Annotated in this window: 54 protein-coding genes, 4 tRNA genes and 2 pseudogenes (1 of these 60 running past the window's edge); 29 read left to right on the plus strand and 31 right to left on the minus strand. The window is 71.1% G+C overall.

Annotation, left to right across the window (positions count from 1 at the left end):
- From FHS38_RS32685 to FHS38_RS36470, 5 genes are all read right to left on the minus strand, one after another.
- Positions 1 to 350: DEAD/DEAH box helicase (locus FHS38_RS32685; RefSeq protein ID WP_184739853.1), on the minus strand; the 350-nt coding region annotated here is incomplete at its 3' end.
- A 352-nt stretch (positions 351 to 702) separates the two neighbouring features.
- On the minus strand, positions 703 to 906 hold the full coding sequence (locus tag FHS38_RS32690) for a cold-shock protein (RefSeq protein WP_184739855.1): 204 nt from the start codon (positions 904 to 906) through the stop codon (positions 703 to 705).
- Positions 907 to 1234: 328 nt separating this feature from the next.
- Entirely contained in the window at positions 1235 to 1561 is a 327-nt protein-coding gene (locus FHS38_RS32695) for a MerR family transcriptional regulator (protein WP_184739857.1), read from the minus strand.
- A gap of 274 nt (positions 1562 to 1835) precedes the next feature.
- Positions 1836 to 2084, minus strand: a complete 249-nt coding sequence (locus FHS38_RS32700; protein ID WP_184739859.1) for a DUF397 domain-containing protein — start codon at positions 2082 to 2084, stop codon at positions 1836 to 1838.
- Entirely contained in the window at positions 2060 to 2284 is a 225-nt protein-coding gene (locus FHS38_RS36470) for a Scr1 family TA system antitoxin-like transcriptional regulator (protein ID WP_184739861.1), read from the minus strand. The genes FHS38_RS32700 and FHS38_RS36470 overlap by 25 nt, the downstream gene beginning before the upstream one ends.
- 24 nt (positions 2285 to 2308) lie before the next feature.
- Between FHS38_RS36470 and FHS38_RS36475 the strand changes: the two genes are divergently transcribed.
- Positions 2309 to 2464 (plus strand): DUF6255 family natural product biosynthesis protein, encoded by a 156-nt coding sequence (locus FHS38_RS36475; protein WP_376700092.1) that lies wholly within the window; start codon positions 2309 to 2311, stop codon positions 2462 to 2464.
- On the opposite strand, the gene FHS38_RS32710 is transcribed toward FHS38_RS36475, so the two are convergent.
- On the minus strand, positions 2418 to 3269 hold the full coding sequence (locus tag FHS38_RS32710; RefSeq protein WP_184739863.1) for a hypothetical protein: 852 nt from the start codon (positions 3267 to 3269) through the stop codon (positions 2418 to 2420). The genes FHS38_RS36475 and FHS38_RS32710 overlap by 47 nt on opposite strands.
- Before the next feature lie 336 nt (positions 3270 to 3605).
- Here FHS38_RS32710 and FHS38_RS32715 point away from each other — a divergent pair, with 336 nt between their 5' ends.
- The 6 genes from FHS38_RS32715 (at position 3606) to FHS38_RS32740 (ending at position 6420) form a co-directional block, all read left to right on the plus strand.
- Positions 3606 to 3809, plus strand: coding sequence for a hypothetical protein (locus FHS38_RS32715; protein ID WP_184739865.1), 204 nt, complete (start codon positions 3606 to 3608; stop codon positions 3807 to 3809).
- A 1-nt stretch (position 3810) separates the two neighbouring features.
- On the plus strand, positions 3811 to 4347 hold the full coding sequence (locus tag FHS38_RS32720) for a DUF6879 family protein (protein WP_184739867.1): 537 nt from the start codon (positions 3811 to 3813) through the stop codon (positions 4345 to 4347).
- The gene (locus tag FHS38_RS32725) at positions 4344 to 5186 is read left to right on the plus strand and encodes a helix-turn-helix domain-containing protein (protein WP_184739869.1); all 843 of its coding nucleotides are present in this window, start codon (positions 4344 to 4346) and stop codon (positions 5184 to 5186) included. The genes FHS38_RS32720 and FHS38_RS32725 overlap by 4 nt, the downstream gene beginning before the upstream one ends.
- A gap of 86 nt (positions 5187 to 5272) precedes the next feature.
- Entirely contained in the window at positions 5273 to 5764 is a 492-nt protein-coding gene (locus FHS38_RS32730; RefSeq protein ID WP_184739871.1) for a hypothetical protein, read from the plus strand.
- Entirely contained in the window at positions 5761 to 6243 is a 483-nt protein-coding gene (locus tag FHS38_RS32735) for a glycine-rich domain-containing protein (RefSeq protein ID WP_184739873.1), read from the plus strand. The genes FHS38_RS32730 and FHS38_RS32735 overlap by 4 nt, the downstream gene beginning before the upstream one ends.
- A 39-nt stretch (positions 6244 to 6282) precedes the next feature.
- Positions 6283 to 6420, plus strand: coding sequence for a hypothetical protein (locus FHS38_RS32740; RefSeq protein ID WP_184739875.1), 138 nt, complete (start codon positions 6283 to 6285; stop codon positions 6418 to 6420).
- A gap of 504 nt (positions 6421 to 6924) precedes the next feature.
- On the opposite strand, the gene FHS38_RS32745 is transcribed toward FHS38_RS32740, so the two are convergent.
- A complete protein-coding gene (locus FHS38_RS32745) occupies positions 6925 to 7527 on the minus strand; it encodes a DUF2867 domain-containing protein (RefSeq protein WP_184739877.1) in 603 nt (200 codons plus the stop codon).
- A 97-nt stretch (positions 7528 to 7624) separates the two neighbouring features.
- Here FHS38_RS32745 and FHS38_RS32750 point away from each other — a divergent pair, with 97 nt between their 5' ends.
- From FHS38_RS32750 to FHS38_RS32765, 4 genes are all read left to right on the plus strand, one after another.
- Positions 7625 to 8185 (plus strand): TetR/AcrR family transcriptional regulator, encoded by a 561-nt coding sequence (locus FHS38_RS32750; RefSeq protein ID WP_184739879.1) that lies wholly within the window; start codon positions 7625 to 7627, stop codon positions 8183 to 8185.
- Between the two features lie 420 nt (positions 8186 to 8605).
- On the plus strand, positions 8606 to 11431 hold the full coding sequence (locus FHS38_RS32755; RefSeq protein WP_184739881.1) for a hypothetical protein: 2826 nt from the start codon (positions 8606 to 8608) through the stop codon (positions 11429 to 11431).
- 15 nt (positions 11432 to 11446) lie between these two features.
- Positions 11447 to 12307, plus strand: coding sequence for an immunity 49 family protein (locus FHS38_RS32760; protein WP_184739883.1), 861 nt, complete (start codon positions 11447 to 11449; stop codon positions 12305 to 12307).
- 512 nt (positions 12308 to 12819) lie between these two features.
- Positions 12820 to 13275 (plus strand): hypothetical protein, encoded by a 456-nt coding sequence (locus tag FHS38_RS32765; protein WP_184739885.1) that lies wholly within the window; start codon positions 12820 to 12822, stop codon positions 13273 to 13275.
- A 269-nt stretch (positions 13276 to 13544) separates the two neighbouring features.
- Here the strand turns inward: FHS38_RS32765 and FHS38_RS32770 are convergent, their stop codons facing one another.
- From FHS38_RS32770 to FHS38_RS32785, 4 genes are all read right to left on the minus strand, one after another.
- Positions 13545 to 14270 (minus strand): ATP-grasp domain-containing protein, encoded by a 726-nt coding sequence (locus FHS38_RS32770; RefSeq protein WP_229822905.1) that lies wholly within the window; start codon positions 14268 to 14270, stop codon positions 13545 to 13547.
- 172 nt (positions 14271 to 14442) lie between these two features.
- Entirely contained in the window at positions 14443 to 14853 is a 411-nt protein-coding gene (locus FHS38_RS32775) for a VOC family protein (protein ID WP_184739889.1), read from the minus strand.
- Between the two features lie 173 nt (positions 14854 to 15026).
- On the minus strand, positions 15027 to 15974 hold the full coding sequence (locus tag FHS38_RS32780; RefSeq protein ID WP_229822904.1) for a S1 family peptidase: 948 nt from the start codon (positions 15972 to 15974) through the stop codon (positions 15027 to 15029).
- Between the two features lie 447 nt (positions 15975 to 16421).
- The gene (locus tag FHS38_RS32785) at positions 16422 to 17087 is read right to left on the minus strand and encodes a GGDEF domain-containing protein (protein ID WP_184739892.1); all 666 of its coding nucleotides are present in this window, start codon (positions 17085 to 17087) and stop codon (positions 16422 to 16424) included.
- Positions 17088 to 17747: 660 nt separating this feature from the next.
- On the opposite strand from FHS38_RS32785, the gene FHS38_RS32790 reads away from it, so the two are divergent.
- From FHS38_RS32790 to FHS38_RS32815, 6 genes and pseudogenes are all read left to right on the plus strand, one after another.
- A complete protein-coding gene (locus FHS38_RS32790; protein WP_184739894.1) occupies positions 17748 to 18053 on the plus strand; it encodes a hypothetical protein in 306 nt (101 codons plus the stop codon).
- 395 nt (positions 18054 to 18448) lie between these two features.
- Positions 18449 to 19336, plus strand: a pseudogene (locus FHS38_RS36250) (bifunctional MaoC family dehydratase N-terminal/OB-fold nucleic acid binding domain-containing protein); the annotation flags it as partial.
- Positions 19337 to 19779: 443 nt separating this feature from the next.
- Positions 19780 to 20946: a lipid-transfer protein gene (locus tag FHS38_RS32800; protein ID WP_184739896.1), complete on the plus strand. Its 1167-nt coding sequence runs from the start codon at positions 19780 to 19782 to the stop codon at positions 20944 to 20946.
- Between the two features lie 52 nt (positions 20947 to 20998).
- On the plus strand, positions 20999 to 21838 hold the full coding sequence (locus tag FHS38_RS32805; RefSeq protein WP_184739898.1) for a DUF1906 domain-containing protein: 840 nt from the start codon (positions 20999 to 21001) through the stop codon (positions 21836 to 21838).
- A gap of 163 nt (positions 21839 to 22001) precedes the next feature.
- Positions 22002 to 22532: a SigE family RNA polymerase sigma factor gene (locus FHS38_RS32810; RefSeq protein WP_184739900.1), complete on the plus strand. Its 531-nt coding sequence runs from the start codon at positions 22002 to 22004 to the stop codon at positions 22530 to 22532.
- A 99-nt stretch (positions 22533 to 22631) separates the two neighbouring features.
- Positions 22632 to 24287: a long-chain fatty acid--CoA ligase gene (locus FHS38_RS32815; RefSeq protein ID WP_184739902.1), complete on the plus strand. Its 1656-nt coding sequence runs from the start codon at positions 22632 to 22634 to the stop codon at positions 24285 to 24287.
- 110 nt (positions 24288 to 24397) lie between these two features.
- On the opposite strand, the gene FHS38_RS32820 is transcribed toward FHS38_RS32815, so the two are convergent.
- From FHS38_RS32820 to FHS38_RS32830, 3 genes are all read right to left on the minus strand, one after another.
- Entirely contained in the window at positions 24398 to 25903 is a 1506-nt protein-coding gene (locus FHS38_RS32820; protein ID WP_184739904.1) for a GMC family oxidoreductase, read from the minus strand.
- Positions 25904 to 26186: 283 nt separating this feature from the next.
- The gene (locus FHS38_RS32825) at positions 26187 to 31142 is read right to left on the minus strand and encodes a PAS domain-containing protein (protein ID WP_184739906.1); all 4956 of its coding nucleotides are present in this window, start codon (positions 31140 to 31142) and stop codon (positions 26187 to 26189) included.
- 191 nt (positions 31143 to 31333) lie between these two features.
- Entirely contained in the window at positions 31334 to 31777 is a 444-nt protein-coding gene (locus FHS38_RS32830; RefSeq protein WP_184739908.1) for an SSI family serine proteinase inhibitor, read from the minus strand.
- A 306-nt stretch (positions 31778 to 32083) separates the two neighbouring features.
- On the opposite strand from FHS38_RS32830, the gene FHS38_RS32835 reads away from it, so the two are divergent.
- From FHS38_RS32835 to FHS38_RS32850, 4 genes are all read left to right on the plus strand, one after another.
- Positions 32084 to 32173: transfer RNA gene (locus tag FHS38_RS32835), tRNA-Ser, on the plus strand.
- A 293-nt stretch (positions 32174 to 32466) separates the two neighbouring features.
- Positions 32467 to 32539: transfer RNA gene (locus FHS38_RS32840), tRNA-Arg, on the plus strand.
- A gap of 47 nt (positions 32540 to 32586) precedes the next feature.
- Positions 32587 to 32660: transfer RNA gene (locus FHS38_RS32845), tRNA-Met, on the plus strand.
- A gap of 78 nt (positions 32661 to 32738) precedes the next feature.
- A complete protein-coding gene (locus FHS38_RS32850) occupies positions 32739 to 33656 on the plus strand; it encodes an amidohydrolase family protein (protein ID WP_229822903.1) in 918 nt (305 codons plus the stop codon).
- 133 nt (positions 33657 to 33789) lie between these two features.
- Here the strand turns inward: FHS38_RS32850 and FHS38_RS32855 are convergent, their stop codons facing one another.
- Entirely contained in the window at positions 33790 to 34674 is an 885-nt protein-coding gene (locus tag FHS38_RS32855) for an LLM class F420-dependent oxidoreductase (protein ID WP_184739912.1), read from the minus strand.
- A 102-nt stretch (positions 34675 to 34776) separates the two neighbouring features.
- On the opposite strand from FHS38_RS32855, the gene FHS38_RS32860 reads away from it, so the two are divergent.
- The 3 genes from FHS38_RS32860 (at position 34777) to FHS38_RS32870 (ending at position 38066) form a co-directional block, all read left to right on the plus strand.
- Positions 34777 to 35517, plus strand: coding sequence for a response regulator transcription factor (locus FHS38_RS32860; protein WP_184739914.1), 741 nt, complete (start codon positions 34777 to 34779; stop codon positions 35515 to 35517).
- Between the two features lie 102 nt (positions 35518 to 35619).
- Complete coding sequence (locus tag FHS38_RS32865) at positions 35620 to 37149, plus strand: MFS transporter (protein WP_184739916.1); 1530 nt, start codon at positions 35620 to 35622, stop codon at positions 37147 to 37149.
- 83 nt (positions 37150 to 37232) lie between these two features.
- Positions 37233 to 38066, plus strand: coding sequence for a TetR/AcrR family transcriptional regulator (locus FHS38_RS32870; RefSeq protein ID WP_184739918.1), 834 nt, complete (start codon positions 37233 to 37235; stop codon positions 38064 to 38066).
- A 187-nt stretch (positions 38067 to 38253) separates the two neighbouring features.
- Here the strand turns inward: FHS38_RS32870 and FHS38_RS32875 are convergent.
- Positions 38254 to 39816 (minus strand): annotated as a pseudogene (locus FHS38_RS32875) (MDR family MFS transporter); the annotation flags it as partial.
- Between the two features lie 118 nt (positions 39817 to 39934).
- Complete coding sequence (locus tag FHS38_RS32880; RefSeq protein ID WP_184739923.1) at positions 39935 to 40429, minus strand: MarR family winged helix-turn-helix transcriptional regulator; 495 nt, start codon at positions 40427 to 40429, stop codon at positions 39935 to 39937.
- A gap of 307 nt (positions 40430 to 40736) precedes the next feature.
- On the opposite strand from FHS38_RS32880, the gene FHS38_RS32885 reads away from it, so the two are divergent.
- Positions 40737 to 40949 carry a hypothetical protein gene (locus FHS38_RS32885; RefSeq protein ID WP_184739925.1) on the plus strand — a complete coding sequence of 71 codons (213 nt, stop codon included), beginning with the start codon at positions 40737 to 40739 and terminating at the stop codon, positions 40947 to 40949.
- A gap of 47 nt (positions 40950 to 40996) precedes the next feature.
- On the opposite strand, the gene FHS38_RS35845 is transcribed toward FHS38_RS32885, so the two are convergent.
- Positions 40997 to 41299 (minus strand): hypothetical protein, encoded by a 303-nt coding sequence (locus FHS38_RS35845; RefSeq protein WP_229822902.1) that lies wholly within the window; start codon positions 41297 to 41299, stop codon positions 40997 to 40999.
- On the opposite strand from FHS38_RS35845, the gene FHS38_RS35850 reads away from it, so the two are divergent.
- Positions 41289 to 41684 (plus strand): hypothetical protein, encoded by a 396-nt coding sequence (locus tag FHS38_RS35850; RefSeq protein WP_229822901.1) that lies wholly within the window; start codon positions 41289 to 41291, stop codon positions 41682 to 41684. The genes FHS38_RS35845 and FHS38_RS35850 overlap by 11 nt on opposite strands.
- A 166-nt stretch (positions 41685 to 41850) precedes the next feature.
- Here the strand turns inward: FHS38_RS35850 and FHS38_RS32895 are convergent, their stop codons facing one another.
- From FHS38_RS32895 to FHS38_RS32915, 5 genes are all read right to left on the minus strand, one after another.
- Positions 41851 to 42684 carry an RNA polymerase sigma factor SigF gene (locus tag FHS38_RS32895; RefSeq protein ID WP_130878431.1) on the minus strand — a complete coding sequence of 278 codons (834 nt, stop codon included), beginning with the start codon at positions 42682 to 42684 and terminating at the stop codon, positions 41851 to 41853.
- 200 nt (positions 42685 to 42884) lie between these two features.
- Positions 42885 to 43856: an RNA polymerase sigma factor SigF gene (locus FHS38_RS32900; protein WP_229822900.1), complete on the minus strand. Its 972-nt coding sequence runs from the start codon at positions 43854 to 43856 to the stop codon at positions 42885 to 42887.
- 191 nt (positions 43857 to 44047) lie between these two features.
- Positions 44048 to 44341: a Dabb family protein gene (locus FHS38_RS32905; RefSeq protein WP_184739927.1), complete on the minus strand. Its 294-nt coding sequence runs from the start codon at positions 44339 to 44341 to the stop codon at positions 44048 to 44050.
- A gap of 34 nt (positions 44342 to 44375) precedes the next feature.
- A complete protein-coding gene (locus FHS38_RS32910) occupies positions 44376 to 44540 on the minus strand; it encodes a hypothetical protein (protein ID WP_184739929.1) in 165 nt (54 codons plus the stop codon).
- Positions 44541 to 44996: 456 nt separating this feature from the next.
- Complete coding sequence (locus FHS38_RS32915; protein WP_184739931.1) at positions 44997 to 45473, minus strand: STAS domain-containing protein; 477 nt, start codon at positions 45471 to 45473, stop codon at positions 44997 to 44999.
- A gap of 368 nt (positions 45474 to 45841) precedes the next feature.
- Here FHS38_RS32915 and FHS38_RS32920 point away from each other — a divergent pair, with 368 nt between their 5' ends.
- Positions 45842 to 46840: a DMT family transporter gene (locus FHS38_RS32920; protein WP_184739933.1), complete on the plus strand. Its 999-nt coding sequence runs from the start codon at positions 45842 to 45844 to the stop codon at positions 46838 to 46840.
- A gap of 129 nt (positions 46841 to 46969) precedes the next feature.
- Here FHS38_RS32920 and FHS38_RS32925 read toward each other — a convergent pair.
- From FHS38_RS32925 to FHS38_RS32940, 4 genes are all read right to left on the minus strand, one after another.
- Positions 46970 to 47059: transfer RNA gene (locus FHS38_RS32925), tRNA-Ser, on the minus strand.
- A gap of 80 nt (positions 47060 to 47139) precedes the next feature.
- Complete coding sequence (gene tadA / locus FHS38_RS32930) at positions 47140 to 47628, minus strand: tRNA adenosine(34) deaminase TadA (RefSeq protein ID WP_184739935.1); 489 nt, start codon at positions 47626 to 47628, stop codon at positions 47140 to 47142.
- A gap of 34 nt (positions 47629 to 47662) precedes the next feature.
- A complete protein-coding gene (locus FHS38_RS32935) occupies positions 47663 to 48208 on the minus strand; it encodes a tRNA adenosine deaminase-associated protein (RefSeq protein WP_221495642.1) in 546 nt (181 codons plus the stop codon).
- A gap of 226 nt (positions 48209 to 48434) precedes the next feature.
- Entirely contained in the window at positions 48435 to 48674 is a 240-nt protein-coding gene (locus FHS38_RS32940) for a hypothetical protein (protein ID WP_184739937.1), read from the minus strand.
- Positions 48675 to 48834: 160 nt separating this feature from the next.
- Between FHS38_RS32940 and upp the strand changes: the two genes are divergently transcribed.
- Entirely contained in the window at positions 48835 to 49470 is a 636-nt protein-coding gene (gene upp / locus FHS38_RS32945) for a uracil phosphoribosyltransferase (RefSeq protein ID WP_184739939.1), read from the plus strand.
- A 139-nt stretch (positions 49471 to 49609) separates the two neighbouring features.
- Here upp and FHS38_RS32950 read toward each other — a convergent pair whose 3' ends face one another.
- From FHS38_RS32950 to FHS38_RS32960, 3 genes are all read right to left on the minus strand, one after another.
- Complete coding sequence (locus FHS38_RS32950) at positions 49610 to 50269, minus strand: LytR C-terminal domain-containing protein (protein WP_184739941.1); 660 nt, start codon at positions 50267 to 50269, stop codon at positions 49610 to 49612.
- Between the two features lie 126 nt (positions 50270 to 50395).
- A complete protein-coding gene (locus FHS38_RS32955; protein ID WP_003986294.1) occupies positions 50396 to 50692 on the minus strand; it encodes a type II toxin-antitoxin system VapB family antitoxin in 297 nt (98 codons plus the stop codon).
- A 322-nt stretch (positions 50693 to 51014) separates the two neighbouring features.
- Complete coding sequence (locus FHS38_RS32960; protein ID WP_184739943.1) at positions 51015 to 51599, minus strand: HhH-GPD-type base excision DNA repair protein; 585 nt, start codon at positions 51597 to 51599, stop codon at positions 51015 to 51017.
- 196 nt (positions 51600 to 51795) lie between these two features.
- On the opposite strand from FHS38_RS32960, the gene FHS38_RS32965 reads away from it, so the two are divergent.
- Positions 51796 to 54003 carry an MMPL family transporter gene (locus FHS38_RS32965; RefSeq protein ID WP_184739945.1) on the plus strand — a complete coding sequence of 736 codons (2208 nt, stop codon included), beginning with the start codon at positions 51796 to 51798 and terminating at the stop codon, positions 54001 to 54003.
- 1 nt (position 54004) lies between these two features.
- On the opposite strand, the gene FHS38_RS32970 is transcribed toward FHS38_RS32965, so the two are convergent.
- A protein-coding gene (locus tag FHS38_RS32970; RefSeq protein WP_184739947.1) for an RNA polymerase sigma factor crosses the window boundary here: on the minus strand, positions 54005 to 55181 show its 3' portion. Its footprint extends 65 nt past the window's final position; the window shows 1177 of its 1242 coding nt (coding positions 66-1242); the start codon falls outside the window, past its right edge; the stop codon is at positions 54005 to 54007.

Consider the following 55181-nt stretch of genomic DNA (forward strand, 5'->3'; position numbering starts at 1 on the left):
CCGAACGCCAGGGTCTTGCCGGAACCGGTCCGGCCACGGCCCAGGACGTCCCGGCCGGCCAGCGAGTTCGGCAACGTCGCACCCTGGATCGGGAACGGAACGGTCATGCCCTGGGAGCCGAGCGCCGCCAGCAGGGGGGCGGGCATGTCGAGCTCGGCGAACGTCGTGACGGCGGGCAGACCCGGAGTCGTCCCGACGGGGAGCGCGAACTCACCTTGACGGGCTGCGGGCCGACGTCCATAGCCGCCGGAGCGGCCGGAGCCCTGCGAGCGGAAATTACGGCCGGAGCCGGTGGAGCCGCCCTTGCCGGAGCGGGCGTAACGATCGTTCGAACGTACTGTGCGGTTCATGTGGAACCTTCCTCGATACGGCACGTATCGAGGAATTCCCGGCGGCAATACGCGCGGCACGGGGAATCGCAAGAACGAACCGTAGAAAAGGCGGCAACGAGGCCCGATTCTCAAAAGATCGGCCGTCGTCGGCGCTCTGTGATGACCGGCATGCGTGGACCGGAACGGTCCGGTGTTGCCTGGTCAAGGGAACTCGGGCGGGATCGCTGTCCGGCCGGGGAGTTTTGGGCGGGATGACCGCCAAGGGGGTGCGGGGGCCGCAGTGCCGCTCGTCGGCGGCCGGCCCCGAAAAGCAACGAGCTGGGGCCTGCACCCAAGGTGCGGGCCCCAGCTACGTCATGCGTCCGGGCGCTTAGGCGGGGACGATGTTCTCCGCCTGCGGGCCCTTCTGGCCCTGCGTGACGTCGAAGTTCACCTTCTGGCCCTCCTGGAGCTCACGGAAGCCCTGGGTGGCGATGTTCGAGTAGTGGGCGAACACGTCAGCGCCGCCACCCTCCTGCTCGATGAAGCCGAAGCCCTTTTCCGCGTTGAACCACTTCACGGTGCCAGTAGCCATGTCATATCTCCTTCGGGGCATTGCCCGAGGTCCGCACTGTGCGGTCCTCGCGTCGCCGCGATGATTACCCCGTCCGGAGAGCAAACGCCGGAAAAGCAAAAGTGCTCCTGCCGGTGTAAAGGCCGACAGGGGCACTTGAAGTTTGGGAACCACAACTGCAACTGAAATCAACAGTAGCACGGTGCCAGCGGCCGGGTACAAGAAGTAATTTCACTCCGCCCGCTGTCCCATAAACCCTCACTGTGCGCGGCGCCAATTTCTGTCCTTGCGGAAATAGATATGCGCAGCCACGTGGCTCCCGTGGTCAGTCGGTCAGTCGGTCAGTCGGTCAGTCGGCTGCGAGTCGGCGCAGCTCCTCGTTGATCCGGAGGGCGTCCTCAAGCTGGTCCTCGAGGATCACGATGCGGCACGCGGCGTCGATGGGGGTGCCACTGTCGACGAGCTCCCGGGCGCGGGCGGCGATGCGCAGCTGGTAGCGGGAGTAGCGGCGGTGGCCGCCCTCGGAGCGCAGCGGGGTGATCAGTCGCGCTTCACCGATGGCCCGGAGGAAGCCGGGGGTCGCCCCGATCATCTCTGCCGCACGGCCCATGGTGTACGCGGGGTAGTCGTCGTCGTCGAAATGGTTGATGGTGGACGGTTTTGTTCCAGCGGGCACTGGCACCTCTGCTTTCGGGAACGCGTCGAGGGGCCCTGGTGCCGTACGGCACCAGGGCCCCGATGAAACCAGCGCCACTCGCCGACGCCGGGCACATACTCTGCGGCCCCTGCCGGGCCGCCCGACCCGGCAGCCAGCCTCCGGGACCTTCCTGCACTTCCCGGCCCCGGGACTCCACTGCCGTGCCACAAACAGTGCGCGCCAGTTCGTGTCTGCCGCGCCGTCTGACTTTCTTGGCTACGTGAAAAACATAGCGTCAGGTGCCCGAGGATGTCTACCTTCGCGGAGACAGATTTTCGCGTGTCGCCGAGCAGGTTCCTTGTCGGCGGCTCAGCGTGGCCACGAAGGCGGTCCAGGCCGTGGCGGGGAGGGCCAGGGCTGGGCCGTGGGGGTGCTTGCTGTCCCGGACGAGGACGGTGCCGGGTATGTTGTCGGCGATCTCGACGCAGTCGCCGCCTGGTTCGTTGCTGTGGCTGCTCTTACGCCACGTGGCAGGGCTCAGACCGGGTCGGATGGCGTGCATGGGTACTGCTCCTCCATAACCTCGCAGATCAACTCCGCAGTCGTGTCTGGTGAGAGGGCGTTGGCCTGGATGCGGTCGTAGAGCGCGGAGTATTTCGCAACGTCTTCGGGCTCTTCGTTGATCCCGCCGGACCGAATGCCTTCCGTGTACAAGGCCTCGCGCCTGTTGGGGAGCGTCAAGAGGGTCAGCGAGCCGCCCATCACAGCCGGCACTTGACCCGCGTGGTGGGCCGCCTCGTCTCCGCCTGCTCCCACCTGACCGGGTGGACGAGCACAGTCGACAAGGCCACATGCAAGAAGTGCGGTGTCGAGCGGTACTCGTCATATCGGCTGCTCAGAATGCCGGTTGAACGGTCAACGCCCCCGCGCCACCACTGGTGAACGCCGCCGCTTCCTGTCGGCAGTCCCGGCACTTGGTCTCCTCCGCCACCGGGCGGAATACCCGGTCGCACGTCCCCGCGCAGGAGCGCAGTGGCTGTGGAGTGGCCACGGGGGCCGCGAATGCCGGGACCTCCGGCATCTTGCGGGTGAGGCGGTTGCGGGCGAGGGCGGCGGGTGAGTGGATGCGGCCTGGTAGCCCGTCCGTCAGGGCCTCGCGTAGGTCCTTCGCCGTTGCGCCGCGTAAGAGCCATTCGCCTGCCAGGGCGGCGAGTTGCTGGATATCGCGGCCGTTGAGCCGCAGTCGGCGTTCCTTGTGGGAGACCGAGGCCAGGATCAGCCCTCCACGTTCGATGAGCGGAGCGGGTACGTGGGAGGGCTGGGAGGGAGGGTTCTCTTTCTTCCCCTCTGTGTTTGTTGGGTAATGGCCGACGGCCCGGTCCTCCGGTTGACCGACGGCCGGTTCCGGGGCAGTCGGCCGGAGCCCGTCCCGTAACGCCAGCGCCTCTTCCTCCGTGAGGACCACGTTCGACACCATCTGCGTCGTCCCCCATCGCCCGCCTTCACCCTGGCGGCGCCATTCGTGGAAGTAGCCCTCCGCGATCAGTTCCCGCTTCGCGCGGATGAACGCCGTCTTCTTGATCCCCGCGTCCCTCGCCGTCTCCGACAGCGGCGCTCTCACACTGTCCGGGAGCGACAACTGCCAGGTCAGGAGGCGAACGGCCGCCGCCGACAGGCGTGGGTGGCGGATGATCTCGTTCGATACCTGGGTGAAGAAACGCTCGGGAGCGATAGCATGCCGGAGCATCCTGGGTCTCCTTCGAAGACCTCGTGGGTGAAGGCCCTCGACCGGTGTTCCAGCACCCTTCGAGGGCCGCCTCGTTTTCGTGACGAAGCAACCGATTCCCGGCCACCGTAGCGCAATGCCCGCATCCCCCGAGCGCACTCAACTCCGTTGATCGCACGCGTGGTTCATTGCGACCGCCTGTGCCCGATTCCGACATCACCTGCCCACACCGGGCACCATTGCGCAGCACCCCCGCAACCGATGGGCGCGCCGGCAATTTCGAGCAATCGCCCGCCCCGCTGGTGCAACGAGAAGCATGCTGATGCCTTCGGTCAACTTCACTGGAAGGTGACGTCCATGACGCTGAAGTTCCTCGGCACGACGTCCGAGAACGGCAACTGCCCCACCTTGTACGAGGTCGTGGAAACCGGCGACATCGTCGTCCAGGGAGACCGCCTCACCGACACCCGGCATCTGGAGCAGCTCAGGGACGTCAAGGACTCCGAGACCTTCGTCGTCATCCCCCGTGAGCTCCTGACCCGCTTCGCCCCCAAGGAGTGACGTGGCAGATCTGATCCCGTTCGACGAGGTCACCCACCTGTTCGAGGACTTCGAGCACACCGCGTGGCGTCTGGAGACGCAGCGGGGATACGCCTCGGACCGGCTCAGCCCCAGCTGGGAAAGGTTCCAGCGCGGGGAGGCCTTCGGCTTCAACCCTGACAGCCCTTGGCACGCCAATGTCCGGGCCCAGACGCAGCGGGGCAAGCGCTTCGAGCGGGTGCGGTTGGTCGATGACCCGCCGACCGAGGGGCAACGCTTCCTCATGACGAGTGGCCTGGGCAACGTCGCGGCAGGTGAGGACATCCGGAACCTCTATCGTGCCGAGGCACAACGCCTCGGACTGCCTGACTATGACTTCTGGGTGTTCGACTCCCGTACCGTCGTGAAATTCGTCATCGACGAGCAGGGCGTGACGCTGGGCGTCCAGATCCTCGAAGATCCCGGAACGGTCGTTCTCGCTTGCCAGGCCCGCGACGCCGCCTGGCATCACGCAATCGCCACTGCGGAGTTTCAGGCGCAGGTACCTTCGGCCATGTGAGCACCGATTTTCAGGCCGGCCGGGTGTCCCTCGGTGCGCGGCTGCGTGAGCTGCGCACCGAGGCCGGGCTCAACGGTAAGGACATGGCAGCCCGCCTCGGCTGGCAGCGCTCCAAGGTCTCCCGACTGGAGCACGGCAAGCAGACCGCCACAGCCGAAGATCTCGAAGCATGGGCCCGCGAGGCCGGCGCCCCGGACGAGGCGAACGACCTCACGGCACGCTTGCGTGGGCTGGAATCCCAGCAGCGCTCATGGCGTCGACAACTGGCTTCCGGGCACCGTGGCGTGCAAGAGAAGTACGTCGTCGAATACCGCAGCACCTCTACGGTGCGCGGGTACGAGGCCACCGTCGTGCCGGGGCTGTTCCAGACGCCGGACTATGCGCGACATCTGCTGTTGCACAACGCCGAGCTGATGCAGACCCCGCGCGACACGGACGAGGCTGTACGGGCCCGTATGCAGCGGCAAGAAGTGCTGTACCAGGGCGGCCGGACCTTCGAGATCATGATGTGGGAGGGGGTTCTGCACGCCCTCGTGTGCCCCCGTAAGGTCATGGTGGCGCAGCTCGACCGCCTGGTCGGCCTGGTCGGCATGGACCGCGTCTCCCTCGGGGTGATCCCGCTCGGAGCGCCTCTCAAGATCACGCCCAAGCACGGCTTTTGGATCTTTGATGAGTCGCGCGTGATCGTTGAGACGGTCAACACCGAACTCCACCTCGAGGCGGCTGAGGACGTAGCGTTGTACGGGCGGGTCTGGGACCGACTCGGCGAGGCGGCCGTGTATGGCGCCCATGCCCACCGGCTTATTGCCCGGGCGAGGGCCGCTCTCGCGCCGACGTAGGCAATTCGCAACAACCCTGTGAGTCACCGCGCAATCTCGGGCAATCGACGGGCGGGCTCACAACGGCTTTCCCTACGGTCCTCGCCATGAGACCGACGCCTTGCCGCACCGCAGTGCCGCGGCGTGTCAGCTCGTTCCCTGGAACCGACTGGCTCGCCGACTGCTCACCCACACCGACGATGGTGCGGAAGCGGTGGGCCGACGAGGAACTGGCCGACATCCCCGCCGCGTCGTGGGCCGTTGTCGAAGCCGACCTCATGCGCTCCATCGATGCGCTCCAGTCGCTTGGCCGAGCCCGGAGGCTTGGCCCTGTTCTGGTCTGTCCGGAAGCCGATCGCGCCTGGTGGCTCGTCCCGCACGGTCCGGGCGCCCTGACGCTCGGTGAATTGCCGCAGGTGACTGTGCACAAGGCGCCGTGGACGCTGCGTTGCCCGCCGGCCCATGAGTACACGCACAGCCGCGGCTGGCTGGAGAAGCCCGACGGTTCCGGTCGCCTGACCGACCCCGTTGATCTGGGCGCCGCTCTTGGTTTGCGGCACCCGATCGACCTCCGTGAACTCACCAGGAAGGCCACATGATGGACGTACGCCCTCTGCTCACCGCCGAAGAAGCCACCAGCGTCGCGGCGACCGTCATCGACGGAGCCCCGGGCCTCACGCACAGCACCGCCCTACGGATCGTCGACCAGGCGGTGGCGTTTGTCGTCACCGCTGCCCGTAACCCCGGTGCGTCGCTCGTCCCCTCCCGGGTGGTGGACGCGGGTTGGCACGCGCTCATCCTGCACACCAGCCTCTACGAGCGGCTGTGCGTCGGGCTCGGCCAGTTCGTCCACCACTGCCCCGAACGCCCGGACCCGGCGCGGTTCAACCCGGACGCCATCGAGCGCACCATCGCCGTGATCGAAGCCACCGGTTACGCGGTACACCGGGAGCTGTGGGGCGGGCCGACCGGCGCGCTCGGGGCGTCGGTCGCCGCCAGTTGCCAGCACTCGGACGACACCAAGCCCATCGTGATCATTCCCAAGCCCAAGGAGGCCTTCACCGGAGCCACCGGCTGAACGCCCTGCCCTACGCTGCCCGGCCAGGAGGTGGGACTCATGGAATGGATCAACCCGGAGTACGAGGACGTGGTGCGTCGGTACGAGGCCGCTGCCGAGGCGGCGGGTTCGGCTGATGGTTCCGGTCAGGTCTTTCGGGGGTTCATCGTCCCCGAGGCGGCCCCCGAAGGCGGCTGAACCCCGGGCGTCCGATGGCGCCCCGGCGTGCCCTGATCAGCCATAAGGCCCCCTCGCAGATCAACTTCGCGCCGTCGGGCCGCCGCAACGAGAGGCGTTTGAGAACGGGAGGCCGGAAAAGTGCTCAGAAGTTCGCGGCCAGGGCCGGAACCGTCACCATGCGGCGGCCATGGTCGCCGGGTTAGGGCACGCCCGGGGCTCCCCATTTGCCGGGCACGCGCTGCGGGACAGGGGCTCCCGTGGGGCGGTTCACCTGCGATTATTTGAGGCATGGCTAGTCGTAGGGGCGCCTGTAGGCGCTGCGGGGGAGATCGGCGGTTCTGGCGGCGCGAGTGCAAGCCGTGCCGGTCGTCGCGTGGGCACGGGAGTGATCTCGTCGGGGACGCCGCGGACGCGGCCGTCGAGTTCGGCGCTCTGGGCTGGATATGGCGCGGCGTTCGCGGCGTCGTGCGGGCGCTGGCCGACTGACGGTCCGCACGACGGCCGCGCCTTGTGGGACCCCGGTCAGTGCACGCTTCGCCCGGCGGCGTTCGCCTGCCACTCGCGGCCGATGGAGCGCATGAGCGCCGGGTACACCCCGACGTACCGGAAGGGCTTGATGGCAGCCATGTAGAGGGTGCCGAACAGCCCGTTGGGCTTCACGAGGACGGCCATCTGCCCGCGGTAGCCGCCGGACCCGTCCGGGACCCAGCCGATGTGCATCACCCCGTGAACGGTCTTGTTGCCCATCTCGGCGGCCCACTCGTCCTCCCTCTCGTAAAGGGAGGTGAACGGGGACGAGCCGAGGTCGGGGCCCCGGGGACCCTCGCGGAGGTCCGCCGGCATCCGGTCGCGCAGGGAAGGCCGCCGGGTGCCGATGCCGGTATCGGGCTTGTCCCAGCCGAGCAGCGCTCCGAGCTTCCAGCGGACGGCGAAGAGCACGCGCGAGACGAGGCCCTCGCCGTTCACCCCGCCTTTGATTCCGTCGGCGATCTGGCGCACCAGCAACCCGAGGTCGTCGGGTCCGCCGGGGGTGGGCAGGGCCCACACGTCCTCGACCGTGAATTCGCCGGCGATCTCATGGATCCGCCAGGGGCGGTCGGTGTGGGCGGTTCGGGGAAGTCGCATGAGCAGGCCCCATATCTATACGGTGGCGTATAGATCGAGTCTAGGCTCATCTATACGCCACCGTATAGATGGGTCGGGACGTGAGGAGGCACACGGCATGGGCGCGACCCGCACGCCACGCGGCAAGTGGATCGAGGAAGGCCTGCGGGCACTGGTCGCGGGCGGTCCCGAGGCGGTCCGCATCGAGGTGCTGGCGCAGTCACTCGGCGTCAGCAAGGGTGGTTTCTACGGGTACTTCCGCAACCGGGACGCGCTGCTCACCGAAATGCTCGACACCTGGGAGTACGAGGTCGCCGAGAGCGTGATCGAGCAGGTCGAGAGCGGTGGCGGAGACGCCAGGGCCAGGCTGGAGCGGCTGTTCGCCATCGCCGCCGCCGCCACGGACGGGCCGGTGCGGGGCATCACCGCCGATATGGCGATCCGCGACTGGGCCCGCCGCGACGCGGCCGTCGCCGAGCGCCTGCGCCGCGTCGACAACCGCCGTATGGACTACCTGCGTTCCCTCTTCTCCGCCTTCTGCCCCGACGAGGACGAGGTCGAGGTCCGCTGCCTGCTCGCCGTCTCGGTGCGCATCGGCAATCACTTCAGCGCCGCCGACAACGGCAAGCGCAGCCGCGCGGAAGTGATGGAGCTGATCAGGCAACGGCTGCTGGCGTAGCCGCCCCGCCATCTCCTTGGCGGACGCCCCGTCTATCCGCCTGTCACCGGACCCCGGCTCCGTCTACAGCACGTCGATGCTTGCGTCGGCCTTGAACAACTGCGCGTCGGCAAGTAGCCCGCCGCAGGCGGCAACGACGGCCCGCAGCCGAAGGACGGGCCGGGCACACCGTGGAGGTGGCGGCCCCAGGGTCGGCCGTCAGCGGCGCCTGGCAGAGTGTCACCTGGACGAACAGTTGATGCACTGGCATCAGCTGACGCCGTGGTGCTCGGGAAGAAACGTTTCGTAGGGCGGGGGAGACGTCGTGGCCAAGTGGAAAATGGAGCTGCTCGGCTTACGCGCGACGCTGAACAGCGCTGTGGAGGATGAGCACTCCAAGACGCCGGCTCCGGAAGAGATGAAGGGGCAGGGGCCCAAGAAGTGATCGATCTCGGGAAGATACCGACCTTCACGGGCAAGCTCGAGGAACTGGAGAAGCACGCGGCGTCTCTGAAGAAGACCGCCTCCAGCATTCGCAGCACGGGCAGGGACGTTCATACCGCGTTCCAGGCCCTGGATCCGGTCTACGACGCCCCCGAGCAGGAGCAACTGCTCAACTCGACGGCCCCGGTGCGGGACAAGGCCGATGAGTTCGCGAAGAAGCTGGAGTCCGTCGGCGGCGCGCTGCAGGGCTTCGCGTCGACCGCGAAACCGCTGGTCGACAAGATGAACCAGCTCCGGGCGGATGCGAAGAAGTTCGTCGCGGACAACAAGGATGACGACGACTGGCAGAAGGACCAGGACAAGATCGACGAGAATGCGCGTCTTGTCCGTGAGGTCGGTACGACGTGGGTGGCGTTCCAGGGGGTGGAGCGTGATGCGGCCAACAAGATCACCGCGTTGGTGGGTAGCAAGCTGCACTTCGTCGTCGATGACGGTTCACACAAGCCCGGTATGTACGGCTTCAAGGAAAGCGATGTCAAGGACGCCAAGGAGACCCCTTGGGGGACGGTCGACAAGCGTGAGCACACGGGTCTGCGGGCCGCGTGGGAGTGGACGAAGGACAACGTCGGCGGTGGGCTGAAGGGCTTCTTCGTCGACGGTGCCTGGGGCGGCCTCAAGGGTCTCGTCGGCATGGTCAATGTCTTCGACCAGGAAACCTTCAAGAAGACCTGGTCGGGCATCGGTTCCGTCTTCGGCGGCGTCAGCGCGTACGTCATGACGCCGTACGACTGGGCCATGGACAAGACGTTCGGTCCCACCGACCACAGCGACAACGACAAGCAGAAGGCCGCCCTGCGCAGCTTCGGCAAGTCTTTCGTCGCGTGGGACGAGTGGGGCAAGAACCCCTCCCGGGCCTTCGGCACGGTGGCGTTCAACGTCGTCACCCTCGGCGCGGGAATTTTCCTCAAGGTCGGCCAGGCCGGGAAGCTGGGCGCGGGCGCGAGGGCAGCGACTGTGGTGGGCAAGGCGGGCGTGATCGTCGACCCTATGACGTACGTCATCAAGGCCGGGAGCGTCGCCAAACTCAAGGTCGGCGACCTCATGGCGGGCCTCAAGGCCAGCCAGGCGGGCGTGGACGACATGGCCCGCAACATCCCGACGCAGCCCACCGCGCCCTCCGGCGAGGTAAACGCGCCTTCGGCCCACGCGGGCGATGTCCCTTCGACTCCGTCCCACTCGGGCGACTCTGCTTCCCACTCGGCCGGCTCCGGCGAGAAGGAGATCCCTGGACTCGAGTACGTCGACCGCGAGGGCAACAAGCGCGTCGTCGAGCATGACGGGCACATCAAGGACGAGCACGGCGGCGTCGTGCCCGACACCGAACCCGTCAAGGAGCCGAACAAGGCCGACCTGCCCAACGTCAAGGAGCACGAGACCGCACCCGTCAAGGAAGAGGCGAGAGTCCTCGAAGGCGCGAGCGGCCCCAGCCACGTGGAGAACGGGGTGGGCCACCCGACCTCGATGCATCTGGACGACGGGACGCATTCGAAGGGCGCGGGCGGTTCGCACGCCACCACGTCGACGGGCGGGCATGCGGCGGACCATTCGACCGGCAGCGGCTCCAGCTCGCACGGTTCGACGGCCGGTGGCTCGCACACGCCGTCCGGTGGCGGTTCGGACTCGCATCTGCCGTCCAGCAGTGGCGGCCATGGTGCAGAATCGTCACTGCCCTCCGGTGGCCGAAACGTGGACGACGCTGCCGCGCACACGGGCGGCCATGACGGGCCTGGTTCCGGCTCACACGGCAATGATGGTGCCTCGCATGCTGGTGACGCGGCCCACCACGCTGACGACGCCTCCGCCCCGCGCCATGGGGATCAAGGTGGCCCCGAGGGGCATGCCGAGGGTGCGGCGACGGATGCACAGCACGCCGGCGCGGCTGGGGCGGACGGTGGACACGGGACGCCGACCCCGAAGCCGTCGACTCCTGCGGATGTTGCCGAACAGGTGAAGAAGGCCAATACCAACAACGCGTGGTTCGAACGGTACTACCGATCAACAGACGGACATCGTTGGAGCGCCGATGCCCGGGACGAGAACGGTCGTAAGCTTCCCATTCTGCGGAAGGACGGGAACGGCGGTTGGGTCAATAAGTTCCCACCATCGGAAGATGCGACGTTCAAGTGGGAGGATGCCCGTCCGGGTGACATGAACAAGGTGGCCCCCAGCCGCCTTGACGATCTCCAAAAGGCGGCCGAGCGCCGGCAGGTGTCACTCGACGATCTTAAGAAGGCGCAATACGCCCACGACGCCGCCGCAAAAGCCTTCGACGCTACGGGCAAGACCGACGACGTTCTGAAGGCGGACCTCGAAGAGGCTGCGAGGAACGAGTCTGCGGCGCATGGGGAGAAGACTGACGCTACCGAGATGTTCGGCGAGAAGGCGGCCGAATATCACGCCATTCCAGAGCACTACCCCGATGCTAAGCGGATCGATGACAGGGCACGTGGCAATAGCCGTTTCGATCAGATATGGAAGACCAAGGACGGTCGCTACGTCGTGGTCGAGGCCAAGTCGGCGCCGGGCACTGCACTCAAGGACCGGTGGGGCGAGGGGCCTCATCGTAAGCGTCGGGTTGCCCAGGGGACACGTGAATATTTCGAAACCATACTCCTCAAAATGCATGACCGCGGGGAGTATGCGCTCGCCGACGCGCTGGAGGAGGCCCTGGAAGCCGGCAAGCTAGACTATGTGCTTGTCAAGGGAAATCCCAAGGGCAAAGATTATGCAGGCTACCTAATGAACCATTTTGACATCGGTTAGGGGAGGGCCCCACGAATGGCAGTCACGGTACCGCGCCATAGGTTTCCCGCTGACGACGCGGCGCAACGTGCGGAGCAGCTCGATACCAGGGTCAAGAGTAAGATCGACGCTCTTGAGGCGTCGCCGCGTGGATTCAATATGGCGTTCCACTCGTCACTGCTCGCCGCGAATACGCATCTGGCGGTGAACTCGGACGCCTCCTTGCTCCCAACCTGGGAGGCGGTCACGTCAGCGATGCAGATCGGATCGGCCCTTTTCGCCTCGGCGACGGCTGCCGAAGAGACGGTGGAATGCCGTATCGCGGGCAAGGTGCGGACGATCCAGGCGACCGGCCCCACGTATGCCACGGACGCCGGGAACTGGCTCACGGCATTCTTCCTCGCCGTCATCTGCCGTGAAAAGGACCGCGCGACCGAGCTGGCCAAGGTTCCGATCTCCCTGTTGCGGGCTTCCGGTGCCGAGTACGACGAGTACATCTACGCCTGGGTGGACACGCTCCAGACGTGGCGGCTCGGGAACGGTGACATCGGCGGGAAGCTGGTCGCCGCGATGGACGGTACGGATCCGGACGTCCTACAGCTCACGGATCGCGAGATGATGCTGAGGATCATCTACCCCCCGATCAACCTCTTCTACCGTTACCTCATCGACGACCGCCAGGCGTTCAACACCGAACTGGCGAAGGCGATCGAGTGGCACAAGGATTACTGGACCAAGGACGAAGAACGGGCGAGCGAGTCCAGCGGGCAGGTGGCCTGGGAGCCACTGGCCATCGCCTGCCTCGCCTACGACGCCGGTTTCCCGATCGAGGTCGAGTCCGACTACTTGCCCAAGCACCTGATCGAGCGCAGTTGGCTGGGTGAGTTGGACACGTAACGATGGGCCCACGGGGGGCGATGTCCCTTCGTCTCCGTCCCACGCGGGCGACTCGGCTTCCCACTCGGCTGACGGGGCCGGCGGTACGCACAACACGCCGTTCATGGGCGGATCCGCCACGGACCAACCGGCCGGTGGCGGCGCGGACTCACACACGTCGTCCGGCGGGAGCGGTGGCAGTGGTCACGGCACTCCGGGACACTCCGGTCACGACACGGGAGGCGATGGCGACGCCCCGGAATCGCCAGGTGGCGTCAACGATGCCGCGGCTCGTCCTCCCGCCAACGCGCTGCGGCTCGCGTCGGCCCTGCAGGAGCTCGCTCACGTGCTCGGAGTCGAGGCGGAACCCGGAGAGCCGACGTACTACGGTCGAGCAGAAGGCCACGGGCTCAGAGCTCCCGACATCATCGACGGGCGGGGACCGGACCTCACTGATGCGGCATTTGGTTGGCTGAATCTGCGGGCGGCGGCACCGGTACCCGTGAGGAGAAGGCCGACGGAAGGCTCAAGGCGTGACCAAGGCAAGCGAACCGGATCTCCAGGGATGGATCGAGGAGGGGCGCCGGAACATCGTTGACGTCGCTGACATGCTCGGGGTAGCACCCGAGATCTACACCCGCGACCCGATGAGTCTTGTTCCCGCCCTTCAGGCTTATGTCTCACGTGCTCCGCTGAGTGAGTTCGAGCAGTCGGACTGGATCACGCTGCTCAGCGATCTGATGTCCTACGTCGCCGATTACCTGATCCAGAAGCACGGAGCGCAGTGGCAGGTGGCGGACGACCCCAGCGTGCCCCGCGGATACCGTTATGTGGTCGAGGCGACGGGGCGGGACGGCGTCACTCGTCGAATCGACCCTGCCGATGTAGTAAGGAAGGAATTCTCCAGTCTCCCGATCGAGATTCCCCGGATGCTCGCCAGTGCGGAACTCACTCTGCGTTTGTCGGCGCAGTTCGACGACGGCGAATGACGCACCCTGCCGCCATGGCGGGACCCCGGGGCCTGGGGCGGCGTTGATGGAGAGTTCGGCGCGTCGCTGAAGGCCCTCGACAAGTGGTGGGCAAGGTGGCTGGCCGGCGGCCGGGATGCGCTGCTGGCCCGCTCGGGCGGACGACGAATCGCGGACCATCAGGTGCTGTCCGAGGTCAAGCAGCGGGCCGTCCGGCCGACGGTCCTCGATCACCGGGGGCGGAGGTGTCCCCGGCCTGACCGGACCCCGAGCCCGGCCCTGGGTTCGGCTCACGCGTCCTTGAGGTGGCGGCAGAACCCACGGTCCCGTTCAGTCAGCCGCGACCGTGGTCCGGCCGCTCGCAGCACGACGTCGAGGGCGCGATCGGGCTCGGATGCATAGCAGTTGGCGAACCAAGCCATGTTGGCCTCGACCACGGCCCAGCCCTTGGTGCCACCGTCAGATGTCGACAGAAGACCCACGTCGAGCACGACCGCGCCGGGCAGCGTGTGGCCGTGCGCGCCCAGGAGGTTGTTGGCGAACGCTCGGACGGCGTCCTCGTCGGGGTGCCCCCGCAGCGGAGCCGAGACCATGCGTCCGAACGCCGCGTACTGGCTGCCGGTACGGCATTCGCCGTCCAGCACGAAGAGGCGGAACTCTCGTACCCACGTCACGACGTCACTGATCTGGACCGGCGTTTCCGGTGGCAGGTTCGTCGACCGGGACAGTGTGCTGCCGTCGCTATGGATCGCGGCCGGAAAGCTCTTGGCGCTCGGTGGCTTAACGAAGGCGGGCCGGGTCAGGCGTCGAGCTTCGCTCAAGGTGGAGGACACGACGTTCCGCAGGGTGTACTCGTGAGGCAGGGATGTCAGCCAGTCGTCTGCCGGCTCCAGGAGGGCGACTTCGAGATCGTCAGCGATTCCGGCGGCGAACAGCGGTCCGCCGAAGTAATGGCCACCCTGCCTCCCCTTCAGCCCGCCGGCGCCGCCACGGGTAGGCAGCACTTCCACATCCATGCCCCGGTGTCGCGCAGCGGCTGAAAGGAGCTCTCCAGTGGTTGAGTACTGCGGCGCGTGTGCCAGGAAGTGGGATCTGCTCACAGCCGTCAACGGTCCCATTTCTGAGTTCCGACGGTCCAGCGGAGGTATCCGCAGGCCGTGAGAGCTGATCAGCCCGGTGACCCCGGCCTCAGGCATATTTCTCGCCGAGCGCGCCGGCCTGGAGGGCGGCCTGGTCGTTGATGCCGATGACGTAGCCGTCCAGGTCGCGGAAGTAGAACATGCGCTGCCCGGTGTGGTCGGTGTCGGTGTCCTTGGTGATCTCGGCGTGCCGGGCGATGAGGTCGTGGGCGCCGTCGAAGTCGTCGACGCCGAGGTAGAACATCCCGGCGAAGCCGATGGGCGTTTCCGCCAGGACGGGCAGCCAGTTCTTCAGGTCGTCGTTGCTGTAGAGCATGCCGCAGAATCCGCCCTGGTAGAGCAGCATGTGGATGTCGTCGCCGGGCCGGGCCGTGCTGGAATCGACGTCGAAGCCGAGCTGCTTGTAGAACGCGATGCTCGCGGCGGTGTCCTTGACGCTCAGGCAGGGGGCGAACGGCATGGATCCTCCATCGGTGGTGGTCGGGATGCGTGTGCGCGCCCATGTGGTCTTCGCTCTGTCAGCGCAGAGGCCCGCCGCCTGGTGAGCCGCGGCCCCGGGGCGCCGGGCGCGCGCGAGACGGCCCCCGGGCACCGTGGAGGTGTGGCCGGGGGCCGCCGTCTTGGGGGTGCCGCTTACGGGAGGGTCGCGTTGAAAGCGTTCAACGCCTCCAGCACCGGCTGGTAGTAGGTGGTGCCACCGTCGGTGCAGTTGCCGCTGCCGCCCGAGGTGAGCCCCAGGGCCTGGGTGCCGGCGAAGAGCGATCCGCCGCTGTCGCCGGGCTCCGCGCACACGTTGGTCTGGATCAGCCCGGTGACCCGGCCCTCCCGGTAGGTGACCGACGCGTTGAGGCCGGTGACCGTGCCTTGGGACACATGGCCCAGGCGCGGCCCGGTGGTGGAGCCACTGCGCTGGACGGTCTCGTTGAGCACCGCGTCACGGGCGCCGGTGATGGCCTGGGTGGTGCCGTTGTAGAGGTACACCTCGCTCGGGTGCGGGACGGCACCGCTGGCGGGGTAGACCGCGATGGCGTAGTCGTTGCCGGGGAAGCTCGACCCGTTGTCGGGAACGAGGGCGATCTCCGTCCCGCCGTCGGTCTCGGACCAGCTCTTGATCGGGTTGCCGCAGTGTCCGGCCGTGAGGAAGGCCGCCTTGCCCGCCGTCGTGACGTTGAAGCCGAGCGAGCAACGCGCCCGCACGCTGGAGGCGTTGGAACCGTAGATCGCGTCTCCGCCGCGGATGAACGGCTTGATCTCCGTGGCGATTCTCTTCAGCTCCACCGTCTCGCCGAGGGGCTTGAGGACGGTATCGAGCTGGGTCAGCTTCGCGCCTGTGACCGTTGGGTCAGCGGTGACGACGACCCGATTGAGCTTGGGATCCGTCACCCATGCGGTGCCGGGGATCTCTTCACTGGCGTCCAGCGTCGCCATGGTGGCGGCCAGCGTTTCGTCCGCGAAACGGACGGCCCGGGTCCGGGCGGTCGAGGCATCGGCGCTGTGCGGAGTGAGGCTGACTGCGGCCAGCACGGCGAGTGCGGTGGCTGCGAGAGTGGCGACGCGGCGGAGTGGAGCGGAAGGTTGCAAGGAATCTCCCGAGTGACTGCCGGAACCACGAGTCCGGAAGGCGAGATCCCACGCCATGCGGCGCGGAAGCGGTCCCCATCCTCACAACGGGTGAATGGCCCATGTGCGCACGGTAGTTGCCTGATTGTGTAAACCACCCGGAAAAGTGACAGAACCGCCAACTGGCGTTCCTTCAGCGCGTGTTCGTGCTGCATCGAGCGATCAACGGACCAGCCCGGAGTACGTGGACGTGGTCCGGCGCTACGAGGCCGCCGTCGAGGCCGCGGGTTCAGTCGATGGCGGTGCCTCCGGCCGGGCGTTCCGGGGGTTCGCCGTCCCGGAGACGGCCCCCGAGGACAACTGACCTCGTGGCCGGGCCGCCCCCCTGACCTGCGGTCTCAGCGGTCACGCATCCCGTGGCGGCCCGTCGTGCGGGACTTCCGTCGGCCGGCCGCCACGGGGCTTCTGTCATGAAGCGGTCCTCCGGGCCGTCGGGGCCAGCAGGGTCAGATGCGTACCGGACCGTCCGGCCCGGCGGCCGTTCGTGGTGCCGTAGACGTCTGCCGGGCCGGCGGGCTGCCAGTGCCGGCCGAGGCGCTTCGCGGTGTACATGGCCTCGTCCGCGCCGCGCAGCAGATCCGAGAGCCCGGCGCCGGGACGGTCGGCCGTGCGGCACACGCCGATCGACGCCCGGGGCGAGAGCGTGACGCCGCCGGTGTCGAGCGGGGCGGACAGGGCGGCGGAGAGGCTGCACGTCATCTCCGCGTCGACGTCGGCGTCCGGCGCGAGGCGGACCACGGCGGTGAACTCGTCGCCGCCGAGACGGGCCGCGAAGCCGCCGCGCGCCTGGCACCACGCGTTCAGCCGCTTCGCGACCGCCGCGAGGACCTGGTCGCCGACGGCGTGCCCGTGGGTGTCGTTGATCTGCTTGAAGCCGTTGAGGTCGAGGAGCAGCACCGCCGCCTGCGGGTGCCGGATGGCACGCAGGGAGCGGGTGGTGAATTCGTCGCGGCACATCAGGCCGGTCAGCGGGTCCTTGCGGGCGGAGCGCAGCCGACGGACCAGGAAGTAGGCGTGGACGGCCCAGCCGATGGACGGCGCGGCGATCGGTAAGGCCTGGAATATGAGGTTCATCTGACACCTTCCTGGAGGCGGCCGACGGCGTCGCCGACGGCATGGAGTCTGCGCGAAGCGGGCCGAACGGCGGTCGAGTGCGTCTCGACCGCCGCTGGAGTGCGTGGTGCGTGTGTCGGGCGCGCGTCCGAAGTGCGAGTCGGCGTGCTGATCCCGGCGGGGGCGGGCCGGTCGGCGGGCCGCCCATGCTGGACGTCCCCCGTTTCCGCGGCGAGGGAGCGGGGGCGGCGGCGCGGATCTCCCGGCGGGCTGCGCATGGCGGTAGCCCTGAGGGCCGGTCGGCGTGGCCCGGGGGCCGGTGGGCGTGGCTCGGAGGGTCGATGGGGCGTGGCCCGGGGGCCGGTCGGCGTGGACCACCCCATCGTTCGACCTGCGTGGGGAGCGCCCGTGGGCCATGTCCGAGATTGGCCAAAATCATGCCGAAACGTTTCATTGCCCGGGGTGTACGGGCTCCGTGGGCAGGGTGAGGACCTCGGGCGGGGGCTTGGGGGAGTGGTCGGGGTTTATTCCTGAGTGCTCATGCTTGCGAGGGAATGGTGAAGGACGAGTGGTTCGGTGGGGATTCGGTGGGCAATTCTTGGAGCGCGACGTCGAAACATCGCCTGGCGGTCGGCCAACTGCCCGGCAATAAGCAGTAGTTCCGTTCTGGAGGAAATTGACATGGCAAGTGCCCGTACCGCCGCCCGCGTCGCCGCCGCAGTCGCGGCCCTGCCGATGGCCGCCGTTCTGTTCTCCGGCGTGGCCCAGGCCGACGACGGCAACCAGGTGGCGAACCGGGGTTCCAACGCCGCTGCCGCCTCGATCGTGGGCAGCGGGGTCGGTGACGACAACGCGGGAAACTCCACCACCGGCCAGCAGCAGGCCACGGGTACCGGCGCCTCGAACCAGAACAACACGGCCAGCGTCAACGGCTCCGGCCCCACCGACATCCGTCAGCAGAACATCGAGGTGGTCTTCGCTGACTGATTGAACCCAAGGCGCCGCCGGGGGCAGGGGTGACCCCGGGGCGGCGCCGTTCATGGGGAGAGAGTGGACAGGGTCCGGAAGCGGGGGGGGGGGGGGGGGGGGGCCCGGGGGGGGGGCCTTTTTGTGGTTTGTGGGGGCCCGGGCGGGGGCGGCGGGGCGCCGGGGGGCCCCCCCCCGCTTCTGTTTGTGGCGTGTGTACCTCCGCTGCGCGGCGGTGTCCTCAAGCGCCGGACGGGCTGAATTGCAGCCCTGCGGGCGCTTGAGGACGCGCCCGCAGGGCGCTCGCCGTCGCAGGCGGCGCGGACGGCCCGCCGTCGTCAGGGCAAACTCTTGACGCTGACGCCTATCTGACGGACAGTCAGGTATAGGGCGGTCCGCGACCGGAGGGAGCCACCGTGAGTGACCTGTACCAGCGGCTGCGCGCCTTCGAAGGCCGTCCCGCCGCCGTCTCCGGGCAGGGCAGCGAGCCCGTCAACCTCTCGATGATCAGGCACTGGTGCGAGGTCCTCGGCGACACCGACCCCGCCTACACCGGCAAGGACCCCGTCGCCCCCGCCACCATGCTCCAGGCCTGGACCATGGGCGGCATCGAAGGCCCCCAGAGCCGCTCGCCCGCCATCGACGAGCTCTTCGCGCTGCTCGACGGCGCGGGATACACCGCCGTGGTCGCCACCGACTGCGAGCAGGAGTACGTACGGGCGCTGCGGCCCGGCGAGACGATCACCTTCGACTCCGTCATCGAGTCGGTCTCGCCCCGCAAGACGACCCGCCTCGGGGCCGGGCACTTCGTCACCACGCGCATGGAGATACGGGCCGACCACGAGCCCGCCGGTACGCACCGCTTCCGCATCCTCAAGTACGCGCCGCGCAAGGCCGTCAAGGAACGGGGCGAACGGCCCCGGCCCGTGATCAACCGGGACAACGCCGGATTCTGGGAGGGCGTCGCCGCCCACAAGCTGCTCTTCCAGCGGTGTGACGCGTGCGGGACGTCGCGCTTCCCGTGGCTGCCGGGGTGCGGCGGCTGCGGCTCGCCGGAGTGGACGGCCGTCGAGGCGTCCGGTGCCGGGACCGTCCACTCGTATGTGGTCATGCACCACCCGCCCTTCCCCGCCTTCGACCCGCCGTACGCGGTTGCCCTGGTCGAACTCGCCGAGGGCGTACGGATGATCAGCAACATCACCGGGGTCGCCGCCGACCGGGTGCGGATCGGGATGCCGGTCACGCTGGAGTTCCTACGGGTGGCCCCGGACCAGGAGCTGCCCGTCTTCCGGGCTGTGGCCTCCGAGGGCGGGCCGCCCCCCACGGAGACCGATCCCCGCGCGGAACCCCCTACCGGTGGAGGCGACCGCACCGAACTCCCCCCGCTCACCGTCCCCATAACCCGCACCCTGATCATCGCGGGCGCCATCGCCTCCCGGGACTTCAAGGACGTCCACCACGACCCCGAAGCCGCCCGGGCCGCCGGTTCCCCGGACATCTTCATGAACATCCTCACCACCAACGGCCTCGTCGGCCGCTACATCACCGATCACCTCGGCCCCGGGGCCGAGCTCCGCAAGGTCGCCATCCGGCTCGGGGCGCCCAATCGCCCAGGCGACGAGCTGGTCCTGACCGGGACGGTCACCTCCCTGCGGGGGCGGACCGCCGAGGTCGCGGTCGTCGGGGCCAACGGGCTCGGCCGCCATGTGACCGGCAGCGTCACCGTCACCCTGCCCGAGGCCACCGCGTGAGCGCCCGGCGGGCCAACAGCCTCGGCGGCAGGGCTGCCGTCGTCGGGATCGGCGCGACCGCGTTCTCCAAGGACTCCGGGCGCAGCGAGCTGGCCCTCGCGGCCGAGGCCGTGCGGGCCGCGCTCGCCGACGCCGGTCTCACCCCCGCCGACGTCGACGGCATGGTCACCTTCACCATGGACACCAGCCCCGAGATCACCGTCGCCCAGGCGACCGGCATCGGCGAGCTGTCCTTCTTCTCCCGCGTGCACTACGGCGGCGGGGCCGCCTGCGCCACCGTGCAGCAGGCCGCACTGGCCGTCGCCAGCGGGCTCGCGGAGGTCGTCGTCTGCTACCGCGCGTTCAACGAGCGCTCCGGCCGTCGCTTCGGCGCCGGGGTCCAGCGGCGCGAGCCGTCCGCCGAGGGGGTGGCGCTCGGCTGGGCGCTGCCGTTCGGGCTGCTCACCCCCGCGTCCTGGATGGCCATGGCCGCCCGCCGCTATCTGCACGCGTACGGCCTGGAGCCCGAGGTCTTCGGGCACGTCGCCGTCACCGCCCGCCGCCACGCGGCCACCAACCCGGCCGCGCACTTCCACGGCCGGCCGATCACGCTCGCCGACCACGCCGCGTCCCGCTGGATCGCCGAACCGCTGCGCCTGCTGGACTGCTGCCAGGAGACCGACGGCGGTCAGGCGCTCGTCGTCACGTCCGTCGAGCGGGCCCGCACGCTGCGGCACCCGCCGGCCGTGATCGCCGCGGCGGCGCAGGGCGCGGGCCGGGCGCAGGAGCAGATGACGAGCTTCTACCGCGACGACCTGACCGGGCTGCCCGAGATGGGGCTGGTGGCCCGGCAGCTGTGGCGCACCAGCGGGCTGGGACCGGGCGACATCGACGTGGGCGTCGTCTACGACCACTTCACCCCGTTCGTGCTGACGCAGCTGGAGGAGTTCGGTTTCTGTCCGCCCGGCGAGGGGGCCGCGTTCGTGGCGTCCGGGGCGCTGCCGCTCAACACCCACGGCGGGCAGCTCGGCGAGGCGTATCTGCACGGCATGAACGGCGTGGCCGAGGCCGTGCGGCAACTGCGCGGCACCGCGGTCAACCAGGTCGCGGGGGCTCGGCACGCGCTCGTCACGGCGGGCACCGGCGTCCCCACGTCCGGGCTGATTCTCCGCGCAGACGGATGAACGGAGGGCGTGTCGGCTCGGGCGGCCGGAGCCGGGCACCTTCACTCGCGGTATGGACCGACGAAGAAAGATCATCGGATATCTCGTCGCCCTGACGGCCGCGGCGGTGCAGGTGGTCGGCGGGGCCGGACCGGCGTCGGCGGACGATCGGGGCGACCCCCGGGACGAGGGGGCGGTGATCTTCCGCGGCAAGGGCATCGACGCCTGCCAGGCCCCGTCGCTGAACACCCTCAGTGCCTGGGAGTCCTCCCCCTACGAGGCGGTCGGCGTCTACTTCGGGGGCCGCGCCCGCGCCTGCCCGAACCAGCACTACCTCAGCCGGAGGTGGCTGACCGGCGCCAAGGACCTGGGCTGGCGGGTACTGCCCGTCTACGTCGGCTCCCAGTCCCCCTGCGTCTCCGCCTCCCACAAGCGGGGCTTCTCCATCAGCGACGACGAGCCCTGGGACCAGGGCATCGAGGAGGGCGAGGACGCCGTGCGCCGGGCCTCCGCGCTCGGCATCGCGTCCCGCAGCCCGATCTACCTCGACATGGAGGCCTACAACTACCGGGACGCCGACTGCGCCCGGGTCACCCTCTCCTTCATCCGCGGCTTCAGCCGCGCGGTCGGACACCTCGGCTACATCCCCGGCTTCTACAGCAGCGCCAACGCGGGCGTGCGGCACATGGACAACGCCCGTCGGGACGGGCGCAGCTCCCTGCCGGAGGTGATGTGGTTCGCCCGCTGGCGCGTCTCCCCCTCGACGACCGGTGAACCGAACCTGGGCTCCAGGGCCTGGACCCCGCACCGACGCATCCACCAGTACGCGGGGAACGTCACCGAGACGTACGGCGGCCGCACATTGAACATCGACCGGAACCAGATCGACGCACCCGTCGCCATCATCAGATGAGGCCCCTCTTCCCGTAGCGCCTCGCAGCGGACCCCCATACCGACCCTGACCGCCCTCCCCCTCCAGGAGGTGGGGACAGCCCCACCACTACGACCTGAGGCTGACCGTTCTTCGGCACCTGCGGCCGATCCGCGCGGACGGGCGCACTCCTAGCGTTGAAGACATGAACACGTCCGTGTGCACCAGCGCATCCACCGCCGTGTACCCGTCGTTCTCGTCGTACGTACGGGCGCGTGGACCGGTCCTCCAGCGCACCGCCCGCTCGCTCACCTCGAACCCGTGCGACGCCGAGGACCTGCTGCAGACGGCCCTCACCAAGACGTACCTGGCCTGGGAGCGCATCGAGGACCACCGGGCGCTCGACGGTTACGTACGCCGGGCGCTGGTCAACACCCGCACCTCGCAGTGGCGCAAACGACGGGTCGACGAGTACCCCTGCGAGGAGCTTCCCGAGCGCGAGGCGGCCCCCCAGACCGACCCCGCCGAGCAGCAGGTGCTGCGCGACGCCATGTGGCGCGCGGTGCGCCGGCTCCCGGAGCGGCAGCGGGCCATGGTCGTCCTCAGGTACTACGAGGACATGACCGAGGTACAGACCGCCGAGCTGCTCGGCGTCTCCGTCGGCACGGTCAAGAGCGCCGTCTCGCGCGCCCTCGGCAAGCTGCGCGAGGACCCCGAACTGGCCCACGCGGCGTGATGCGTCCGTCACCCCGCGGGTAGTGACTTACCGGGAGACACCACAGCACAATCAGCGGACAAATACCCGTCCGTAACCCGGTCTTTCGGGAGGCCCCCGGTGCTGAGCACGATGCAGGACGTACCGCTGACAGTGACCCGCATTCTCGTCCACGGTGCGCTCGTGCACGGGGACGCGAAGGTCACGACCTGGACCGGGGACGGCGAGCCGCACCGCCGTACCTTCCGAGAGGTCGGCGATCGGTCCTCGCAGCTCGCCCACGCCCTCCGCGACGAGCTGGGGGTGACGGCCGACGAGCGGGTCGCGACCCTCATGTGGAACAACAGCGATCACCTCGAGGCGTACCTCGCGATCCCCGCCATGGGCGCGATCCTGCACACCCTCAACCTGCGGCTGCCCCCCGAGCAGCTGGCCTGGATCGTGCGGCACGCCGCCGACCGCGTCGTGATCGTCAACGGCACGCTGCTGCCGCTGCTCGCGCCCCTGCTGCCGCACCTCGACTCCGTCGAGCACGTCGTCGTCTCGGGCCCGGGCGACCGGTCCGTGCTGGAGGGCTGCCGCCCCCGCGTGCACGAATACGACGAGCTGATCGCGGGCCGCCCCACCGAGGGCTACGACTGGCCGGAGCTGGACGAGCGGCAGGCCGCCGCCCTTTGCTACACCTCCGGGACGACGGGCGAGCCCAAGGGCGTCCTCTACAGCCACCGGTCGATCTACCTGCACGCCATGGAGGTCAACGCCGCCGCGTCCTTCGGGCTGACCCCGGCCGAGATCTGTCTGCCGGTCGTGCCGATGTTCCACGTCAACGCGTGGGGGCTGCCGTACGCCGCGTTCATGGCGGGCACCTCGCTGCTGATGCCCGACCGCTTCCTCCAGCCCGCGCCGCTCGCCGCGATGATCGCGAGCGAGCGCCCCACGGTCACCGCCGGCGTCCCCACCATCTGGCAGGGTCTCCTCGCCGAACTCGACGCCAACCAGCAGGACGTGTCCTCCCTGCACACCGTGATCAGCGGTGGTTCCGCCTGCCCGCCCTCCCTGATGAAGGCGTTCGAGGAGCGGCACGGGCTGCGGCTCATCCAGGCCTGGGGCATGACCGAGACCTCGCCGCTGGGCTCCGTCGCCCGCCCGCCGGCCGGGGTGAGCGAGGAGGAGGCATGGCCGTACCGCGTCTCGCAGGGCCGGCTGCCCGCCTCGGTGGAGTTCCGGCTGGCCGGTCCCGGCGGCGGGTTCCTGCCCTGGGACGGCACGTCGGCCGGTGAGCTGGAGGTCCGCGGCCCGTGGATCGCGGGCTCCTACTACGGCGGCGCGGCGGACGAGCCGTTCCGCCCCGAGGACAAGTTCAGCCCCGACGGCTGGCTGCGCACCGGCGACGTCGGCACGATGACCCCGGACGGCTTCCTGACCCTCACCGACCGGGCGAAGGACGTCATCAAGTCGGGCGGCGAATGGATCTCCTCGGTCGAGTTGGAGAACCATCTGATGGCCCACCCGGAGGTCGCCGAGGCCGCCGTCGTGGCCGTGCCGGACGAGAAGTGGGGCGAACGCCCGCTGGCTGCCGTGGTGTTGAAGAACGGCTCGGCCGTCGAGTACGTGGCGCTGCGGTCCTTCCTCGGCGAGCGGGTCGCTCGGTGGCAGCTCCCGGAGCGCTGGGTGCTGATCCCCTCGGTGCCGAAGACGTCGGTGGGCAAGTTCGACAAGAAGGTGCTGCGCAAGCAGTACGCCGACGGGGAGTTGGACGTCACCGTCCTCGGCTAGTGCTCGTGTGGGCAGGGGCCCTGGGTTACCGATGTGCCCAGGGCCCCTGCCATGGGCCGCGCCGCCTGCCGCGGGGGTCGGCCGGGCGCGGGGTCCTTGGGGGGTGTGGATCAGATCTGGCGGGCGATGTGCTCCGCCGCGGCGATCACCGTGAGGTTGGTGGCGGCCGAGGGCACGTCCGGGAAGATCGACGCGTCCACGACCCGCAACCCCTCGACGTCGCGCACCGCGCCGAGCCGGTCGGTGACGGCGGCCGGGTCGTCGTCGGCGCCCATCGGGGCGGTCGACGTGGGGTGGTGGTACGTGTCGAGGGTCGCGATGACCGACCGCTCGATCTCCTCGTCACCGCTCGCGCCCGCACCGGGGCTGATCTCCTCGGTGATCAGCCCGGCGAGCGGCTCGGCGGCGCCGATCCGGCAGGCGAGCCGCACGCCCTCCAGCAGCCGCCGCCGGTCGGCGGGCTCGGCGAGGAAATTGAGGTCGATGCGCGGGGCCGCCTCGGGGTCGCGGTTGCGCAACGTCAACGTCCCCCGGGAGCCGGGCCGTACGAGCGCCACGGCGAGGACGAAGCCGATGCCCGTCGGACTCCGGTCGTGGTCGTACAGATGCGTCGCGGTGATGTGCAGATCCAGCTCCCCGTCGGCGGCCTCGGAACTGGCGGTCCACACCTTCGCGCCGATCACGGGGATGCTCGCACCGAACCGCTCCGGGTCGGCGGCGTAGGCGTTGGAGGAGAAGGGGTGGTCCTGGAGGCGCCGCCCCACGGGCAGATCGGCGACGAGCGGGATGCCGAGGGCGGCCAGGTCGTCCGCCGGGCCGATCCCCGAGCGCAGCAGCACGGCGGCGCTGCCGTACGTACCCGCCGAGAGGATCACCTCACCGGCGCGCAGCTCGGTGCCGTCGGCGAGGACGACACCGGTCGCACGGCTGCCCCGGAAGAGGACCCGGTCCACGAGGGACTCGCCGTGGACGATCAGATTGCCCCGGGAACGGACGGCCGGCGTCAGATAGGCCATGCCGGTGTTGACGCGCACGCCGTCGCGCACGTTCATCGGATACGGGCCGACGCCCTCGGGGTCCGCTCCGTTGAAGTCGTGGGAGGCCCGGATGCCCACCGACCGGGCCGCCTCCACGAAGGCGCGCTGCATGGGGCTGACGTCGTCGAGACCGAACTGCTCGACCGGCAGCGGACCGGTGCGGCCGTGGAGCGCCTCGTCGCCGCCGTCCGTGGACTCCAGGGCGATGAAGGCGGGCAGCACGTCCTCGTACGACCAGCCCTTGAGCCCGCCCGCGGACCAGCGGGCGAAGTCCGAGGGCAGCGCGCGGACGGCGACCGCGCCGTTGACCGCGGAACTGCCGCCCAGCACCTTGCCCCGGAAGGCGTCGACGGGATGGCCGATGAAACCGGGCTCGGAGCGGTAACCCCAGTCGTGACCGGTGTCGCCGCCGAGCACGTTGCTGGAGGCGACGGCCTCGGGGTAGGCGTGCGGCCCGTACACGGGACCGGCCTCCAGGAGCAGGACCACGCGGGAGGGGTCCTCGGAGAGACGAGTGGCGAGCACGGCTCCGGCGGAACCGCCGCCGACGATGATCGTGTCGTAGGTGCGGTCACTCATGACGTCTCTCCTCCGTCGTCCTCGCCGATCGGGGTCGGCCTGGCGAGAACGACGCTACGGAGAACGGCTGGTTCGGGAATCTGTCATCGCATCGGTCAGTGTGCTGGGAGATGACCTGCGCCGAGGTCGGACGGATACCGGGAGACGGCCTCTGACCTGCGAAGACGCGCGCTGCCAGCCCTCGTGGCGGAATGCCGCGGCAGCGTGCCGATGCGGGCACGCCGCCGTCACGGCCGTCCGGGCGCGCGGCAAAGGCGGCCCCGGCACCGGGGCGGCCCGTCCGTCAGTTGGTCCCTATCTTCGCCAGCAGATCCACGATGCGCCCCTGCACCTCCGTGCTCGTCGACCGCTCCGCGAGGAAGAGGACCGTCTCGCCCGAGGCCAGCCTCGACAGTTGGGCCGGGTCGGTGTCGGCCGAGGTGTAGACGACGAGCGGCGTGCGGTTCAGCAGGCCGTTGCCGCGCAGCCAGTCGACGATGCCCGCGCGGCGGCGCCGCACCTGCATCAGGTCCATCACCACCAGGTTCGGGTGCGTCTGCGCCGCGAGCGCCACCGCGTCCGCGTCCGTCGCCGCCCGCGCCACCTGCATGCCGCGCCGCTCCAGCGTCGCCGTCAGGGCGTCGGCGATCGGCTCGTGCTCCTCGATCAGCAGCACGCGCGGCGGGTGCATCTCGCTGTCGCGCGGGGTCAGCGCCTTCAGCAGGACGGCCGGGTCGGCCCCGTACGCCGCCTCCGCCGTGGCCTGCCCGAGCCCCGCCGTCACCAGCACCGGCACCTCGGCCGCCACGGCGGCCTCGCGCAGCGACTGCAACGCGGTACGGGTGATCGGCCCGGTCAGCGGGTCGATGAACAGCGCGGCCGGGTACGCCGCGATCTGCGCGTCCACCTCCTCGCGCGATTGCACGATCACCGGGCGGTAGCCGCGCTCGGTCAGTGCCGTCTGCGTCGAGTCGTCGGGCGCCGGCCACACGAGCAGGCGACGCGGGTTGTCCAACGGCTCCGGCGGCAACTCGTCGTCCATCGGCGGCCGTCCGGCCGGGGCGGCCTCGGTGACCTCGACGGCCCCGTTGGGCCCGTCGAGCGGCTCGGGCCCCTCGGCGCCCTCGTCCGGTGCTCCTATGGCGAAGGCACGCCCTTCGGAGGAGTCGCGCAGCCGTGGCCGCGCCGCGGGCGCCGGAGCGCCCTGCGCGTCGGCCTGCGCGGGCTCCCGCTCACCCTCGGCCGGATTACCGAGCTTGCGCCGCCGCCCGGACCCCCCGACGGGCGTCCCCGCGGCGGGCGTCCCGCCGAACGGCACGCCCTGCCCCAGCGTCCGCACGCTGAACGCCCGTGCCGCGTCGGCGCTTTGCGCCTGCTGTGCCTGTTGGGCAGCGGCCCCCGGCTCCTCGGCGAGCGCGCGCCGCGCGCGACGGCGGCCGGTGGGCGGCGTGGCATCGGCCACGGCCGGGCCTTGCGGCTCGGAGGCCTGCTCCGGGCGGGGCTCCGGGCGCGCGGCGCCGTCCCGGCCGGGGGAGTAGGAGTCGTCGGCGGGCCGGCCCGCCGCGGTGGCCGTGGCCTCGGCTGTGACGTCCGGGCCGGGCGCGGCGCCGGGCTGCTGCGCGGGCGCGCCGGGCACATCTGTGCCCGGGAGAGCGAACGGCGCGGGGCCATGGGGGGCGTTCTGCGCGGGGTGGGTGGCGGCTGCCGCTGCTCCGTCCGCGCCCGGTGCGGGGTTCGGGCCCGCGTGGCCGAACGGTACGGGGCCTGTGGGGGCCGGCTGCCCGGGGCGGGGCGCAGCCGCTCCGCCCGTGCCGGGACCGCCGACCGGTGCGGCAGTCCCCGGGCGGGCGAAGGGCGCGGGACCGGCCGGGGCCGGACCTGCGGGGTTCGCGCCGGGGCCCGGGAAGGGGCCGGACGCCTCGGGCGCGTTCCCGCCGCCCGCGTCGGCGAACGGGCCCGCTCCGGCAGGGGGTGCCTGGCCGGGGGCGACCCCCTGCGCGGGGGCCGGGCCCGCGTAGGGCCGGGGAGGCGTGGGCGCACCGTGCGCGTCGGGCGTCGTCCCGTGCGGCTGCGCGGTGTTCGCGCCCGGGAGGGCGAACGGGGCGGGACCGGCGGGGGCCGGCGCCGTGCCGGGCCGCTGCGGAGGCGTGGGCGCACCGTGCGTCGGGGCGACGCCCGCGAGGCCGAACGGTACGGGCCCGTCGGAGCCAGGCTGTCCGGCTCGGGCCGCACCCGCCGCGGGCGGGCTGCCGGGCGTGGTGCCGGGCCGCTGCGGGGGCGTGGGCGCACCGGACGCGTCGGGCGTCGCCCCGTGCGGTTGTGCCGCGTTCGCGCCCGGGAGGGCGAACGGGACAGGACCGCCGGGGGCCGGCGCCGTGCCGGGCCGCTGCGGAGGCGTGGGCGCACCGGACGCGTCGGGCGTCGCCCCGTGCGGCCGTGCCGCGTTCGCACCCGGGAGGGCGAACGGGGCAGGGCCGTCGGGGCCCTGCTGTCCGGCTCGGGCCGCGTCCGTAGCGGGCGGGCTGCCGACGGGCGGGCTGCCGACGGGCGCGGTGCCGGGCCGCTGCGTGGTCGTGTTCGACGCGTCGGGCGTCGCCCCGTGCGGATGCGCCGCGAGGCCGGCCGCACCCGTGGCGGGCGGGCCGCCGGGGGCCGTGGTGCCGGGGCGCCGCGGAGGCCTGGAGTCACCCGGTGCGCCCGCCACGCCGCCGCGTGCCGTCCGGGACGGCTGCGCCGAGGTGGCACCCGCGATGCCCGCGAGGCCGAACGGCACCGGTCCGACCGGAGCCGGGCCCCCCTGGCCGGGGCGGGGCGCCGCGCTTTCGCCGGTGTCCGCCGGGTCGGCCTGAGCGGGCGCCCCGCCCATGGCGAACGGGCCGCCCGGGGAAGAGGCGGCACCGGCCGTGGTGTTCGGGGCGGTGTGAGGTGCCGGACCGTCCGGGCGTGGCCCGGTGCCGGGCGCCGCGTCGGCCCGGGGAGAGCCGCCGGGGCCCGCATGCGGCTCGGCGTGACCGTCCGGCCCGTTCCCGATCCGCCGACGCGCAGCGTCGTCGGCGGGCTTGCGCTGCGGCCCGGGGACGCCGGGGTGGGCTTCCCGCTCGGGCTTGCGGTCGGAGTCGGCCGGGGGGAGGGCGAACACGGCGCGCGGGGCGTCCGGTTCGGCGCTCGCCTGACCGGGGATCGGGCGGTCCGGGGCCTCCGCCAGCGCGCGGCGGGCACGGCGGCCCGTGGGGGCGCCGGCCGGGCCGGACCCGTCCGGGGCATCGGACTCGGGCGTCCGGTCGGCCTCGGCGGGCGGCAGCGCGAACGCGGTCCGGGCGCCCTCGGCCGGCGCGGGCTCCCGCCGGGCCCGGCGCCCGGTCGGCGCCGTCGCCTGCGGCGGCACCAGCCCGGCACCGTCGGTGCCCTGGTCCGCGGCTTCCGAACCGCCGCCGCGCCCGTGCCGGTTGGCCCGCGCGTTCTGCTGCGCCTCGGCGTCCGCCGCCACGGGCGGCTGCTCCTCCTCGGAGCTGCGCCGCGCCCGCCGCCGCCCGGTGGGCTGCGGCGCGGGCGGCTCGGCGCCGTCCTGCGGCTCCGCGGGCCCGCCGGGCTTCTGGGGGGCCAGGAACGCGTCGGTCCGCGACTGACCCCTGCCGTCCGTTCCGGGTGCGCCCGGTTCCCGGCGCGCCCGCCGCCCGGAAGGCCGGTCGGCAGCCGCCTCCTCCGCGGGAGCCTCCGCCGTTCCCCGCGCCCGCTGCGCGGGCAGCGGCATGACCGTCGTCGCGTTCTGGGTGTCCCCGGCCGTCGACCGCTCCGTGGGCTCCGGCACCGGGCCGCCCTCCGCGGAGACCGGCACCTCCAGGACGTACGCGTGACCGCCCGCGGCGCCCGGCACCTCATGGGTCTGGAGCACACCGCCGTGGCGGCGCACGATGCCCTCGACCAGGGGCGTGTGCACCGGGTCGCCGCCGGGGAAGGGACCCCGGACCTCGACGCGGACGACCTCGCCGCGCTGCGCCGCCGCCACCACGATCGTGGAATCGCCGGCGGCACCGGTCGTGCCGCCCGTCGCGTCGACGCCCGCCACGTCCGCGATCAGGTGCGCGAGCGCCTGCGCGAACCGCTCCGCGTCGACCTCGGCCTCGATCGGCGGCGCGTGCACCGCGAACTGCGCCCGCCCCGGCCCGATCAGCTCGACGGCGCCCTCGACGCCCGCCGCCACGACCGTGTCGAGCGCGACCTTCTCCCGGACGAGCTTGCTCTCGTCCGCGTCCAACTCCTGGTAAGCCAGGACATTGTCGACAAGCGTCGCCATCCGCGCGTATCCGGCGGACAGATGGTGCAGGATCTGGTTGGCCTCGGGCCACAGCTGTCCGGCGGGGTCGGCGGCCAGCGTGTCCAGCTCGCCGCGCAGCCGCTCCAGCGGGCCGCGCAGCGAGTCGCCCAGCATCGCCAGGAGCTGCGCGTGCCGGGCGGCGAGGGCGTCGTACGCGCGGCGGTCGGTGAACGTCATCACCGCGCCGACGAGCTGCTCGCCGTCCCGCACGGGCGCCGTGGTGAGGTCGACGGGCACCGAACGGCCGTCCTTGGCCCACAGCACCTGCCCGCGCACCCGGTGCTTGCGCCCGGAGCGCAGCGTGTCGGAGATCGGCGACTCCTCGTACGGGAAGGCGGTGCCGTCCGCGCGGGAGTGCTGGATCAGGGGGTGCAGCTCCTGGCCGCCGAGGTCGCTGGCGCGGTAGCCGAGGATCTGCGCGGCGGAGGGGTTGACGAGGACGACCTTGCCGGCGGTGTCGACGCCGACGACGCCCTCGGCGGCCGCGCGCAGGATCATCTCGGTCTGGCGCTGCTGCCGGGCCAGTTCGGCCTCGGTGTCCACCGTGCCGGTCAGGTCCCGCACGACGATCATCAGCAGCTCGTCGCCCGTGTAACTGGCGTGGTCCGCGTACGGGGTGCGGCCGTCCTCGAGGTTGGCGCTGGTGGTCTCGACGGGGAACTCCGTGCCGTCCGTGCGCCGCGCGACCATCCGGGTCGGCTTGGTGCGCGCGTCGGCCGAGTCCGGCAGCCGCATCGAGCCGGGGATGCGCCGGGAGTCGAAGTCGGGCAGCAGGGAGAGCAGTCCGCGCCCGACGAGCCCGGTGCCGGGCACCTCGAAGGTCTCGAGCGCGATGTGGTTGGCGTTGACGACCGTGCCGTTGCAGTTGACGAGCAACAGGGCGTCGGGCAGGGCGTCGAGTATGGCTGCGAGGCGAGCAGCGCCTCGGGATGGCCTGCTGCTCACGACGACGCTTCCTCCCTGGGATACCGCACCTTGCCGACCCGCTCCGGGCGGCTCGGCGCTGCCCGCTGGCGTGTCACTGAGGGGAGTCTACGGGCTGTGGAGGCGGGCGCGACGGCGGATGGCGGGTGCGGTGGGATACGTCGCCGGGTACCTCCGGGGCGTCTCGGCGCAGGCCCGACATGCCCCCCGTGTCAGTCCTTGGGTGCGGACTTCAGGTCACCGAGCAGCTCGGAGAACCGGTTCCAGCGGGCGATTTCGCACCCGTTCGTCCGGCTGAATCCGGCATTTACCGGGCGCCCCGCCCAGGTGCCGGTCACCCGTGCCTTCTGGTCGCCGCCGTAGATCATCGTGCACATCGCGTCGGCGGGCACGGGCGCGAAGGCGTCCTTGCCCCACCGCGTCTGCCCGTCGAGCTGGGCGCACGCCGCCTTCGCGCGCGGGTGCGTGCCGCCCGTGGGGTGGCAGTACAGGTCGTAGGTGCCGTCGAAGGAGCCGCTGTCGGTCACCGTGACGGTGAGGTGGTCGCCGTGCTCGTGCGGGAGCGGCAGCGGCATGGGGGCGGCCACGGCGGGAGCGGCGAACAGGGCCGGGGCCAGTGCGGCGACGGCGGCGAGGGTGAGACGGCGGAGCGGCATCGCGGTACTCCAGAGGTACGGACGGGGCTGGGGCCGCGGCGTGGTCCGCCGGGCCCTTCACCTGACTAACGCGCCGGACGGCCGGGCGTTGCGCCGATATGGGCACCAAGTGATGAGGGGGGCGGGGCGGGAGAGGACGGGAGAGGACGCGAGAGGGGAGGGGCGGGAGAGGGGTGGGGAAATTGCCAGGGGGAATTGCTTTGCCCAGGAGTCGGGAAGCCCGGTACCGTAGACCACGATTGGTGGCGAGCCGCTGGGCTGTGTCATCATCGGCACGCACCACCCCACGCATGCGCGGGGTGTGCTGGAGGCTTCGCCTAGTCTGGTCTATGGCGCCGCACTGCTAATGCGGTTTGGGGTAACCCCCCATCCCGGGTTCAAATCCCGGAGCCTCCGCTCGCTTCAAGAGCCCCGGTCGTCTCGGAAGAGACGGCCGGGGCTCTTGCGTATGCGCGTGGGCGGCGGGGAAGTCCGGCGGGGGAGTCTTCGTACGGATCAGCGCTTCGTGGGCCCGCCTGTCCCCGCCCCGGCCTTCCGCCGGGCACCTCAGGAGGGGGCTTCCGAGGGCGTTCCCGAGGGTGTTTTCGCAGGTCAGGTGGGGTGAAGGGAATGGATTTCACGTCCCGGCGCAGTTCATGTAATGTTGTCCACGCAACGCCGACCGGCAAGAAAAACCGCCGGGAAGCCGAGCGCTCGTAGCTTAACGGATAGAGCACTTGACTACGGATCAAGAGGTTGCAGGTTCGAATCCTGCCGAGCGCACAGCCGAGGGACCGGTACCCACTTGTTGGATCCGGTTTTTCGACCGTCGCGGGGTGGAGCAGCTCGGTAGCTCGCTGGGCTCATAACCCAGAGGTCGCAGGTTCAAATCCTGTCCCCGCTACTTTGATCACAGGTCCGGCACCTTAGGGTGTCGGACCTGTGGCATTTCCGGGGACGGACGGGGGCGGCCGGAGTGGACGTGGCGGATTCCGCGCGCGAGGGCGACGAGAAGGTGGCCCGCTTCTGGCGGGAGCTGGGACTGCCGGGTCTGGTCGACGTCCACACGCACTTCATGCCCGAGCGGGTGCTCGCGAAGGTGTGGGCCTACTTCGACGCCGCCGGCCCGCTCGTCGACCGCCCCTGGCCCATCGCCTACCGGCACGCGGAGAGCGAGCGGCTCGCGGTGCTGCGCGGCTTCGGCGTACGGGCCTTCACCGCGATGATCTACCCGCACAAGCCGGGCATGGCGGCATGGCTGAACGGCTGGGCGGCGGACTTCGCGGCCCGCACCCCCGACTGTCTGCACACCGCGACGTTCTTCCCCGAGCCGGGCGCCGACCGCTATACGGCCGAGGCCCTGGACGCGGGGGCGCGGGTCTTCAAGTCGCATGTGCAAGTGGGCGCGTACGACCCGGGCGACCCACTGCTGGACGGTGTCTGGGGAAGCATCGCCGACGCCGGGACGCCCGTGGTCGTCCACTGCGGCTCGGGCCCGGTGCCCGGACCGCACACCGGGCCCGGTCCCGTGGCGCGGCTGCTGGCCCGGCACCCGCGGCTGCGGCTGGTGATCGCGCACATGGGGATGCCGGAGTACACGGACTTCCTGGACCTGGCCGAGCGGTACGAGGGCGTCCACCTCGACACGACGATGGCGTTCACGGACTTCTCCGAGAGCACCGCGCCCTTCCCGCCCGCCGAGCGGCCGCGGCTGGCAGCCCTCGGCGACCGGATCCTCTTCGGCAGCGACTTCCCCAACATCCCCTACGGCTACGCGCACGCGCTCGACGTCCTGGCCGGCCTGGGCCAGGGCGACGGCTGGCTGCGCGGCGTGTGCCACGACAACGCCGCGCGGCTCTTCGGGCTGCCGGAACGCCTGCCGCGGGCGGACGGCTCCTAGGGCCTGTCTCTGGCGGATCGTCGGCGGCGGGCGCCCTGCGGGCGCGTCCTCAAACGCCGGACGGGCTTGATGCGGTTGAGGCGGGTGCGCATCCGGCCCGCTCCGGGCGGCGGCCAAGCCCGCCGGGCACGGCCTAGCGGCTGAGCGGCAGCGCCTGGGCGAGCGCCCGCCACTCGGGGCGCGGCAGCGCGGTCAGGCCGCCCTGGGACTCGGACCGGACGACCTGGACGGCGAGGTGGTCGGCGCCGGCCGCCAGGAACTCGTCCACCCGCGCGCGCACCGCCGCGGCGTCGCCGAGGGCGAAGACCGCGTCGAGCAGCCGGTCGCTGCCGTTGCCCTCGAAGTCCTCCTCGGTGAAGCCGAGGCGCAGCAGGTTGTTGGTGTAGTTGGGCATCGGCAGGTAGCGGGCGAGATAGCCGCGGGCGGTCTCCCGGGCGCGGGCGAGGTCGTCGTCGAGGACCACCTTCAGCTCGGGCGCGAGGAGCACGCCCTCGCCCAGGGCCTCGCGGGCCCGGGCGGTGTGCTCGGCCGTGACGAGATACGGCAGGGCGCCCGCCGCGCGGTCGCGGGCGAGCCGCACCATCTTCGGCCCGAGGGCGGCCAGCATGCGCCGCCCGGCGGGCAGCGGCACGGGCGCGGCGTCCAGCGCGTCCAGGTACTCCACCATCGCGGAGTACGGCTTCTTGTACCCGTCGACCATGTGACCGTGGCTGACGCCCAGGCCGAGAACGAAGCGCTCCCGGTCGGCGGGGGCCAGCGCCGCGTACTGGGCGGCGACGTCGGCCGCCTCGTGCTGCCAGATCGACAGGATGCTGGTGCCGACGCTCACCCGGTCCGTGGCCGCCAGCAGCCGCGCCGCCTCGTCCATACGGGCGTTGCCGCCGAGCCAGATCGTTCCGTAGCCCAGCTCGTCCAACTCGGCCGCGGTCTCGCGGACTTCGGCGGACTTCTCCGGGTCGTCCGCGCGGAGCGCGGGGCTCCAGATGCCGATCCTGCCAAGGTCTGTGGTGAGTGCCATGCGCCCAACAACCGGAGGTTCCATCCGGTTATTCCCGGATTCTCAGACGATTCACAGGGGACGGAAAGAGGGCTCTCACGGGCCGGGACCACCCTCGGGACCATGACCACCACCACACCCCACGGGCGGGCCGAGCTGCTGCACGACGACGGAAGTGCCGTACGGGTGCTGGTCGCGGGCGGCGAGGCGCCGCTGACGGAGCTGCTGACCATGGCCCTGCGCTACGAGGGCTGGGACGTGCGGACCGCGGCCGACGGGGCGACGGCGCTGCGCCGCGCCCGGGAGTTCCGGCCGGACGCCGTGGTGCTGGACGTGATGCCGCCCGACACGGACGGTCTGTCCCTCCTGGGGCGGCTGCGGCGCGAACACCCCGACCTGCCCGTGCTCTTCCTGACCGCGAAGGGCGCCGCGGACCGTGTCGCCGGGCTCACGGCGGGCGGCGACGACTACGTCACCAAGCCGTTCGGCCTGGAGGACGTCGTCGCCCGGCTGCGCGGACTGCTCCGCCGGTCCCGGGCCGCCGCGCCGCAGAGCGATTCCGTGCTGACCGTCGGGGACCTGGTGCTGGACGAGGACAGCCACGAGGTGACCCGGGGTGGCACGGAGATCCGGCTGACGGCCACCGAGTTCGAGCTGCTGCGCTTCCTGATGCGCAACCCGCGGCGGGTGCTCAGCAAGCCGCAGATCCTCGACCGGGTGTGGTCCTACGAGTTCGGCGGCCGGGCCAACGTCGTCGAGCTGTACATCTCCTATCTGCGCCGGAAGATCGACGCCGGCCGCGAGCCGATGATCCACACGCGGCGCGGCGTCGGCTATCTGATCAAGCCGGCGCCTCCGGCGTAGAACCGGCCGGATCCGGACGCGATTAATTCTCTTGTACGGCGTAGAACAACCCTTGTACGGTGTACGACGCTACTAGTCGTACACCGCACAAGGGAGCCCGTCATGACGGCGACGACCGCCGCCCAGCGCGACGCCGGAGACCGGAAACCGCAGCGTCATCCCACCCGTTGGGTGATTCTCGGCGTCATCTGCCTCGCCCAGCTCACCGTCCTCCTCGACAACACCGTCCTGAACGTCGCCATCCCCTCCCTCACCGAGGAGATGGGCGCCGCGACCTCCGACATCCAGTGGATGATCAACGCCTATTCGCTGGTCCAGGCGGGCCTGCTGCTCACCGCGGGCAGCGCCGCCGACCGCTACGGGCGCAAGAAGCTGCTCGCGCTCGGCCTCGCGCTCTTCGGGATCGGCTCGCTGTGCGCCGGGCTGGCCGGGACCACCGGACAGCTGATCGCCGCCCGCGCGGGCATGGGCGTCGGCGGGGCGCTGCTGATGACCACCACGCTGGCCGTCATCGTCCAGGTCTTCGACGAGGACGAGCGCGCAAAGGCCATCGGCCTGTGGGGCGCGGTGAGTTCGCTCGGCTTCGCCGCCGGGCCGCTCGTCGGCGGGGCCATGCTCAACCACTTCTGGTGGGGCTCGATCTTCCTGATCAACGTGCCGGTGGCGCTGCTCGGCCTGGTCGCCGTGCTCAAGCTCGTACCGGAGTCCAAGAACCCCACGGGGGACCGCCCGGACCTGCTCGGCGCGCTGCTGTCCACCATCGGCATGACCGGGATCACCTTCGCGATCATCTCCGGCCCGGAGCACGGCTGGACGTCCGCGCGGGTGCTGCTCGCGGCGGCCGTCGGCGCGGTCGGGCTCGCGCTCTTCGCGCTGTGGGAGCGACGCGTCCCCTTCCCCATGCTGGACATGCACTTCTTCCGCAACCGCCGCTTCGTGGGCGCAGTCGCGGGCGGCGTCCTCGTCGCCTTCGGCATGGGCGGCTCGATCTTCCTGCTCACCCAGCACCTGCAACTCGTCCTCGGCTACGACCCCTTGGCCACCGGCCTGCGGATGTCGCCGCTGGCGCTGGTCATCGTCGCCCTCAACCTCACCGGCGTCGGCGCCCGGCTGCTGCCGAAGCTCGGCACTCCGACGCTGATCGTCGGCGGCATGACCACGCTGGCCGGCGGACTCGCGGCCATCGCGGTCCTCGGCGCGCACGGCTACGGGGGCATGCTGCTCGGCCTGGTCATGATGGGTGTCGGCATCGCGTTCTCGATGCCCGCGATGGCGAACGCGATCATGTCCGCGATCCCGCCGGAGAAGGCGGGCGTCGGGGCGGGCGTCAACGGCACGCTCCAGGAGTGCGGCAACGGCCTGGGCGTCGCGGTGCTCGGCGCGGTCCTCAACTCGCGCTTCGCGGCCCTCGTGCCGGCCGTCGCCGCCGGGGCGGGCTCGCTGCCCGCCGCGCTGGCCTCGGCCCGTACGGACGCGGAGCGGTCCGCGATCGAGGACGCCTTCGCCAGCGGTGTGCAGAGCAGCCAGCTGGTCGGCGCGGCCGCGGTGCTCGCGGGCGGCATCGTCGCGGCGGTGCTGCTGCGCAGGGCCGAGCGGGACGCCGCCGCGGCCGGGCAGGGCGCGGCGGCGTAACCCGCCCCGCGCTCGCGGCCGGGCCCCTGGCCTGGGCATAGCATCGGTTACGTACCACCGGCGCAGGAAAGGGAGAGCGCGTCATGACGAGCGGAAAGCGCGCCGGAAGCACCCGGGCCAGTGTCTGGCTGGCGGCAGAGCCGGCCCCGAAGCGCAAGGCGGAGCCGGCCGAGCGGAAGCAGGGCGAGGGCCAGGAGCCCAAGCCCGGCGCGCTCGACCGGCGGCGGATCGTCGAGGCCACGGTCCGGCTGCTGGACGCCGACGGGCTGGCCAAGTTCTCCATGCGGCGGCTGGCGGACGAGCTGGACGTGACCGCGATGTCGGTCTATTGGTACGTCGACAGCAAGGACGACCTCCTCGAATTCGCCCTCGACCAGGTGTCCGGCGAGATGGTCGTCCCCGATCCGGCCGCCGGGGCCGCGGACTGGCGCGATCAGCTGCGCGCGCTCGCCGTCGAGTACCGCAACATGCTCGTCGCCCACCCCTGGGTGCCCGTGCTGCTGGGTCGGTACCTGAACATCGGTCCGCGCTCGATGGCCTTCTCCGACGCCATCCTGGCGGTGATGCGGCGCAGCGGAGTCCCGAAGGAGGGGCTGACCGGGGCGCTCTCGGCCGTCTTCCAGTTCGTCTACGGCTTCAGCGCGGTCGAGGGACAGTTCAGGGAGCGCTGCCGGGGCACGGGGCTGACCGAGGACGAGTACTACCGGCAGGTCGTCGCCAGCGTGTCGGAACGTCCGGACTTCGCGGAACAGCACTCCGAGGCGCTGGCGATGAGCAAGGACCTGACCGAGATGACCCTCGCCGAGGCGCGGGAGCGGGACTTCGACTTCGCGCTGGACACGGTCATCGCGGGCATCGAGGTCATGCGGGACCGGGCGGGTGCCGTGCGGGACCGGGCGGCCGCGGGCCGTTCCTGAGGCTCCCGGAAGCCCCGTGAACGCCGAGGGGCCCCGGTGGGTGCGTGCAGGCCGTCCCCTGCCTGTGTGCACACCCCACCGGGGCCCATGGTCCGGGACCTTCGATGCCGTTCAGGTCCCGGTGCCGGCGTCCCGGGGCGCGTCTCCGCTCGAACCGCGCCCCGGCCGCCGGGGTCCGTCAGTCGCGGGCCGCCGCCGTCGCGGGCGTGGCGTCGGCCGGGGCCGACTCGGCCGACGGGTGCCCGCCGGGCCGGCTCTTGAGCGCGACCTCCTTGATGAAGAGGGTCAGGATGAAGGCCAGCAGGGCGCAGGGCGCGGCGTAGAGGAAGACGTCGCCGACGCCGTGCCCGTAGGCGCTCTCGATCACCGTGCGGACCGGGGGCGGGAGCTTGTCCAGGTCCGGGATGCCGCCGCCACCCGTACCGCCGTGGCCCATCGCCGCGGCGGCCTTGGGGCCGAGGGCGGCCATGCCGTCCTTGACGTAGTCCGTGACCCGGTTGCCGAGCACCGCGCCGAGCGCCGAGACGCCCACCGCGCCGCCGAGCGACCGGAAGAAGGTGACGACGGAGCTGGCGGCGCCGAGGTCCTCGGGTGCCACCTGGTTCTGCGCGGCGAGCACGAGGTTCTGCATCATCATGCCGATGCCGAGACCCATGAGGACCATGTAGGCGGCCAGGTGCCAGTACGGGGTGTCGTAGCGCATCGTGCCGAGCAGTCCGAGGCCCGCGGTGAGCAGCACGCCACCGACGACGACCCAGTTCTTCCAGCGGCCGGTCTTGGTGATGATCTGCCCGGAGACGGTCGACGAGATGAACAGGCCGCCGATCATCGGGATCGTCATCACGCCGGACATCGTCGGCGACTCGCCGCGCGCCAGCTGGAAGTACTGCGAGAAGAAGACCGTGCCGCTGAACATCGCGATGCCGACGAAGAGGCTCGCGAGGGAGGACAGGGTGATCGTCTTGTTGCGGAACAGCCGCAGCGGGATGATCGGCTCGGCCGCCTTGGACTCGATGTACACGAAGACCGCGCCCAGCAGCACCGAGCCGCCGACCATGGCGTAGGTCTGCCAGGAGATCCAGTCGTAGTTCTTCCCGGCCAGCGTCACCCAGACCAGCAGCAGCGTGACGGCGGCGCTGATGAAGAACGCGCCCAGCCAGTCGACCTTGACGTTCCGCTTCACCACCGGCAGCTTCAGCGTCTTCTGCAGGACGATCAGCGCGATGACCGCGAACGGCACACCCACGTAGAAGCACCAGCGCCAGCCGAGCCAGCTGGTGTCCGTGATGACACCGCCGAGCAGCGGGCCGCCGACGGTCGCGACGGCGAACGTCGCGCCGAGGTAGCCGCTGTAGCGCCCGCGCTCACGCGGGGAGATCATCGCCGCCATGACGATCTGGGCCAGGGCCGACAGACCGCCGACGCCGATGCCCTGGACGACGCGGCAGGCGATGAGCATGCCGCTGTTCTGCGACAGACCGGCGGCGGCCGAGCCCAGGACGTAGACGACCAGGGCTATCTGGACCAGCAGCTTCTTGCTGAAGAGGTCGGAGAGCTTGCCCCACAGCGGGGTGGACGCGGTCATCGCGAGGAGCGAGGCCGTGACGACCCAGGTATAGGAGGACTGGCTGCCGTGGAGGTCGGAGATGATCTCGGGCAGGGCGTTGGAGACGATCGTCGACGACAGGATCGCGACGAACATGCCGAGCAGCAGCCCGGACAGCGCCTCCATGATCTGGCGGTGTGTCATGGGGGCGTCGGAGCCCTGCGGGTCCCCGGGCTTGGCGTGGCCGCCCCGCACACCGGCTGGTGTGGTCTTAGCCATGAACTTCCTTTGCTCTGTCTGATGGTGGTGCGGGTGGTGCGGGTTACGCGGACGTACGGGTGAGGGAGTCGGCCGTGTGATGCGCGAGCGCGTGCTGGGGAGCGCGCGCCCGGCAGTCGCCGAAGCTCCTGCGCAGGCGTCCGAGCAGCTCGGTGAGACGGCCGACGTCGTCGTCGGACCAGTCCTCGAGGCAGGTGGCGAGCGCTTCGGTGTACCGCGCGGACACCTCCTCCAGCAGTGCCTCCCCGGCGGGGAGCAGCCGCAGCAGCCGGGACCGCTTGTCGACGGGGTCCGGCTGTCGGTCGATCCAGCCGCGCTCGGCCGCGTACGAGACGTGCCGGCTGGTCACCGACATGTCGATGGCGAGCAGCTCGGCGAGCTTGCTCATCCGCATCTCGCCGTACCGGTGGAGCAGGGTGAGCACGATGGCCGAGGCGGGCGAACAGTCCTGCGGGAGCACCCGCGCCAGATCGCGCTTCACCGCGCCGACGGCGCTGAGCTGCCGGGCGAGCTCCTCGTACTGCTCCTGTGCGGCCATCGACCCCTCGCTGCTCGTCGGCGCTCATCCGCCCATCGGTTGCTTAGGGCAACGATAGAGGTGGTTGGTTGCCGCAGGCAAATGAAATAGGGTCGTTTCGGGTAAAGCTCACCCCAAGGGTTTGCTGTCTGTGGGTTATGTGAGCTTGTGGCTGCGGCAAAAGCGGCACGTCAAGCCTGTCCGGCGGTTGAGGACGCGCCTGTAGGGCGCTCGCCGCCGCAGGCGGCAAAGACGGTCGGCAGCCGATGATCCGCCGGACACCACCCCGCGCGCGCGAAGCGCAACCGTTTCGCTAGGGTCCTGGCCTATGGCCAACCACCGTCAGCAGGGCCCCGAGGGCAACTACGACCCCGCGGGCAGCACCCAGATGTTCCGTGCCTTCGTCGACGAGGGCCAGCCCGGCAGCCGTGCCGCCGCGCCCGCCGCCGCCAGGCGCTCCGGTCCGGGTGCCGGCGTGATCGTCGGCGTGATCGTCGCGATCGCGGTCGTGGCCGGCGTGGCCTGGCTCGCGCTTCGCTGAGTCCGCGTCAGGGGCGGGCCGGTCGGCGGGGGTGAACCCGCCGCGGCTCACTCCCACTTCACCGAGACGTCCCGCGTCTCGATGTGCATGCCCAGCGGCACCCGCCAGGCGTCGACGCACACCGTCCAGGTCTTCTCGCGCGCCTGTCCCGCGTCGATCGGCACGGGGAGCGGCTCCGACGACGTGAGCGTCGCCCAGTCGGTGCCGAGCGGGCCGATGATGTGGGTGCCGAAGGTGACGGCGCCGTCCGTCACCGGCCGGCCGCCGGTGTTGGTGAAGATCACGGTCACCTTCTCGCACCAGCGGCGTTCGCTGTCCGGCTCGCGGCGCGGGGTGCCGATGTCGAGCACCGCCGGGGTGCCGGTGGACGGCGAGGGGCGCGGACCGGGCGTCGGCGGAGTGCTTGGAGAGGGCGCGGGAGGAGCGGGGGACGCGGGGGAGTCGCCGCTGTTTCCGCCGCTCGCAGGGCCCGTACCGCCGGGAGTGCCCGGGATCGTCACCGGGCCGGGCCCGGCCCCGCCCGTACCGATGCGGGCATCGGGGCCGGTTGTAGTGGTCGAGGACGCCCCCCGAGGCGCCTCCGGTGTGCTCGGCGCTCCGGACGGGCTCCGGCGCGGCCCGTGGGACGACGGCCTGCCCGGCTCGCCGTCCAGCGGCATCAGCTTCACCCCGCCCGTCGGCGGCACCACCCCGGACCGGGACGTGCCGGGTCCGGCGGCCCCCGTCGCGACATAGCCGTCGCGGTCGCTACCGCCGCAACCCGTGAGAAGCGCTCCCAGGCAGCCCAGGCCCGCCAGCCAGCGCGCGGCAGCCGAAGCGGGGACGAGCGTCTTCCGTCGCATCGGCACAGTGTGGCTGACGCACCGTCAGGAGTACATGCCCGGGAAGCGGACGGGTGGGATCAGTCGGCGATGAGGCCCTCGCGCAGCTGCGACAGCGTGCGCGTGAGCAGCCGGGAGACGTGCATCTGCGAGATGCCGACCTCCTCGCCGATCTGCGACTGCGTCATATTGGCGAAGAACCGCAACATGATGATCTGCCGCTCGCGGGGCGGCAGTTTGGCCAGCAGGGGCTTGAGCGACTCGCGGTACTCCACGCCCTCCAGCGCGGTGTCCTCGTAGCCCAGGCGGTCGGCGAGCGAGCCCTCGCCGCCGTCGTCCTCGGGGGAGGGGGAATCGAGCGAGCTGGCGGTGTAGGCATTGCCGACGGCCAGGCCGTCGACGACGTCCTCCTCGGACACCCCCAGGCACAGGGCCAGTTCGGGAACGGTCGGCGACCGGTCCAGCTTCTGCGCCAGCTCGTCACTGGCCTTGGTGAGGGCCAGCCGCAGCTCCTGAAGGCGGCGCGGCACCCGTACGGACCAGCTGGTGTCCCGGAAGAAGCGCTTGATCTCGCCCACGACCGTCGGCATCGCGAACGTGGGGAACTCCACGCCCCGTTCGCAGTCGAACCGGTCGATCGCCTTGATCAGGCCGATCGTGCCGACCTGGACGATGTCCTCCATCGGCTCGTTGCGGCTGCGGAAGCGGGCCGCCGCGTAGCGCACGAGGGGGAGATTGAGCTCGATGAGGGTGTCGCGGACGTACGTACGCTCCGCGCTGTCCCGCTCCAGCGTGGCCAGTCGCAGGAAGAGCGATCGGGAGAGGGTGCGGGTGTCGATGGCTTCGCAGTCGTCGAGCACGGCGTGCGGTGCGTCGTTGGCGAGCACCTTCGCGCTGCCCAGGTCTACGGACATGCCACCCCCTTGAGGTCGCGGACGGGTTCACAGCGGCGCCCCTGCCGAGGGTACGGACGAGGGGTTCAACCTCCACCTGAATACCGGAGGCCGCGCTGTGACAAACGCAGTTCCTGCAGAATGTCACATGTCGGCAACACGCTGTAGCGTCAAGTCGATATATCTGCCCCATCACTGCAGGAAGGTGTCACCCGTAAGGGTTAGGCGTCGATTCGATTTGCGGATCGCAGTCGGGCGAAGCTCCGGGAGAGCAGCCGGGACACATGCATCTGCGAGACGCCCAGCTCGGCGCTGATCTGGGACTGCGTCAGATTGCTGTAGTAGCGCAGCAGCAGAATGCGCTGCTCGCGCTCCGGCAGTTGCACGAGCAGATGGCGCACGAGATCCCGGTGTTCGACCCCGGCGAGTGCCGGATCCTCGTAGCCGAGCCGGTCCAGCAGCCCGGGCAGCCCGTCGCCCTCCTGCGCCGCCTCCAGCGAGGTGGCGTGGTACGAGCGGCCGGCCTCGATGCACGCCAGCACCTCGTCCTCACCGATCTTGAGCCGTTCGGCGATCTCGGCCGTGGTGGGGGAGCGGCCGTGCAGCACCGTCAGGTCCTCGCTGGCGCCGTTGACCTGCACCCACAGCTCGTGGAGGCGGCGCGGCACGTGGACGGTGCGGACGTTGTCGCGGAAGTAGCGCTTGATCTCGCCCACGACGGTCGGCATCGCGAAGGTCGGGAACTGCACCCCGCGGTCGGGGTCGAAGCGGTCGATGGCGTTGATGAGCCCGATCGTGCCGACCTGGACGACGTCCTCCATCGGCTCGTTGCGGCTGCGGAAGCGGGCCGCCGCGTAGCGCACGAGCGGGAGGTTGGCCTCGATCAGGGCGGCCCGCACCCGGGCGTGCTCGGGGGTGCCGGGCTCCAGGGTGGAGATCTCCTTGAAGAGCACCTGGGTCAGTGCCCTGGCGTCCGCGCCCCGGCTCTCCCGGGTGCGCGGGGCGCTCTCGGCGTCGGGGGCCGGACCGGGACCGGCGGCCGGGCCGGGGGTGGCGGGAGTGGCGGGAGCGCCACCGGGACCGGCGGCCGGGGAGTCGGCGGCCCGGGGGCCGGCGGGTCCCGCGGCGGTGCCGGGGTCGCGTTGATGGTTGTCGCGTTGGTGGGGGGCTTCGGGCACGGTACGGGCCGACACGGTCACGCCACCCCTTCACGTCGACGCATTCAATTCACTCAACTCATCCGGGAAAAGCGGTCATAGCATCACAAGACATGTGCACTGTGTGCAAGCACCCCATAACATCGTGTTGAGCACAAAAATGACCCCTCACCGTGGTGGTGAGGGGTCCTGCGGTCCCTACGGCGCGAACGGCCCGTGCGAACCGCTCAGAACGCGTAGTCGGCGATCACCCAAGTGGCGAACTCACGCCACAGTGCGACGCCCGCCTGGTGGTCGGGGTGGTCGAGGTAGCGCTGGAGCGCAGCGGTGTCCTCGACGGAGCAGTTGATCGCGTAGTCGTAGGCGATCGGCCGGTCCGTGATGTTCCACGCGCACTCCCAGGAGCGCAGCTCGGGCACGAGGCCGCCCAGCTTCTCGAACGCCTGAACGCCGGCGACGACCCGCGGGTCGTCGCGCTCGACGCCCTCGTTGAGCTTGAACAGGACGAGATGGCGAATCACGGGGCTGCCCTCCGTACGAGCGACGCGGAGTCGGTCAGTTGATCAGCTGGGTCATGAACTCGCCGATGCTCTTGGCGGCGTCCGAGATCCCCTCGAAGCCTAGCTGGACGAGCTCGGCCGACCGCGCGGGGGAGGTGATGATCGTGTACCCCACGAAAATGACGATGACGTAGGTGGCGATCTTCCTCGCTTGCGCCATGACGCGCTGCCTCCCCGGCTGCTCCCCTGTGCGGTCGCGAGAGTCTATCCGTACGTACGGTCGAAGATCGGGAGCACGCGCGGTACTCACATCATCTTTAAGGACCAAAGGCCCGGCAAGCAGGGCCGTTCGCCCGCCGGTCGGGCCTCCGGGTGGGCGGAGGATGGACCGTGCGCCCGACGGGTCTGGCAGGAATCCGGAGGGCGAGGGACATGGCCTCACTGCGGGGTCCGGGCCGCGCTTTCCCCTGATGCGGCCCGTACTTGGAGACCGTGTCCTCGTCGGGGGAAGCGGCTTGTCCCCCCGATCGCCGCTTCCCCCGTACCAAACGCCGGAGCCCCGGCTCCGAGCCCGTTCGTTCACGGGTTCGGAGCCGGGGCTTTTCGGTGCCCGTGCGCCGCGCGCGCGGGCGCGGGGGGAGCGCGACGGCCACGGGCTGGCCTGGAGGGCGCGCGGTCAGGGGGCCGGCCGGTCCTCTCCGCCCGCCGCGCCGCCGTCCTCGGTGCGGCACTCACCCCGGTGCCCGCCGCCGGGCTGACGGGGCATCCGCGCGGCGGGAGCCGTGACCGGGGCGGCGGCCGGGATCGGTGCTGCCGTGCGCCCGGGGACGTCGCCGAGCGTCGCGTACAGCGGAATCGATTCGTTCAGCCCCGTGATGACGAAGGACTTGCGGGCGAGTGGCGCCGGCACCACCACGTACAGATCCATTCCCTGGCGCCGCGTCTGCCGCCGGGCCTCCACCAGGACCGACAGGGCGGTCGCGGTGGCGAAGCGGGAGGCCGACAGGTCGGCGATCAGCGCGTCGCAGGTATGCGCATGGGCCTCGATGATCCTTTGCAGTGCGGTGCGGAGACCGGGGGCGTTCTCGATGTCGACCACGTCGGGGAAGGCCACCACGCAATGGGCGGAGATGATCTGGGTGGGCACCTGCATGAGGTCCTCTTCAGGGTGCTGGTTCTGACCCGGAGAAGGCCGCTTTTTGACCTGGGGCGATTTCACCACAATCGCGCCCGGCATGGGGGAAAGCCGGAATTTACCGTCAGGCGTGCCGGTCCCGGGAGTAAAATCCCCGCCCTTGTGGTGGATTTCGACCGTGGAGCGGTCGTACTCGACGGCCGTACGAACGGAAGCCGCCGATCGGGCGCGAGCTCACCTCAAAGGAATCCTTTGATTTAATGTCGGAATTCATTATTCGACTTATGGAGTGAGTCTCGGTAGCTTCGGGAGCGTCCGAATCCGGCCGACCGTGAGGCGGTAACACCATGGCGGGCGAGCGCCGAGCAGTGACTCCGTGGAAGTTCATGGCCGCGACGGCCCTGTTGTGGGGATCGGCCTTCCCGGCGATCCGCATCGCGCTGGAGGGGTACTCCCCGACGGCCATGGCGGTCCTGCGCCTCGTCTTCGCGGTCGTGCTCCTGCTGCCCTGCGTGCTCACCGGCCGCATCAGCCGACTGCGCCGGGGCGACCTGCTGCGCATGGCCGGCTTCGGCGTCACCGGCATGACGGCCTATCAGCTGCTCCTCTACGCCGGCGAACGGCACGTCGAGGGCGGCACGGCGGCGATGCTCGTGGCCACCTCCCCCGTATTCGCCACGGCCCTCGGCATGCTCGTCCTGCGGGAGCGCCCCGGCGCCTGGGGCGTCGCCGGGCTCGTGGTGGCGCTGTGCGGCGCGCTCGTGGTGGCGACGGCCGGCGGCGACGGCGGCGGCTCGTACTCCGGCATGGCGATGATCGTCCTGGCGGCGGCGGCCCAGGCCACGTCCTTCATCCTGCAAAAGCCCCTGCTGCGCCGGTACTCGGGCATGGACTGCATCTTCTACGGCAGCCTCTTCGGCCTCGTCCCCCTGCTGGTCTTCACCCCGGACGCGGCCACCCAGCTGGTCGCGGCCGACTGGCAGCAGACCGCCGCCGTCGTCTGGCTCGGCCTCGCCTGTACGGTCCTGGCCTTCTGCACCTGGTCCCGCGTTCTCGCGGCGGCCACGGCCTCGACCAGCTCGCTCGTCCTCTACGCGGTCCCCGTGGCGGCCCTCGCCCTGGACGCCGCCCTCCTCGGTGCCGTCCCGGGCCTCATGGCCGGCGTCGGCGGCCTGATCGTGCTGGCGGGAGTGGCCCTGGCCGCCTTCCGCCGCCCGGCACCCACGACACCGTCCCGCGCGGTCGCCTGCGGCGGGCCGTCCACGGACGCGGCGGACGCGACTGCGGATGTGGACGCGGCTGCGGACGCGAGGGTGGACGCGGCTGCTGACGCCGCCGAACGCGAAGCGGTGGCGGCGGGGGCACGCGGCTCGTCCGACCGCTGACCCGACCGTCCGACCGTCCTACCGCCCGCCCCTGACCCACGCCGGTCAGGGGCTGCTGTCATCTTCCGTCTTCTTCGAGGAAGCAAAACACCCCCCCGACCGCGTTTCCGCAGGTCGGAGGGGTGTTCATGGCGGTAGCGGTGGGATTTGAACCCACGGTGGAGTTGCCCCCACACACGCTTTCGAGGCGTGCTCCTTAGGCCGCTCGGACACGCTACCGAGAGGAAGCTTAGCGGACAGTTGGCCGTGCTTTGTAATCGGCCTCCGTCAGGGGGCCGGCGCGGGCCCCGGCGAGGGGGTCAGCGGGTGCGGAAGAAGTCCGTCAGGAGCGTCGCGCACTCGTCGGCGAGGACGCCGGCGACCACCTCGGGGCGGTGGTTGAGGCGGCGATCACGGACGACGTCCCAGAGGGACCCGGCCGCGCCCGCCTTCTCGTCGACCGCGCCGTAGACGACCCGGTCCAGCCGGGAGAGGACGATCGCGCCCGCGCACATCGTGCACGGCTCCAAGGTCACCACGAGCGTGCAGCCGGACAGGCGCCACTCGCCGACGGCGGCCGCGGCCTCGCGGATGGCGAGGACCTCCGCGTGGCCCGTCGGATCGCCCGTGGCCTCGCGTTCGTTGCGGCCACGGCCGATGACGGCGCCGTCCGGGTCCAGCACGACCGCGCCGACCGGCACGTCGCCGGTGGCGGGGGCCTGTACGGCCTCCGCCAGCGCGGCCCGCATGGGGCCGCGCCACGGGTCGCGTACGGGGTCGTGCGGAGTGTTCTCGGCGGCTGCGTTCATGGCACCAGTGTGAGCGAGCACGCCCCGGCGGCCGTCAGCGGACGGCCTCCAGGACGTCGGTGCAGCCGAGCATGTCCGCGATGTCGCCGAGCGCGTCCCCGCCGAGGGACTTCAGCTCCTTCTCGCTCATCCCGAGGTCGGCCAGGATCTCCGTGTCGCCCAGCGGACCGGCCGGCACCGGCACGGCGTCGCCCGAGGCGTCGTCGTCGGCCGGGTCCTCCGGCTCGCCGTCCTCGGTGCCGTCGAGATCGACCAGGCTGTCGAGGTCGCTCTCGTTCTCCTCACGGCCCAGCAGCTCGTCGGCGAGCATCGCGCCGTACGAGCTGCGGCTGGCCGCGACGGCGTCCGAGAGGTAGATACGAGGGTCCTCCTCGCCGTCCACCCGGACGAGACCGAACCAGGCGTCCTCCTGCTCGATGAACACCAGGACCGTGTCGTCGTCGACCGAGGAATCCCGGGCCAGGTCGGCGAAGTCCGACAAGGTTTCCACGTTGTCGAGATCTGTGTCGCTCGCTTGCCACCCGTCTTCGGTGCGCGCGAGCAGTGCGGCGAAGTACACCGTGACTCTCCCACTGGTCATAGGCGGTGCCGGGCCGGACGGGGACACCACCCCGCCCACTCGGAATCGTGGCAGAAACCCGGCCGTTGCGAGAGGTCTTCCGCGCTGCGTCGTGCAGCAGTCCGAAGAGATGTGGCTCACGTGGCCCGTACGGGCGCCGGTGCGTCGCCCGTACGCCTCACCTGCGGGCCCGGCCGTGTCGGGTGCGCGGCCCGCCCGTGTCGCGGGCCGTCCCCGGCCCGTCACGTCACCAGCGGAACGTCCGCATGCGCATCTGCTGCCGCATGCGCGCCGCCCGGGCCCGGCGCGGCTGCACCCGGTCCCGCAGCTCCTTGGCCTCATTCAGCTCGCGGAGGAACTGGGCCCGTCTGCGCCTGCGTTCCTCGTCGGTCTCCGAGCCCTCCGCCCGGTCCAGGGGCTTCGTCGATCTCCCCGTCCCCCGGGACTTCCGGGCCGGTTCGGGTCCGCGCTTGTCACGGTCAGCCATGGGCAGCACCACCTCGCGCCGAGGTCCTCGCCCGGAGCGTCAGTCCAGGCGTACGTGCCCACTTTCCCCCTTAGTGGTGGTTTGATGCCAGTGAGACGACAGACCGTCGTCGGGCACCGGGCGGGCGCTGACGCCCGAAAGCTCGGTTAATGTCGATGTCATGCGGATCCACGTCGTCGACCACCCGCTGGTGGCGCACAAACTCACCACGCTGCGCGACAAGCGCACCGACTCCCCCACCTTCCGGCGTCTCGCCGACGAGCTGGTCACCCTGCTCGCCTACGAGGCGACGCGCGACGTGCGCACCGAGCAGGTCGACATCGAGTCCCCGGTCTGCGCCACCACCGGCGTGAAGCTTTCCCACCCGCGCCCGCTCGTGGTGCCGATCCTGCGTGCCGGGCTCGGCATGCTCGACGGCATGGTGCGGCTGCTGCCCACGGCCGAGGTCGGCTTCCTGGGCATGATCCGCAATGAGGAGACCCTCAAGGCGGAGACGTACGCGACGCGCATGCCCGACGACCTCTCGGGTCGCCAGGTGTACGTGCTCGACCCGATGCTCGCCACCGGCGGCACGCTCGTCGCCGCGATCAACGAGCTGATCGAGCGCGGCGCGGACGACGTCACCGCCATCACGCTGCTGGCCGCGCCCGAGGGCGTCGAGGTCATGGAGCGCGACCTGGCGGGCGCGCCGGTCACCGTCGTCACGGCGTCGGTGGACGAGCGGCTCAACGAGGCGGGCTACATCGTCCCGGGCCTCGGCGACGCGGGCGACCGCATGTACGGCACCGCGGGCTGACCCTGCGGCTCCCCGCGTAGACCGCGCGCAGGGCTCGTACAGAGCCGATTTCTTCGTTCGTTCCACGGCCGTCGGGCCGGGCCGCCACTCGGCGGCCCGGCCCGACGGCCGTTCCGGTCTTACCGAGGCGGTCCGGCGCTCAGCACACCGTCGCGGACGGCGACGGCTTCGGCGGCGCGGTCAGCTCGGCCACGGCCCGCTCGGCGTCCGCCGGCGACGACAGCTGCTTGAACCCCGTGCCCAGGATCAGATCGATGTCCGCGTCGTCGTGCCGGCCGGCCTGCGCCTCCGTGTCGGCGAGCTGCGCGCCCACGAGCTTCAGCGCGCCCTCGGAGTCCGGGCCGCCCAGCAGCAGCCCGGCCTTCGCGACCTTCTTGTCGTACGCGGCCGGGGCGTTCCCCACCTTGCCGATCTTGAAGCCGCGCTTCGCCAGCTCGTCCGCCGTGGTCTTGGCGAGACCGCCGCGCGGCGTGGCGTTGTAGACGTTGACGGTGATGTCGGAGGGCTTGGGCAGCGGTTTCGGGGCCGCGGGGGCGGTCGCCGCGCGGCCCGCCGTACGGCCCTCGGCGGGCTTGCAGTCGCCCTTGCCGCCCTTGGGGGCCGCGTGGGTCCCGGTGCTGCCGCCGGAGAAGACGTCGACGAGCTGGAAGGTCCCCCACCCGCCCAGACCGAGCACGACGGTCGCGGCGACCGCGGCGAGCACGATCCTGCGGCGGCTCCGGGGGCGGCGCATGTGCGGGAAGCGGTTGCCCGTGATGCGGTACTTTCCGCCCATACCGGGAGGGGTGAGCATGCTCATGGGCGCAGCGTAGTGCGGGGCGGAGCCGCTGCCTACTAAATGATCAACGGGTTGCGGGCACCCCAACCCAAAAGGGCCAATATCGGCCGGGGGCGGGTGGTGGCGCGCGGTGCCGCGATGCGGTGCTCAGCCCAGTTCGAGTACGCGGGCGTGCAGTACCTGGCGCTGCTGGAGCGCCGCGCGCACCGCGCGGTGCAGACCGTCCTCGAGATAGAGGTCGCCCTGCCACTTCACGACGTGGGCGAAGAGGTCGCCGTAGAACGTCGAGTCCTCCGCGAGCAGCGTCTCGAGGTCGAGCTGCTGCTTCGTGGTCACCAACTGGTCGAGGCGCACCGGGCGGGGGGCGACGTCCGCCCACTGCCGGGTGCTTTCCCGGCCGTGGTCGGGGTACGGCCGCCCGTTTCCGATGCGCTTGAAGATCACACGGAAAGCCTACCGGGCGACAGGCTCCGAGCGCAGCCATGGCGCGGTAGTGCGAAGGTGACAATCAGCCGCATACCGGGAGCGATGCAGGAGCGAGCTTGTATGAGTGACAGCCCTTTTTCCTCGGATTCGGCTCCCGGGGCCCGCGAGGGCTCCTCCGGGACCCTCCCCGCGGCGGCGCTGGAGGCGCTGGAGGCGGTGGTGCGGGCGTCCGCGCTCCGCGAACGTTATGCACAGGCTGTGGATCGTGAATCGGCGCACGAGAAGCGCCCGCGCCCTCTTCGGCACGGCCCGCCGTGGGCGGTGTCGAGGACCCGGGGGCTCACGCCTTCTTCGCGGCGGCGGCCCGTTTCATCTGCTGCTTGTAGGCGCGGACCTGCTCCAGCGACTCCGGTCCGGTGATGTCGGCCACCGAACGGTGGGAGCCGTCCTCGCCGTACGGGCCCGCCGCCTCCCGCCAGCCGTCCGGCGTCACCTTGAACTGCTTGCCCAGCAGCGCCAGGAAGATCTGCGACTTCTGCTTGCCGAATCCGGGCAGCTCGTTGAGCCGTTTCAGCAGCTCCCCGCCGGTGGCGGGGTCGCGCCAGACCGCGCTCGCGTCCCCGTCGTAGTGCTCGACGAGGTACTGGCACAGCTGCTGGACCCGCTTGGCCATGGAGGCCGGGTAGCGGTGCACGGCCGGTTTCTCCGCGAACAGCGTCTCCAGCTCCTCGGGGTCCTTCGCGGCGATCTCCCGCGCGTCCAGGTCGTCGTGGCCCAGCCGCCGCGCCACGGTGTACGGCCCGGTGAAGGCCCATTCCATGGGGACCTGCTGGTCCAGGAGCATCCCGACCAGGGCGGCCAGCGGGCTGCGGGAGAGCAGCTCGTCGGCTTCGGGCTGCTGCGCGAGCCGGAGGGAAGGAGACATAGGTCGATGATCCCCCGGGTCCCGGGCCGTCGCACGCGCTCGGGGTGGCGGGCGACCGGCGCGGCCTTTCCGGCGCCCGTTCGGCCGTGTGTTGGTCGGCGAGGGACGCGGCCACGCGACCTACCTTCACGAACGGTGACGGAATTCCCTTCGTCATTCCCTTCGTCGGCCGCCCCGCTCGTCCCTGGGAGAACGCATGCCTGCAACGGGTGACGGAAGCGACGGCGGGACACGCGCGGGGGCGCTGCGGAGGCTGGGCGCGTGGTGTGCGCGCCACTTCGTCGTGGTCGTCGTCCTCTGGCTGGTCGCGCTGGGCGGTCTGCACGCCTTGCAGAACGCGTTCGGCGGTACGTACTCCGACGACTTCTCACTGCCCGGCACCCAGTCGGACGAGGGGGCGGCGGTGCTGAGGGCGCACGCCCCCACCGCCGGCGGCATCGGCGCGCAGGTCGTCATGTACGACGCGAAGGCGCCCCTGACGCACGTTCAGAGCCAGGTCGGCCAGGCGGTGTCCGCCCTCCAGAAGCTCCCGCACGTGCTGGCCGCGCAGAACCCGCTGCCCCCGGCCCCGCCCGGGGCGCTCTCCGCCGACGGGAAGACCGGCTACATCACCGTCCGCTTCGACACCACGCCCTCCACCCTGGGCCACGACTACATCGACCAGGTCGACGACGCGGTCGCGCCGCTGCGGGCCGCGGGCGTGGAAGTCGAGTACGGGGGGCCGCTGGGCGAACTCGACCGGCCCGAGACCAAGGACTTCACCAGCGAGGCCATCGGTTTCGCCGTGGCGGTGATCGTCCTGCTGATCGGTTTCGGCAGCGTCGTCGCCGCGGGGATGCCTCTGCTCACCGCCCTGATCGGAGTGATCGTCGGGCTGAGCTGTCTGAGCCTGGTGGCCGCCGCCTTCACCTTCGCGAGCGTGTCGCCCACCCTGGCCACGATGATCGGGCTGGGCGTGGGCATCGACTACGCCCTCTTCCTGATCACCCGTCACCGTCAGCTGCTCATGGACGGCGCGGACCCCGTGACGGCGGCGGGCCGGGCGGTGTCCACCAGCGGACGCGCGGTGATGGTCTCCGGCTGCACGGTCATCGTCGCCCTCGCCGGTCTGTACGTCTCCCGGATCGGCTTCATCGGGAAGCTGGGCGCGGCGGCGGCCGTCACCGTCGTGACGGCCGTCATCGCGGCGATCACCCTCGTCCCTGCGCTGCTCGGCCTCGTGGGACGCCGCATCGACCGGCTGCGCGTGCGGACGCCCGTCGCGGAGGGCACGACCGGGCCCGGTACGGAGGCGGTCGGGGGCTGGCACCGCTACGCGCAGCGGGTGGAGCGGCGGCCCTGGTGGTTCCTCGTCGGGGGGCTGGCGGTGGTGGCGGTCCTCGCGATCCCCCTGTTCTCCATCCGGCTCGGCCACATCGGCGACGGCGCGGACCCCACCAGCTTCACCGACCGACGCGCCTACGACCTCATCAGCTCGGGGTTCGGGCCGGGCGCCAACGGCCCGCTGACGATCGTCGTCGACCAGAGCGCCGTCCCGTCCGCCGACCGCGCGGCGCTGGCCGCCGATGTGAAGAAGGCACTCACCGACGTGCCGGGCGCGGCGAGCATCAGCCCGCCGCAGCCGACGGGCGACGGCGACGTCCTGATCTCCACGGCCGTCTCCAGCAGTTCGCCACAGGACGCGGGGACGACCGAGCTGTTCAACCGGCTCAAGGACGACGTCCTGCCGCAGGCGGTGTCCGGCACGGCCGCCAAGACGTATGTGACCGGCACGACCGCCGCCCAGGTGGATTTCCTGGAGCTGATCTCCGCGCGGCTGCCCGTCATCATCGCCGTGGTGGTCGGCCTGGCGTTCCTGATCATCCTGACGGTCTTCCGCGGCCTGCTCGTGGCGGTCAAGGCGGCCGTCCTCAACCTCCTGTCGATCGCGGCCTCCTACGGTGTCGTGGTCGCCGTCTTCCAGTGGGGGTGGGGAGGTCCCGCGCTGGGGGTCTCCGGCACGGTGCCGATCGAGAGCTACGTCCCGATGATGATGTTCGCCATCGTCTTCGGCCTGAGCATGGACTACGAGGTCTTCCTGCTCGCCCGGGTCCACGAGGCGTGGCGGCGCACCCGCGACAGCAAGGGCAGCGTCGCCCACGGGCTGGAGATCACCGCGCGGGTGATCACCTGCGCGGCGCTGATCATGGTCAGCGTCTTCGCGGCGTTCATCCTCAGCGACAGCATCGTGGTCAAGATGCTGGGCCTCGGCCTGGCCGTCAGTGTGCTCATCGACGCCACGGTCGTGCGTCTGCTGCTCGTCCCGGCGGTGATGACGCTCCTCGGCGAGCGGGCGTGGTGGGTCCCCCGGTGGCTGGACCGGTGTCTGCCCCACGTGGACACCGAGGGCGAAGCGCGGGGCTGACTCAAGGAGGCGGGGGCGCCAGCCGGGCCGCGCGGGTGAGGAGGTAGCGGGTCTCGGGGACGCTGAGAGTGTGCCCGGCCGCCCGTCGGTAGGCGGACCTGGCGCCTTCGGCGTCGCCCGCCTTCTCCAGCAGGTGGGCGCGTACGGCGTCGAGCCGGTGGTGGCCCGCCAACCGTTCCTCCAGCGCGTCGACTTCGGCGAGCCCGGCGCTCGGGCCGTGCACCATGGCGACGGCCACGGCCCTGCCCAGTTCGGCCATGGGCTCGGGGGCGCGGCGCACGAGGACGTCGTAGAGGGCGAGGATCAGCGGCCAGTCGGTGTCCTCGGCGCGGGCCGCCTCGTCGTGCAGGGCCGCGATCGCCGCCTGCAACTGATAGGCGCCCGCCGGGCCTTCGGCCAGGGCCTCCTCCACCAGGGCGGTGCCCTCGGCGATGGCGTGGCGGTCCCAGCGGGTGCGGTCCTGCTCGTCGAGCGGGATCAGCTCGCCGTGCGGGCCGGTGCGCGCCCGACTGCGGGCGTCGGTGAGCAGCATGAGCGCCAGCAGTCCGGTCACCGCGCCCTCCCGGGGCAGCAGCCGGCGTACGGACCGGGTCAGCCGGATCGCCTCGCGGGCGAGGTCCGCGCGGTGCAGTGCGCGGCCGGAGGTGGCCGTATAGCCCTCGTTGAAGATCAGGTAGAGGACCTGGAGCACGGCGGCGAGGCGTGGGTCGCGGTCCTCGGGGCCCGGCTGCCGGAAGGGCATGCCCTTGATCTTGTGCTTCGCCCTGCTGATCCGCTGAGCCGTCGTCGCCTCCGGCACCAGGAGCGCGCGGGCGATCTCGGCCGTCGTCAGTCCGCCGACGGCGCGCAGGGTCAGGGCGATCTGCGCGGGCGGGGTGAGCGCGGGGTGGCAGCACAGGAACAGCAGGGTGAGCGTGTCGTCCTCGGACGGGGCACGGCCCTCCCCGGGCGGCGGGGCGGTGAAGGCGTCCCGGGGCGTGAGCGCCGCGGCGCTCTCCTCGCGTCTGCGCCGGGCCGTCTCGGCGCGCAGCCCGTCCACGAGACGCCGGGAGGCGACCCGGATCAGCCAGCCGCGCGGGTTGCCCGGCGGGCCGGTCTCCGGCCACTGCCGCGCGGCGGCGAGCAGCGCCTCCTGCACGGCGTCCTCGGCCGGGCCGAAGTGCCCGTAGCGGCGCACC

This window comes from Streptomyces netropsis (assembly GCF_014203545.1).
Classification (GTDB): Bacteria; Actinomycetota; Actinomycetes; order Streptomycetales; family Streptomycetaceae; genus Streptomyces; species Streptomyces netropsis.

Excerpts from the sequence above, each read along its gene's own strand:
- FHS38_RS32730 (WP_184739871.1), top strand. The coding sequence starts at position 5,273 with ATGAGACCGACGCCTTGCCGCACCGCAGTGCCGCGGCGTGTCAGCTCG.
- FHS38_RS32710 (WP_184739863.1), bottom strand. The coding sequence starts at position 3,269 with ATGCTCCGGCATGCTATCGCTCCCGAGCGTTTCTTCACCCAGGTATCG.
- FHS38_RS32700 (WP_184739859.1), bottom strand. The coding sequence starts at position 2,084 with ATGCACGCCATCCGACCCGGTCTGAGCCCTGCCACGTGGCGTAAGAGC.
- FHS38_RS32935 (WP_221495642.1), bottom strand. The coding sequence starts at position 48,208 with ATGACCAGTGGGAGAGTCACGGTGTACTTCGCCGCACTGCTCGCGCGC.
- FHS38_RS32885 (WP_184739925.1), top strand. The coding sequence starts at position 40,737 with ATGGCCAACCACCGTCAGCAGGGCCCCGAGGGCAACTACGACCCCGCG.
- FHS38_RS32895 (WP_130878431.1), bottom strand. The coding sequence starts at position 42,684 with ATGTCCGTAGACCTGGGCAGCGCGAAGGTGCTCGCCAACGACGCACCG.
- FHS38_RS32830 (WP_184739908.1), bottom strand. The coding sequence starts at position 31,777 with ATGCCGCTCCGCCGTCTCACCCTCGCCGCCGTCGCCGCACTGGCCCCG.
- FHS38_RS32790 (WP_184739894.1), top strand. The coding sequence starts at position 17,748 with ATGGCAAGTGCCCGTACCGCCGCCCGCGTCGCCGCCGCAGTCGCGGCC.
- FHS38_RS32960 (WP_184739943.1), bottom strand. The coding sequence starts at position 51,599 with ATGTCTCCTTCCCTCCGGCTCGCGCAGCAGCCCGAAGCCGACGAGCTG.
- FHS38_RS32810 (WP_184739900.1), top strand. The coding sequence starts at position 22,002 with ATGAACACGTCCGTGTGCACCAGCGCATCCACCGCCGTGTACCCGTCG.
- FHS38_RS32735 (WP_184739873.1), top strand. The coding sequence starts at position 5,761 with ATGATGGACGTACGCCCTCTGCTCACCGCCGAAGAAGCCACCAGCGTC.
- FHS38_RS32820 (WP_184739904.1), bottom strand. The coding sequence starts at position 25,903 with ATGAGTGACCGCACCTACGACACGATCATCGTCGGCGGCGGTTCCGCC.
- FHS38_RS32760 (WP_184739883.1), top strand. The coding sequence starts at position 11,447 with ATGGCAGTCACGGTACCGCGCCATAGGTTTCCCGCTGACGACGCGGCG.
- FHS38_RS32920 (WP_184739933.1), top strand. The coding sequence starts at position 45,842 with ATGGCCGCGACGGCCCTGTTGTGGGGATCGGCCTTCCCGGCGATCCGC.
- FHS38_RS32785 (WP_184739892.1), bottom strand. The coding sequence starts at position 17,087 with ATGAACCTCATATTCCAGGCCTTACCGATCGCCGCGCCGTCCATCGGC.
- FHS38_RS32915 (WP_184739931.1), bottom strand. The coding sequence starts at position 45,473 with ATGCAGGTGCCCACCCAGATCATCTCCGCCCATTGCGTGGTGGCCTTC.
- tadA (WP_184739935.1), bottom strand. The coding sequence starts at position 47,628 with ATGAACGCAGCCGCCGAGAACACTCCGCACGACCCCGTACGCGACCCG.
- FHS38_RS32690 (WP_184739855.1), bottom strand. The coding sequence starts at position 906 with ATGGCTACTGGCACCGTGAAGTGGTTCAACGCGGAAAAGGGCTTCGGC.
- FHS38_RS32740 (WP_184739875.1), top strand. The coding sequence starts at position 6,283 with ATGGAATGGATCAACCCGGAGTACGAGGACGTGGTGCGTCGGTACGAG.
- FHS38_RS32950 (WP_184739941.1), bottom strand. The coding sequence starts at position 50,269 with ATGAGCATGCTCACCCCTCCCGGTATGGGCGGAAAGTACCGCATCACG.
- FHS38_RS32965 (WP_184739945.1), top strand. The coding sequence starts at position 51,796 with ATGCCTGCAACGGGTGACGGAAGCGACGGCGGGACACGCGCGGGGGCG.
- FHS38_RS32775 (WP_184739889.1), bottom strand. The coding sequence starts at position 14,853 with ATGCCGTTCGCCCCCTGCCTGAGCGTCAAGGACACCGCCGCGAGCATC.
- FHS38_RS32745 (WP_184739877.1), bottom strand. The coding sequence starts at position 7,527 with ATGCGACTTCCCCGAACCGCCCACACCGACCGCCCCTGGCGGATCCAT.
- upp (WP_184739939.1), top strand. The coding sequence starts at position 48,835 with ATGCGGATCCACGTCGTCGACCACCCGCTGGTGGCGCACAAACTCACC.
- FHS38_RS32940 (WP_184739937.1), bottom strand. The coding sequence starts at position 48,674 with ATGGCTGACCGTGACAAGCGCGGACCCGAACCGGCCCGGAAGTCCCGG.
- FHS38_RS35850 (WP_229822901.1), top strand. The coding sequence starts at position 41,289 with ATGTCGAGCACCGCCGGGGTGCCGGTGGACGGCGAGGGGCGCGGACCG.
- FHS38_RS32880 (WP_184739923.1), bottom strand. The coding sequence starts at position 40,429 with ATGGCCGCACAGGAGCAGTACGAGGAGCTCGCCCGGCAGCTCAGCGCC.
- FHS38_RS32870 (WP_184739918.1), top strand. The coding sequence starts at position 37,233 with ATGACGAGCGGAAAGCGCGCCGGAAGCACCCGGGCCAGTGTCTGGCTG.
- FHS38_RS32805 (WP_184739898.1), top strand. The coding sequence starts at position 20,999 with ATGGACCGACGAAGAAAGATCATCGGATATCTCGTCGCCCTGACGGCC.
- FHS38_RS32715 (WP_184739865.1), top strand. The coding sequence starts at position 3,606 with ATGACGCTGAAGTTCCTCGGCACGACGTCCGAGAACGGCAACTGCCCC.
- FHS38_RS36470 (WP_184739861.1), bottom strand. The coding sequence starts at position 2,284 with ATGGGCGGCTCGCTGACCCTCTTGACGCTCCCCAACAGGCGCGAGGCC.
- FHS38_RS32750 (WP_184739879.1), top strand. The coding sequence starts at position 7,625 with ATGGGCGCGACCCGCACGCCACGCGGCAAGTGGATCGAGGAAGGCCTG.
- FHS38_RS32865 (WP_184739916.1), top strand. The coding sequence starts at position 35,620 with ATGACGGCGACGACCGCCGCCCAGCGCGACGCCGGAGACCGGAAACCG.
- FHS38_RS32910 (WP_184739929.1), bottom strand. The coding sequence starts at position 44,540 with ATGGCGCAAGCGAGGAAGATCGCCACCTACGTCATCGTCATTTTCGTG.
- FHS38_RS32770 (WP_229822905.1), bottom strand. The coding sequence starts at position 14,270 with ATGGATGTGGAAGTGCTGCCTACCCGTGGCGGCGCCGGCGGGCTGAAG.
- FHS38_RS32855 (WP_184739912.1), bottom strand. The coding sequence starts at position 34,674 with ATGGCACTCACCACAGACCTTGGCAGGATCGGCATCTGGAGCCCCGCG.
- FHS38_RS32860 (WP_184739914.1), top strand. The coding sequence starts at position 34,777 with ATGACCACCACCACACCCCACGGGCGGGCCGAGCTGCTGCACGACGAC.